Below are 57,671 nucleotides of genomic sequence, written 5' to 3'. Positions count from 1 at the left end.
GGTGAAAATCGCTGCCTTTTATCCAGAGTGGGAAGAAGAGCAATGGAAATGGTTACGCTGGCTGCCGCATACTTGGGATGATGAACAGACCATGCGATTTGTTGCTCAGGAAAAAGGAAGCGCTCACCAACTTCTCGATGTTTTGTACAGTCAGCTAAACCGGCGGAAAATGACGAGGGCTACTGATTTTCGTAAAGAGGCAGAGCTACCCTGCTGGGTGTTTATTCTGTCAGCTCCCCATCTAATTGAGGACGAGCCTATTTTGCCCTTACTTTTAAAAGAGGCTGAAGCAATCGGGGCATGTACGATTTTACTGGCAGATAGGAAAGATTCGTTGCCTATGCAGTGTCAATTGATTGTGGAAATACAGGGAAATCGCGGTGTTTGTAAGGAAACTGTGACAGGGGATGTGACTGGTCTAGGAGAGGGAGAGATTGCATGTACTGTAGATGACCTCCCATTAGATAAAGTGGAGCATGCTGCGCGAATGATGGCAGGTGTAAAGGTCAAGCGCTCTACATCAGCAGAAATTCCTCAGCGACTATCATTATTTGAGCTTTTGGGTATTAAAAAAATAGAAGATTTGGATGCAGCTACCCTCTGGCGGGCGAATCGGTTTCCTCAATCCTTGCCAGTTCCAGTGGGAGTGCGAACAGGTGGAAAAAAAGTTCTGCTGAATATACATGACAAAATAGAACGGCGTGGACATGGACCGCATGGATTAATGGCTGGCACGACAGGTTCAGGCAAAAGCGAGGCTATTCAATCCATTGTTGCCTCATTAGCCGTTCATTATCATCCTCATGAGATGACTTTTTTATTGATTGACTATAAAGGCGGGGGAATGTCTAACACGTTTAGAAATTTACCGCATTTGGTCGGTTCCATCACCAATCTGGATGAACAGCTCGTAGAAAGAGCGATGGTTTCGTTACGAGCTGAGTTAATCCGTCGGCAAAAAATTTTGAATGAAGCGGGAGATCTTCAGCACATTGATGAGTATTATGAAACGGCATGGAGGATGACTCATCCCCTACCTCATTTGGTTATTATTATTGATGAGTTTGCTCAACTAAAAAAAGAGCAACCGGAGTTTATGAATGAACTAATATCAATTGCAACCATTGGTAGGACGTTAGGAGTGCATGTAATCCTAGCTACGCAAAAGCCTGGCGGTGTCGTAGATGATAAGATTTGGAGTAATGCCCGTTTTCGTATTTGTCTTAGAGTTCAAGATGATGCGGATAGCCGGGAAATGCTAAAGATACCGGATGCAGCATGGATTACAACGCCTGGGCGTGGCTACTTACAGGTGGGGAGCAATGAGGAATTTGATTTGGTCCAGTTTGCCTGGAGTGGCGCACCATATCTAAGTGATCAGAAACAAAACCAAAACGAGCCGGAGATTTATGAGGTTTCATTAAGTGGAAAACGTACGCAATGTCAGATAAATGAAAATCTACACATAGATCAAACGAGAAAACAGAAGAAGCAGCTTCAAGTCTTAATGGAATATCTGGCAGGCATAGCAGAGAAAGAAGGGGTCAGCCGATTACCTGGTCCGTGGCTTCCTCCTTTGCCCAAACAGCTTGCTTTAGAGGATATTTCAGAGCGTACATACGGCTGGAACGGTAAGGAATGGGGAGCAAATGCTCCAGGTCTTTCTGCCATTGTAGGCTTAGTAGACGATTTGGCACAGCAGCGACAGGAGCCATTACTACTATCACTAGAGGAAGGGCATTTACCTATCTATGGGATGCCGGGAACAGGAAAGACTACATTTTTGCAGACACTACTATTATCTCTGGCTACTCGTTATTCCCCAGAACACCTTCATTTTTATTTGCTGGATTTTGGGCGAACGTTGCGGGACTTTTCGTGCTTGCCTCATGTTGGCTCCGTCATTTTGGATGATGAAACAGATAAAATCAAGCGTTTATTTCGTTATCTGCTTGAGGAGTTAGGCAGACGCCGAGAGCTACTTGCAAATAGCGGTGTGACAACACTCCGAGCGTACCAAATGTCTACGGGGAAGACCGTACCTAGAATCGTCGTGTGCATAGATGGCTATCTAAACTTCCGAAATCAGTACTCCTATGAAAATGATCAGCTTGAGCAGCTATTAAGAGAAGGGGGAAGCGTAGGTCTTTCTTTCGTAGTGACTGCTAACCGTATTACTGATCTTTTGGAGAGAATACGAGGTAACTTTTCTCTGGGAATTGCCTTTGAGCTATCTGCTCCAAGCGACTATTATTTTGCAGTGGGGCGTCCTACAAGACCCCCCGTCCATTTACCAGAAGGAAGAGGGCTAGTGAGAGGACAAATGCCTCCACTCGAGTTTCAGACTGCTTTACCGATAGCAGGCGAAGACGATCTGCAGCGCTCGGTTCGACTGCGCAATGTAATGGAGCAGATGAGCCTTGCTTGGAATGGGGAACGTCCAAAAGAAATGTTGCCACTGCCGGAAGTTGTTTTCTTGGAGGAGCTATTAGCTATCAACCCTGTTATTCCTAATAAAACCTCTCTCTCTACTATATCGGATATTTCGATATCCTCACCTTCAGATACATTTAAAGCTCCTGTAGGTATATATGTAGATGATTTAACTTTGTTTGAAGTAGATTTAAAAGAAGGCCCGTATTTTGTGGTAGGGAGTCCGATGGAAGGGGGAAAAACCTCCTTTTTACTGACATGGGTACTCTCTCTATGCGATCGAGTGTCTCCACAAGAACTTGAAATTTACTGTATCGATTTCCAATCCAGTTCCCTATCCTTACTGTCTCTAGAACACTTGCCACACGTAAAGGGAATGGCCACCAGAGAGAGCGAGCTTACAGAATTGCTTACTACTCTAAGTGCGAAAATAAAAATGCGTCACACTCATGGTGATCAGCTAAAAAATCAATTGTACACAGAGCAATCGACCTCTTCACAGATGTACAGGGAGGAATTGTTCAATCAGGTTGAATCCATCCAATCAGATAGAGCAGAGGGGCAAAATAATAAGGAGCCAGCTCTTCTGCTGGTAATTGATGATGCAGATTTATTTTTCAAGCAGATCACAGATTATCAAATCAAGGATCAATTGACTCAGTTGGTTCGACAAGGCAGAAGCCGCGAGCTGTATGTCATTATCTCTGGGGTGCCGTCTGATTTTCCGTATAGTAGCAACGATTGGCTATCCGAGATTAAAAATATGCAAACAGGCTTTTTATTTGGCAGTATTGATGCCAATGACTTGGCTTTCTTGAAAATCCCATCGACTGAAGCTAGTCATTACCCTCATGCTGCCTATAGTAAAATGCTGCCATCAGGTCAAGGCTACTTTGCTAAAAGGCGTTATCATCGGGTCAAGGTAGCTGTGCCTTTCGATGAGGAGCGATCCCTACAAGATCTCATCCGCACGATTAATCAAAAATGGGTGAGGGAGGATGCTTCTAGGTCGATAGATTCACAAATTAAAATTTATCGTTAAAAAGGAAGGGCAAAAGTCCTTTTTAACGATAAGTGAACATAGGTGTTTCTTTCTAAATCAGCTTCCTTATAAATTGGGAATTGTTTCTAAAAATACTCTAGGCTACAATAGGACAAAAGAGAATGTGAACGACTTGGGGGGAAAAAGAACATGTCACGCATTTTAATTTCGCCTGATCAAGTGGATGAAGTAGCAAACCAGTTTCAACAAAGCAAGGAACAAAGTCAGCAAGTGATTGATCGTCTCAACCAACAAATTCACCAAATGGAAGGTCAGTGGGACGGGATGACGAAACAAAAATTCTTCCAGGAATTTCAGGAAGCGAACAGACAAATGACTGGATTTGTCCTGCTGCTTGAAAGTATATCACATGAATTACATGCAATTGCTACGAAGTTCCGTCAGGCGGATTCTCAATAAAGCAAGAAAATCAGAAAAGGACTAGGTGGGAAAGAGAGCCTAGTCCTTTTCTTAGTGAGAGAATACATAGCACAAAAATCAATAGTCAAAAATTCTTTGAACGCGCATTTATGGTTTTCTGCGTGCCACAATCTATGTTTACTTTATGAATACTAGGATGTAAGAAAGAGAGGAGGCTCTCATGGTATTTCAGCCGAGAGTAGAGGAAGAGCTTCATCTACACAATGCTACATATGCAATCGGCGAGCATCCAGTCGCTCCTCATGTTCCCTACGGTCAGGAGGGGCGTCAAGGAATTGTCTATCAAATGATTCCTCGAAAAGAAGCAGATTCCAAGTGGAAGGCATTAAAGGTGTTTCGTCAGCAGTATAAAGATCCGAAGCAGGTTTATCTATCTGAACAAATCAAGGATTTTGCTACTTTACCAGGGTTATCTGTATGTGACCGCATTATATTGACGCCCCAGAAACATGGAAAGCTATTAAGTCAGCACCGCGATCTGATGTATGCGGTGGTTATGCCCTGGATAGAAGGACCTACTTGGATGGATATTATTATAGATAAACGGGCATTAAACCGGACGGACAGCTTAACCTTAGCACGTTCATTAGCTAAGGTTTTATCAACTATGGAACAACAAGGGTTAGCTCATTGTGATTTATCCGGTCCCAACTTGATTCTGCCAGGTCTTGTCAGGGATCAGGCAGAAGACGGCTTTTCCCATGTAGAGCTGGTGGACGTAGAGCAATTATATGGGCCTAGATTAGAGCGGCCTGATGTCTTATTTGCTGCGTCTCCCGGCTATTCTCTGCCGCAAACCTCTGCGGCAGGCTTATGGAGTAAATATGCCGATCGATTCTCTGGAGCTATTTTACTAGCCGAGATATTAGGCTGGTATGATGAAACGGTCAGAGAAGCTGCTTGGGGAGAAAGCTATTTTAATCCAGAAGAGATACCTCACAGCACAAATAGATACCCACTTTTGGCAAATTCCATTCGTAATTATTGGGGGGAAGAGATTGCTTCCCTGCTTGATCGCGCTTGGCAAAGCAAGGAGCTAAATGAATGCCCAACCTTTGGAGAATGGTTACTCGCTTTAATGGATGTAAAGGAAGAAGGGCAAACGGGATTCGAAAAGCAGAAGACGGACGATCAAGCAACGATTCAGATCCCCATACCGCAAGCAGACATGCCTTTTTCTGGAATAGAGACGGAACGAATGCTTGCACCGGAAATCTTGAAAACGGAAGAAAACGCACAAGGTGACTTTGCAAATTTGCCTGTCATCTATCAAAACATAGAACAAGCGAAACAGTGGGAGGAACAAGGGGAGCTGGAACGTGCAATAGAGACCTATCGAGCTGTGCAGAAACAACTAGGGCCCCAGCATGCTCTCGCTCAGGATCTATGGATGATAATCGCTGAGCTTGAAACAAAAATAAAAACACTAAAGCCTTTCCCAGAGGAGAAAGCATCCCAATCGGCACCTGCCAAGCAAGAGGAACGTAAAAACAGCATGGCTAAAAAAAAGCTTGGAGCAGGAGTTGCTGTTGCCTTTTTTCTCGTAGCAGCTGGTGGTCTTATGTGGAGTAATGAACAAAATAAGAAGCAAGCGGTCAATGCTATTGAGATAACACAACCTGCCGAAGGGGACAAACAAGCCAAGGAAGCCCGGGAAGCTTTGGAAAAAGAAGCTGTGGAACAACTAAAGATTGCTAAAAACCTACAGGAGGAGCAGCTAGCGAAGGAGAAGGCTGAACGGGATGCCAAAGCAAAAGCAGCTCAAGGAAAGAAAGAACAGACGAATGAGCGGCAAACCTCTAAAATTACAACTAACGTAAAGCCTGAAAAGACCAAGAAAGATATACAAGTAAAAGAAGAAGCGCACCGCAAAACAAAAGCAGCTCAGGAGTCACCTACTAAAGTAACGTTACATACACAAGAAAAAGACAAGATACAGGTGAATCAGAAAAAAAGCACTCCAAAGCCGAAACTTCCCACTCTTATTCCTAGAGAGAGGGCGGGGAAGTGGGGCTTTGTTGAGCTAGATTCAACCGGTACTGCTAATGTCGTGGTCGAGTATCAGTATGATTATGCGATGCCTTTTTCGGAAGGTTTTGCTGTAGTGAAGAAGAATGGTAAATTTGGCTACGTGAATACTGCAGGTCAGGTTGTCATTGCATTAACCTATGATTGGGCATCTAGCTTTCAAAATGGAAAAGCTACGGTGAAAAAGGACGGAGAGAATGTAGTAATTAATCCTCAGGGGATAGAATTGCATACCCAGTAGCCGCCCTGATCCCCGTTTCAATAGCCCTAAAAGAAAATGACTATCCATCCCCTTCTGGACGCGCTTAGAAGGGGATTTGGTGCTGAGATGGAATAAGGAAGGAATAAACAAGCCAGAGGAGGAGTTCTGATCCATGAATTTCGATTCCCTACGGATTTTTGTCAAAGTAGTAGAAAAGCAAAACTTCTCCCGTGCTGCTGAAGAGCTTAATCTGTCGCAACCCGCGGTCAGTCTACATATTCGCCACTTAGAGGAAGAATTTGATACTACCTTTATTATTCGTTCCCCGAAGCATGTGAGTGTGACTAGAGCAGGAGAACTTTTTTATCAAAAAGCTAAACAGATTCTCTATGCTGTAGATGAAACCCGATTGGAGCTGCAAGCCCTCAAGCAGGAAGTAAGCGGCCTCCTTTCTCTTGGTGCAAGCTATACAATTGGGGAGTATTTCTTGCCTAAGCAATTGGTTGTGTTTACCAAGGAGTATCCAAAGGTACAGACGCAGGTAAAAATTAATAATACTCGAGAAATCATTGAGGCGTTAATCGATGAGAAAATCGATGTAGGATTAATTGAAGGGTCAATCAGTAGCACTGATGTGGATGTGCAGGTTTTTATGGAGGATCAATTGGTGCTGCTTGTTCCAAACGATCACTCTTTGGCACGCAAAAAGGTTGCAACTCAGGCTGACTTAGAGAACCAAGTGTGGATTTTTCGTGAATCTGGTTCAGGAACGCGTGAGCAAAGTGATAATATTATCCAAGAGCTAGGGATACAAGTAAAGCGTTTTTATGAATTTAGCAGCAGCCAAGCAGTTAAGGAGGCAGTAATGGCAGGGCTTGGCATGTCAATTGTTTCAGGATTGATTGCAAAACGCGAGGTTTTTTTGAAAGAATGTAAAGCGCTTGCTATCGGTTCAAAGCCGCATAAACGCCTTTTTTCGCTCATTACCAAAAAAGGTAGACCGAAAAGCAGGGCGGCTCAATTTTTCGAAGACATGATATTGCAATCTCCAGAGCTTGAGCAACAGAGTAAGAGATGAGATAATAGAGTGAAAATCATTCTTACTGATAACTGGCACTGGAGGGCATCAACATGAAATTCATTGACAATCAAGGCATTACAGACCCGCGAATCAATCTAGCTATTGAGGAATATGCCTTAAAACACCTGCCGGCAGATGATGATTATCTGTTGTTTTACATAAATGAGCCATCCATTATTATTGGTAAAAACCAAAACACGATCGAGGAAATTAATGCAGATTATGTGGACGAGCATCGAATTCACATTGTGCGCCGTTTATCAGGTGGTGGTGCGGTTTATCATGATTTAGGCAACCTTAACTTTAGCTTTATTACCAATGACGATGGCAAGTCCTTTCATAACTTTAAAAAGTTTACGGAACCAGTTGTGTTAGCTTTGAAGGAAATGGGAGTAGAGGCTGAATTAAGCGGACGAAACGATATTCAAGTCGGTGAACGCAAAATTTCTGGCAACGCTCAATACTCCACGAAGGGACGTATGTTTAGCCACGGTACTCTCTTATTTGACTCTGAAATGGAGAATGTAGTAGCAGCGCTGAAGGTGAATGCTGCTAAAATTGAATCGAAGGGCATCAAGTCAATTCGCAGTAGAGTTGCTAATATCACAGAATTTTTACAGAAGCCAATGACTATCGAAGAGTTTAAACAGCATATTTTACACTCCATCTTTGCTCAGGGTGAAGTAAGTGAATACGTGTTGACCGAAGAGGATTGGAAAAACATTCATGAGCTATCCAAGGAACGCTACCAAAATTGGGAGTGGAATTATGGAAAATCACCGAAGAGCAATTTCCAACAAACCAAACGTTTTCCGGTAGGAACGATTGAGCTTCGTCTTGATGTGGAGAAGGGAAAAATCAAACATGCAAAAATTTATGGCGATTTCTTCGGTGTAGGGGAAGTAGCTGATATTGAGCAAAAGCTTATCGATATTCCGATGGAGAAGAAAGCGATCCGTGAGGTTTTGGAGTCACTTCATTTGCCAACCTATTTTGGAGCTATTACTGTCGAGGAATTATTGACGATGTTTTTTGACCATGACACCGAATAGCAAATCCCGACATTCCTATTGAGAATACATGTTATGAAAAACAAGGTGATGATTTTGCCTTGTTTTTTTGTTTTTGCAAATGAAAAGCAGGTTAAGCATCAATCTGCTAACCTGCTTACATCAAAAGCCTTCAGGTATCCGGGTAGGGCAAGCATAGTTTGCCCTACTAGCTATGTAACGAGCTTTATTTTTGTTCCTTCCACCATGTATCAAATGGCGTAACGGGCAGGTGGCGTTTGTGTGCAGTACGAAGGTAACGCTGATCGATTTTTTCGGCAATCTCGCTTGGAACAGATTTCCCTTCCAAGTAATCGTCCAATTGCTCATAGGACATACCCAGTGCTGTTTCATCAGGTAAAAGTGGTTTATCATCCTCAAGATCTGCTGTAGGTATCTTGGCATAGAGAGCTTCCTCTGCACCAAGAGCTTGTAATAACTGTTTACCCTGACGCTTGCTGAGTCCCGTAAGAGGTGTTAGATCACAACCGCCATCTCCGAATTTAGTGAAAAAGCCGGTAACAGCTTCAGCCGCATGGTCTGTTCCAATCACTAATAATTGGTAGTGGGCGCCTAGATCATATTGAACCTTCATGCGTTCGCGTGCTTTAATGTTTCCTTTAAGAAAGTGAGATAATTGTTCTCCAGTTGCTTCCTCAAAGGCTTGTACGGAAGCATCTACAGCGGGTTTTATATTTACCGTAACCGTGCGATCAGGCTTAATGAAAGCCAGCGCACGCCGGGCATCCTCTTCATCCTGTTGAACCCCGTACGGCAATCGAACAGCGATAAAGCTATAATCCTTACCAGTTTCTTGGCGAATCTCTTCCACGGCTAATTGGGCGAGACGACCTGCCAATGAAGAATCTTGTCCACCACTAATTCCAAGTACATACCCTTTGGTGTGCGTTGCAAGCAGATATTGTTTTAAAAAATCCACTCTTGATCGTATTTCTTGCTGCGGATCGATGGTCGGTTGCACATCCAGTTCCGCTTGAATTTGTTTTTGTCGCATGCTTATCCCTCCATTGCTCCGACTATCTTCTTTTATATTATATGGGTTTCCTTGCAAAGTAAATCTGACAACAAAAAAACCTCCTTCCTCTGTCATCTGAGGTAGGAGGTTATCTATTTCATCTACGCCGAACTAGAAGACGCACACAAGGAGTATCACTTACAGATGAGGAAAGTATTCCTTCCAACGTCTGCTGACCAGTTTGTCAATGTCTGGACGGGTTTCGACCTCTGCTGGATAAAACGGCTTCATACGAGCATCAACGACTAATGGCCCCTCATAACGGATTTTATTGCGTACGATAGTTGATTTGGCATATAGATCGTTTGCTGGATCAAAGCGCGTAAAGACTGTCCAGAGGAAGCTGCTTTCCTTGCGTGAGATCGCAGCGTCATCAACGATACAAATCATAGGCCAGTCGGCTAAATGTTCATTGGCATAAGCGATCAAATCTTCCCCTATTTGCGGGGCATCTTCAAATTTTGGTCCTGAAATTACGAGACAGCCTGGGCAAAAGACCTCTACATGAGGAAAACGCGGGATGTCTGGCCCGTTATAAGTGTGTAGCAGGTCACGAACAGGATCGCCAATGCCGAGCATTACTCCTTTGCTACCATGATTAAATTTGCGTCCTGTATAATCAAGTGTATCGTTGGAGGTATCGTTGACAATCAGTAGGTCACGTTCTGGTTGGAAACGAGCCAACACAATCTCTAAAAACTTACTGAACTGCGATAGGTCACAATGTACATCCGTAACCATCAAAAACTTGGTTAATGTAAGCTGACCTTCCCCTAGAATTCTAAAAGCATGAGCCATTGCTTCTTTATAGTAGCTTTCGCGTACGATTGCTCCAGCTAATGCATGGAAGCCAGTTTCCCCATAGGTCCAAAGAGCCTTCACTCCAGGCATGACCACAGGGAAAAGCGGTGACAGCAGGCTTTGCAGGTATTCACCAATAAAGAAATCCTCCTGGCGCGGCTTGCCAACCACTGTAGCTGGATAGATCGCATCTTCTCTGCGCCACATTTGCTGCACATGGAAGACAGGGAAGTCGTGAGCTAAGGAATAATAGCCAAAATGGTCGCCAAACGGTCCTTCAGGTCGGCGAACATGTGGAGGGACAATACCGCCAAACACGAATTCTGCTTCCGAAATAATTTTATGCGGATGATTGTCTACTTCGGTCATTCCTAGCTTTTCTCCCATTAAGAGAGAGGAGAAAATGAGTTCCGGAACCATCTCTGGTAATGGAGCGATAGCAGAGACAATCAGAGCAGGCGGTCCGCCAACTGTCAGGGTTACCGGCAAAGCACGGTTACGTTTTTCAGCCTCGTAATAGTGGAATCCACCACCTTTATGAATCTGCCAATGAATACCCGTAGTATTTTCATCATATAGCTGAATACGATACATCCCCAGATTGTGTTCTTTACTGACGGGATGCTCTGTGTAGACAAGTGGCAAAGTAACAAACGGCCCCCCGTCTTCATGCCAGCTGGTAATAGCCGGTAATTCGTGTAAATTGACATCAGTTGTATGTACCTGAGCGACAGGAGCATTTTTTAACGATACGTTTTTCGTACCTGTTTTCATGACACTTAATAGAGGATCACGTAATCCCCAAAGGGCAGAGAGCTTCGGGGGCATCAGCTTGTCCATGTTGCTTACTAATTGCTGAATAATTTTTTCTGGTTTTGGTCCGAATGCCATATCGACCCGTTCACGGGTTCCAAATAGATTGGTTACAATAGGGAAGCTTTTCCCTTTAACATTTGTAAAAAAAAGGGCCGGCCCTTGTTCATTAATGACTCGACGATGAATTTCTGCCAATTCCAAATAGGGATCAACAGGAGTATCAATCTGCAATAATTGTCCTTCATCGCGAAGCTGTTGGATAAAAGTTCGTAAATTTGTATGCATGAAAAGAGGTCACCTCATAATCTATCATCGCTTGTGGATATCTATTCTTAACTGTACACGAACTGGATGCATTGATCTAGCCTAAGATTGTACAAAATGAGCGAAATAGGGAGGTTTTTTCAAAGAAGGGTGTACTTTTCCTATATGTAACCTTGCATCATAAGGGCCAGCTTCTCTTTTACCTGCGGCCATTCTGAATCAATAATCGAAAACATTGCAGTATCACGGACATAACCATTGGCCAGACGCATATGCTTGCGAAGTGTGCCCTCATAGGTCGCTCCGATTCGCCGAATAGCTCGTTGTGAGTTCTCGTTGCGAGAATCGGTTTTAATTTGAACGCGAACACATCCGAGATGTTCAAAGCAATGGCTTAGCAACAAATATTTACACTCCGTATTCGCACCTGTTTTCCATAGGCGTGGAGTGAGCCAGGTTGAACCGATTTCTAAGTGGTCATCCTTACTAGAAATATTCATAAAGCGAGTAGTCCCAATAATGCCTTGGGAGGAACGCTCCCTAATAATAAAAGGAAATTCTGTTCCTGCTTCCTTTGCATCGTATGCTTTTTTAAAATAGGCTTTCCAGTCCTCATTTGTAACCATTGCCTTCGGTAAAAAGGTCCAAATTTCGGGAAAACTTCCGACTTGCTGAAGCTCTGCTTCGTGTTCTGGCTGTAGCGGTTCGAGTACTACGAAAGTTCCTTGTAATTGAATGGGAGTAATGACAAGCATGTAGTTTCCACCTATCTATGCGAAAGTTCTAAATCTTTTTACTATCACCAGATTAAAAGGTATTGAGCAGAGAAGCAACTCATTTTTTAGGAGTGCTGTACGTTGGTATGGATGATTTAGGGAAGAGAAATCCACCTTCATGCGTAACTTTCACTCACATCGGGGAAACTAAGCCGAACAATCGGGAGGTGAGTCAAACCATGTCCAGCAAGAACAACAAATCTCAAAACAAGGCGAAAAACAGAGGTAAAACGCTAGATATTAATGACCAAAACAGTAACATTCGCGATAATGGAAATACGCATAAAGCTTAAGAATGTGTGTAAAACAACAAGGTCCCCTTTCTAGGAAAAGAGAAGGGGACTTTAATTGTGCATACATGAAAATGTTATTTTTGTAATAGAAAGATTATTTCGGTTTATGTTCCGTGCACAGTACGGCAAGGCTTGAACTGGGCAAAATGCCACCTAGAGGAAACATTCATGCTATAATAAAAATAAATCTACGGCAGATAGATGGGAAGAGACGGAGGCATACTTGTGGAAGACTCGATGATGCACCTACATGCAAACGAAGTGGTTCTTAGCACACAAGCGTTTTTAATTTTGTGCCGTTTGTATGATAGTTTTTACGATGAATTAAGACAGCATGAACAACTAAATGAGGTGGCTGAAAAGACAGCGGCGGTTTTATTAGATGGCGTTGAGGCTTTAAAAGAACAGACGCAGCCGCCTAAACAAGTGGTGATGGCTTTAGATTTCTCCAGTTTATTTTTAGTGAAAAAGCTGGTAGAACAAGCATATCGGGAAGTAAGTGAAGTACCGGAGCAGGCCAAGGCTCTGGGATGGTTGGAAGAGTGTATTCAGGCAATGAATAAGGGAATGATTACACACTGATACAAGGCAGAATTATCTGGTTTGACAATGAACGAGAATTTTTCTAAAGAAAATCTATCTGTTTACAAATAAGTAGTGACGTGGTACTGTAAAAACGAATTCAAAACTTTATAACTTTGTACCGAGCGGGGGCCGAGCTGTCGGCTGAGATTGTAACACTATGCGTTACTGACCGTTGAACCTGATCTGGTTAATACCGGCGGAGGAAGAGGGCAACCGAGAACAGAGTGAAGATAACTTTGTTCTTTCAGATGCATACGAAACCATCCGCTACGGGTGGTTTTTCTTTTGATAAACAACCTGTAGCCGTTTACAGTATGGATCAAAAAAAGCAGTAAGCTACTAAGATGATCAGCTAACAGCTAGTTCAGCTTAGCCTCCGCTATCTATTTCGGTGCTGTCCGAAAAGAAAGCGGAGGCTTTTTTGATGTCAGGACATGAATGGTTCCAACTAGATCGGTCAGCTATAGAGGTTCGTTTCAAACAGCAAGAAACAAGCATACGCGAACATTTTTGCGAAAGGAGTTGAATTTTTGAAAGCACGTTCCCTTCATCTCATTACCACAGGGAGTCAAACTCTCAGAGAAGTGTTGCCCATTATAGAAAAGGCAGACCTAGCAGGAGTAGATTATCTGCACATTAGGGAAAAACAGCGGACAGCAAGGGAAATAGCAGAATGGATCAGGCACTTGTCGGATGTTTTTCCAAGGGATCGAATCATTGTAAATGACCGAGTGGATGTAGCAATAGCTTATCATTGCGGCGGCGTACAGCTTGGACAGCATAGTATGCATGCCAGCTTGGCAGGTCGCATGCTGGACTCTCACCAGCTACTGGGTTGTTCGGTTCATAACGAGCAGGAATGCTTGTCAGTACAATCATTACAACCCGCCGACCAGTCCGATTCATTGACAGAGCATGATGTCGTACCAAGCCGTCCCCCAACCTTTGTGATAGCGGGGCATGTCTATGTAACAAAATGTAAGCCCGGCATAGAACCGCGTGGTCTTCCCTTTGTAACGCGAATGCGGAAACTGTTAGCTCCTACCGTCTCACTACTTGCGATAGGCGGCATAACTCCTCATCGTGTTAAAGACGTGATAGCGGCTGGAGGGGATGGGATTGCTGTAATGTCGGGGATCATGCAGTCAGCACGACCGCAAGACAGGATGAGAGAGTATCGTGATCAGCTTGATAATTCAGCTGGATATGCTATCCGGTAGCTCCCCCATTCGATACCTATCTTGCTTTAGCTGCGCCAAACGCTGGAAAAAGGCAGGCGTAAAAACAATCATTGCAAGAAATGAGGTGACCGTTTTTGCACGCTAGCACAGTAAAGGTTCTGGTTAATGGAAAAGCAACAAGTGTAGAAAAAAATACGACAGTGGAACAATTGCTTGTCCATTATGGAGTGGAGCAAAGAATAGTGGTTGTTGAGCACAATCAAATTATCCTTGATCGTGCCAGTTATGCCCGTACAGCCATTATGGATGGGGATCGCATAGAAATAGTTCATTTTGTTGGAGGAGGATAATCGATGACGGATGCTACTTTACGAATTGGGGAGTATGAATTTAACTCACGATTTTTAATTGGGACCGGGAAATTTCGAGATTTGGAAATCCAGCGAGCAGCAGTGGCGATCTCTGAAGCACAAATTATCACATTTGCGGTACGCCGCTTAAATTTGGAAAAAGTAAACGAGCCTACCTTTTTAGAATCACTTGACCTCTCAGCGTATACACTGCTCCCCAATACAGCAGGAGCAACCACCGCAGAGGAGGCTGTACGTATTGCACGTTTAGCAAAAGCGAGCGGACTGTGCGACATGATTAAAGTAGAAGTAATTGCAGATCAGAAAACTTTATTGCCCGATCCAATAGAAACCCTGCGAGCATCTGCTCTATTGGTGGAAGAAGGCTTCACTGTTTTAACCTATACCAATGATGATCCCATTCTTGCGCGAAAGCTACAAGACGCAGGCGTTCATGCTGTTATGCCTGGTGCCTCACCAATTGGCTCCGGCCAAGGGATTCTTAATCCTCTTCACCTTAGCATCATGATCGAAGAGGCGACAGTTCCCATCATTGTAGATGCTGGAATTGGTTCACCCTCAGATGCGACGCAGGCAATGGAGCTAGGTGCAGACGGCGTATTACTAAATACAGCAGTTGCGTTAGCAAACGACCCTATACGAATGGCAGAAGCAATGAAGCTAGCGATTCAGGCTGGACGAAAAGGCTTTTTAGCAGGACGCATTCCCCGAAAGCGCTATGCTTCTGCTAGTAGTCCGATAGAAGGAATGCTGACATGAAGCTGGCTCGTCTCGCTCATTTATCCCAAAAGTGGAGTATCTATTTGGTAATAGGCAGTCAAGATTGCGGGAACTCCGTTGAAAACATGTTTCGTATCTTAACAGAGGCACTTCAAGCAGGAGTCGGATGCGTTCAGTGGCGAGAAAAAGGAGCTGGTTCCATCAGCGATGCGATTCAAAGAGAAAAAATTGCGATCCGTATGAAAGAGCTATGTCATACATACGATTCCATTTTTCTGATTAACGATGATGTGAGCTTGGCCTGCAAGGTTCAGGCTGACGGGGTGCACGTAGGGCATGAGGATATGCCGTTTGCTCAGGTGAAACAATTGGTTCCTCCTGAGATGATCATTGGAATATCAGCCGGCAATATAGCGGAGGCTCGGATCGCTCTTGCATATGGAGCTGATTATTTAGGGGTAGGGCCTATGTATGCATCGAACAGTAAAGCGGATGCTGGGGAGCCAATCGGTCCACATGGACTGTCGGCTATTCGCAAATTTGTAGGAGGGTATCCCATTGTCGCTATAGGCGGAATTAAGCCAGAACATGTTAGCTGCTTGCGAAAAAATGGGGCGGATGCTATCGCAGTTATTTCAGCTATTACACAAGCACCTGATACAAAAAAAGCCGTTCAGGATTTTATTTATCATGTTCATAAAAATCACAGTTATACATGAGTTCGCATAAAAGGAGGCTGTACGCCGATGAATACGCGAGAAATAGAAATAGCTTCTTTTACAGAGCTTTTATACGCAGAAGCGAAGCCGATTTGGGAAAAGACGCATCTTCATCCTTTCATTACTGGCATTTCTAATGGTAATTTACCGATTTCTGCATTTATCCATTACATGAAGCAGGATTATCTCTTTTTACAGGAATATGCAAAACTGTTTGCGATTGCGAGCGTTAAGACATCGCGTTCAGACTGGAGCGGTCGATTTGCCCAAATCATGACTTCAACATTACAAGAGGAGATGTCCTTGCATCGGGGATACGCTCAACGACTAGGTATTTCCCAGAGTGAATTAGAAACGGCGGAACCGTCATTCGTCATGCTTGCCTATACAAGTTATATGCTACAGATCGCTCATCAAGGAAGCTTGGGAGAAGCGCTGAGTGCTTTGCTTCCATGCATGTGGAGTTATCAGGAAATCGGGAAAAGATTGGCACAAAAATCGGGAGTAACCGATCATCCGCAGTATGGTGAGTGGGTGCTGATGTATAGTTCTGATGAATTTGGCAATTCAACGGACTGGCTGAAAGGTGTTCTTAATGAGATTGCCCGTGACAGTAACAAACAGGAGCTTGCTCGGATGAAACAGCATTTTATTGCCGCTTGCAAAATGGAATATTTATTTTGGGATATGGCTTATCTGGAACAGACATGGCCGTAATGCAAAGGAAACGGGGGCAAAAGATCACACAGAAGGTCGCGAAAAAGAATCGGCATATCGGATGGGGTTTCGCTTCCGTATGTACTTTCCTCCTGCTATGGGAAGCAGGGTGCCGCTTGCTTGAGCTGCCTGCATTCATTTTGCCACCCCCCTCTCTTATTGCCGTTGCGCTCTGGGAGCTACGCAATCAGCTATTGACGACACATCTGTGGATTACATTGCAGGAAGCGTTGCTAGGACTAGTGATCTCCATTTTCGTAGGTACAGGAATTGCCATATGCATGCATCTTAATGAGAAAATGAAAAAGATCATGTACCCTCATGTCATTATCTCACAAACCATTCCGATTTTAGCGCTCTCACCCGTTTTCATGATGTGGTTTGGCTATGAGTTACCGGGAAAAATAGCAATTGCTGTACTGTTCACTTTTTTTCCAATTGTAGTAAGTACGTATGATGGATTCCTCGTTACAGATGCACAACGACGTAACTATTTTCGTATGATTGGAGCAAGCCGGTGGCAAATTTTTTGCAAGTTGGAAGTACCTAGTGCATTGCCTTCCTTCTTTAGCGGAGTAAAGGTAGCAGCCACCTTTAGCGTCTCGGGGGCCACTGTAGGCGAATGGTTAGGAGCCAGTGCGGGTCTGGGGTTTTTTGGCAGACGGGCTTCCGGTAATTTTCAGGCGCCTGCTCTATTTGCTTCTGTCCTTTTATTATGTTTGCTGGGGTTAGGCTTGTTTTTGGTTATGACTCTGGTGGAACAGCGCTGTCTTTCCTACAATCGTAAGGAAAAAGACCTCCGACAATAATTGATTGTGGATGAACATCTAGATATAGAGGAGAAAAGAAATGAACAAATCAATTGTATATAGCAGGAAAGCTGTGAAAAATTGGCTGGTAATCCTGATTGCTGGTCTTAGCATGCTAGCTACAGGGTGTGCTTCTAGTGATGCCTCTGTAAAAGAAAATCTAGCAACTGCCACCTCCGAAGCTAAACCGCCAGAGAAGCTTACCATCGCTCTAGATTGGTATCCAAATGCTGTTCACAGTTTTTTATATGCCGCAGAATCACAAGGCTATTTTCGCGATGCGAATCTACAGGTGGAGCTGAAAATGCCGTCGGACGCCAGTGATCCATTAAAGCTGGCAGCCACGGATAAGGTAGATATGGCCATTAGCTATCAAACGCAGGCCATTGTGGCTAAGGCAGAAGGTTTGCCAATTAAATCGTTAGCTGCGATCGTTCGCGAACCGTTAAACGTACTAATGGTAAGAGCAGATAGTACTGTTTTGACACCTAAGGATTTGAGCGATAAAAATGTAGGGTATCCTGCTCTTCCCCTTGACGTAGAAATTGTGAAGCATATGGTCCAAACTGACGGGGGAGATCCGTCAAACATTCGTTTTACCGATATTGGTTTTCAATTAATCCCAGCCCTCTCCACTAAGCAAACGGACGCCGCCATTGGGGGATTTATCAATCATGAACAGTTGATTTTAGAAAAAAATAATGTTCCCGTTCGTTTGTTCAGATTGACTGATTATGGTGTACCCAACCATTATGAACTGGTGTTGGTCACAAGTGATAAGACGACAGTGAAAAAGCGGGAGGCGCTAGAGCGATTCCAGCAAGCGATACAAAAAGGGCAGGCTTATGTTGCTTCTCATCCGAAAGAAGCACTGGAAGCACTTTTACAACATGAAGCCGCAGAATTTCCTCTAGATAGAGAGATTGAACACAAAAGTCTTGAGGTCCTACTTCCTCTGATGGATGCTAAAGGTCAACCTTTTGGTAGCCAGGATACAGACCAATGGCAGAAGGTCATTGATTGGATGGCGGCTAAGAAGCTAATTTCTGAGACTTTCTCAGCTCAGGAGATTCTTCCAGCAGCAAAATAATGTATAATAAGAATAAATGAATGAGAAAGCGCCTGTTCATGGCGCTTTTTCTAGTCTGTTCACTATGGAATTTCCAAGGAACAAGAGCAATTATGGGGGGTACATCATTTTGAAAAAAAACATATATCACATCGGCTATGAGCGAGTATCCAGACGCGAATTACTGGAGCGTTTAGACATAGAAGATGGATTCATGTTGCAACATGATCGCCTCCATCCTGTTCATGCAGATAAAGAAGAAGTGGCGCCAGAGTGTGAGCAACATCAGATCTTGGTTCGTTATCAGCACCGACCAAGCGAATGGATAACTTTTAGTGGTACGTATCAAATCCGGACAAGAGAACCAATACCTTGGATTGATGCACCTTTAGAATATCATTTATTTGGTGAACAATTAATCCCAGGTAATTATCGACGGGAAAAGGCACCTCAAGCCCGCATACCAGCCCGGACAAAGCTGCAAATCACGGCTATTCGCGATGGAATCGTATACGTTATGGTACCCAATCATCCGTCTAGACGGTATGAGATGAAGCTGGAGGATGCTCGATTTGCCCGTAATTTTCCCACAGAGCTGGAAATGCGATTGCAGTACTACTCGTTTCCGCCACATCCAGACATTTTGGTTGATTGGCTGTTGCAGGAGGGAAGGAAACGTGGCATGATAACTCGCTTAAATGGTGAGCATACAGAGCGGACTGCTTTTGAGGTTTGGGATGATCTGCGTAAGGAATACTCTTTAAGCGTGAGCGCAGCGATTTTAGCTATTAAGCAGGCATTGGTCGTCATGGACAGGGCCGGAGTGGAGGCGGATTTTCCTAACCCGGTTAAAAGTGCCGATATTTCTAGCTACAGTGAAGAAGAGCGAGACGCCTTTTTTTCTTATCAGACCGTACGTGCGGCGCTTGCTGCTGTCTCAGCCTTGCTAACCATCGACCCGATGGATCAATTTCAGGATCATTTATTGATGGATGTAATGTTAGAGCAACAACAAAATCGACGTTCCTCTAAGGAATAACGGAAGCATTCATGCAAAGAGAACATATGGATTGCGACAAAACAAATAGACCCCAATCTTATTTTTTTGATTGGGGTTCTTTATTTTACCTGTAATCATAGGTGCATCGCTGCGTTACAGTATCATAGGAATCGGGCGTTTGATAGGCAAACTTTTTTACTCCATTTTCCATCAAAAGATGTTATAGTAAACTTTATAATGATAGCGCTTTCTATTGCCGGCATATCGTTATTTTGTTAAGGGAGGTATTAAGTTATGAGTCACATTGAATCTGATTTTTCAGTGGTCAACATTCCTGTTCATTTAAAGCAATTCGTTGTCGACCAAGACTATGACAAGTATACACCGATAGATCAAGCTGTTTGGCGGTACGTTATGCGTCAGAATTATAATTTCCTTGGGAAAAGAGCCCATACCGCTTATTTAGAGGGCTTACAAGCATCTGGTATCAGTATCGAAAAAATACCGAATATTCGTGAAATGAATCGGTGCCTGTCGGAAATTGGATGGGGAGCAGTAAGTATCGATGGTTTTATACCAGCCGTAGCTTTTTTTGACTTTCAGGCTCATCAAATCCTCCCAATCGCTTGTGACATTCGTACTTACGATCATGTGGCTTATACACCTGCACCTGATATCATTCATGAAGCAGCCGGGCATGCCCCGATTATTAAAGACGAGAAGTATCGTGAATATCTGAAAATCTTTGGAGAAATTGGTTCGAAAGCCATTTCATCACGAGCAGATTATGAATTATATGAAGCGATTCGCTATTTATCTATTGTAAAAGAGGATATCAATGCGACGGAAGAACAAGTGCTTGCAGCAGAAGAAGACCTAGCCCGAAAAACAGCGGCGGTTACGGAGGTTTCAGAAGCTACTCTATTGTCCCGTCTCTATTGGTGGACAGTTGAGTATGGCTTAATTGGAGATGTTGATTATCCACAAATCTATGGAGCAGGGTTATTGTCCTCTGTTGGGGAAAGCATGAGCTGCTTAACAGAGGAAGTTAAAAAAATTCCGTTTTCACTCGATGCTTGCATAGAAACTGATTTTGATATCACCAAGCCTCAGCCCCAATTGTTTGTTTGTCGAGATTTTGATCAGTTAATTGAAGCGGTACTTGAAATGAAGGAGAGAATGGCACTGCATCTTGGCGGCACTGAAAGCTTGCATAAGGCAATCAATAGCGGTCAAATCACTACTAGTGTGTACAGCTCTGGTCTACAAGTAAGCGGCACGCTGCAACATATGATCTTGGATGATCAGGGGGAAGCCATTTATTTAGCGACAGAAGGACCTACTGCCCTTGCGTTTGGAGACATTGAGCTGGTGGGTCATGATAAATCCTATCATAGCCATGGATTTTCTTCCCCAATTGGCAAAATAAAAGGAAACGAGAAGCCATTAGAGAATTGGACCGATGCTGAACTTGAAGCTTATGACTTAGTTGTAGGTAAAAAAACGGTGGTATGCTTTGCTTCAGGAGTTGAAGTGGTAGGGCGTGTTTCCTATATTGATCGTATGCAGGATAAAGTGGCGCTAATTGGATTCGATGAATGTACCGTACGCTATCAAGAGCGTGTGCTTTTCCAAGCAGAATGGGGGACCTATGATATGGCAGTAGGAGCTGAAATCGTCTCTGTCTATGCAGGAGCTGCTGATCGAGAAAAATTTCAATCGGGTACACATCAACCGTCAGAGACCCAAACCCGTCGCCCCATTTACACAGAGGAGCACAAAAGACAGCAGCAGTTGTATCAAATTGTTCGTAACCTGCGGACAGAAGAAGGGGCTGAAGAGGAGCTGCCAGAGAGCTTGCAAGCTATTATGCAAGAACTAGATGCCTCTTATCCGAACGATTGGCTGCTGCGATTGGAGATTTTAGAAATTATGAAGAACCATCATTTCCCGGAAGCGGACTGTAAGCGACTTCACTCCCAAATAAAAGCAATTGGTGAAGCTGATCATGAATTAGCTGTTTTGATTACTAATGGCCTGTCTCTATTGGAAAATAAGTAAGTAAACAAGACCGCCGGGGGTTTGCTCTACCAGGCGGTCTCTGTTATAAATGCCAAGTTACTTCGGTGGTTGCTTGTCCCTTGTAAGAAGAGCAATAATATATGGCTTCATATCAACAATTCGTTCTGGTGGAGGCAACGCCCTTTTTCCAGCTATGATCAGGGGAATCAATGTATCGGTACGGTGCAAGGAACCGTGATTTCCTCCTCCAAGATGATTAGGAGAACCGTCTGCGGTGAATTCTGCTCCATTCTTTGCTGAAATCACAAGAAAGGAACCTTTGTGCGAAGCAAATGCACTAAATAAGCGCTGAAGTCCATCTGGAAAAGAAGAGGAATTCAGCCTGTTATCTTGTGGATTCCGCCGTAAATCTAACACACTGAAATCTCCTCTTATATCCCATCTCTGCCCGAAACGATCAATCTCACTTTTTCCCGGTCGATAAGCCATCTGTCGATTGCTGTTACCTTGCCTAACATGAATCCAGTCTGCTTCTTTCCATGCTAGCAAATCAATTCTATCATCATGTTTAAGGCTATTAACAAGAGCTGGAATGGATGCACGTGAAGAAAGGGAATAGACGTAACTCATTCGTCCATTTATAGCAAACGCTATGTCGTCACTGGGCAATACTGTTTTTCCTAACCGATAAGGCTGATATTGTCCTAGCATTTTTTCTAGACGAATAAGCGATTGTTGTCTGTCTTTGCCACTTGAGGTTACTCCACTGTCTCCAATAATCATAAAGGTATGATTCTCTATGGCTTTATTCCAATCTCCAAAAGCATCAAGGATGCTCTGAAGCTTTTTGTCAAACTTTTGGAGTGCAGAAAGATAGGTTGGACCATGCTTGTGAAGCTTTCCGTCCATATCGGGAAAATAGGCTATTGTCAAATCAGGGAGTGATCCTTGCTTTATTACATTTATTAAATGATTCGTTGTATAGGAATCGTTTACTCCAAACGATTGGAAAGGTCCCTCAGCTATTCGCTGGTTTGTTAATTTACGCAGTGAGCCGAAGCCAAGCATCTCTGGACCCATGACCTGCATCTGGGCTGGAAGGTTCAGGGTATTCGATACGAGCTTAGGTAATACAAGCGTGTGTTTAAAATCTCCGCGATAGACCATCGTATTTATGGAAGCTGTTGAGAATCCTTTTTTATGTAAATCCTCGTGAAGCGTTCGTGTTTTAGAGGAGAGATGTGACTGATTGAGATTATATATGCTGTCGTACGCCCAATCAGCTAGTCCGGGTTTCCAAGCTACCCGAAAGCCATCTCCATAGTTAACAATACGTTTTTCTGCCGGATGAAACCACAGTAGACCTGGGATTTTGTGTTGATCGGCATAAGCTCCGGTAAGAAGCGAACTCTCAATGGTAACAGACATGGTGGGGAAAGAACTAATCAAATCACGTCGGTACATTCCATTTTTGATAAGGAAAGACAGTGCTGGAGCCTTATTCATTGTGACCAATTTATCAATTGAGTCTGAGAGAATAGAATCTACCATCAGGACAATCACTTTTTGTCCGGTTTTTGTAGCGGGCTTTTTGGGTTGTTGCAAAATACGAATCTGCTCAGGCTGAGGATAAGAGCAGGAAGCTAAACTTATACAGATCAAAAATAGTAGACAAAAGAAAGGAAGTTTTCGAAGCACTTACAGAATCCTCCTTTAATAGTAAGTGTTCTTTTACTTTGTCCCAAACAAGTAGTCCTTACTCTTCGTATGCCTTTTCATAAAGACTTTTTACGTCATTGATATTTTGTCAGCTATGTAAATAAAATAGAATAAGAATGACTCGCGTACTGCTGTGAGCTTTGTCACACTTCGTTCACCTGATATGCAGAACGGAGCATGAATGAATATCTGTGGACTAGAATACATAACAGAAAGAGACTTTTGGGAAATGGGGGCTAAGTATGGATACACAAATTACAGTATGGCTAGCATTCGCAGCAGGATTTCTCTCGTTTATATCGCCTTGTTGTTTGCCGTTATACCCATCCTTTTTATCTTATATTACTGGGGTTTCGGTTTCAGAGATGAAACAAGGAAAAGCTGTATTTCAGCGACAGGCATTATTACACACCTTATTTTTTATTCTAGGATTCTCTCTTGTCTTTATCGCGCTAGGATTGTCAACCTCATGGATTGGTAGCTTATTTGCCTCAAAAAAGGATTTGATTAGGCAACTAGGTGCTATTTTATTAATTTTTATGGGGTTAGTTATTACAGGGGTATTAAAGTTTGATTTTATGATGAAAACATGGAAGAAGGACATAAACAATCGTCCGCTTGGGTATACTGGTTCTATCTTGGTGGGAATTACCTATGCGGCTGGCTGGACTCCCTGTGTAGGGCCGATAATGTCAGGGATCATTACGCTTGGAATGGTGAATCCAGAGAGTGCCCTTACTTATACGCTTGCCTATACAATAGGATTTGCCCTGCCATTCTTCGTGATGACCTTCTTCATTAGTAAGATAAGCTGGATCATGAGATACTCGGACAAATTAATGAAAATTGGCGGGGGAATCATGGTTCTTTTCGGGGTTTTGCTGTACTTTGATAAGCTGACAGATATCTCTATCTACTTAATTAAAATTTTTGGACAGCCTAGTTTATAAAGGAGCTGGATAAAGCATGCGGCAGGTGTTTATCATTCTCAGTTTGCTCGTTTTGGGAGGAGGAGCGATTTACCAAAGCGAGGTCAAGAGTAAATCGCAGTCTGCTCCTCAACAAATATTGGGACAGTCTATAAAATCTGAGCCAAAGCAACAGCATCAGGCGAAAGAGACAACCAAAGCTCAAGCACAACAGGAGGTCTCTAGTCAGATAGAGCCAAAAGCCAACCCAACGATTGCGCAGGGGGCTAAAGCTCCTGCCTTTGAACTTCCTAGTATGGATGGAACTACATACAAGTTTTCGGGACAAAGACAGAAGCCGCTGGTTCTAAACTTCTGGGCAAGCTGGTGTGGTCCATGTAAGATGGAAGCTGCTGATTTGCAAAAGTTATATGAAAAAAATAAAGGCAACGTAGATTTATATGCAATTAATCTGACAAAAACGGATGATTTAGATTCCGTCAAAGCGTTTGTAGATACCTATAAGCTGAGGATGCCTATTCTCTACGATCAAGATGAAACAGTAGCAAAGCAGTACCAAATCCTCGCTATCCCAACAACATTTATTATTGATCCTAATGGGATCGTTACATATAAGGTAATGGGATCGATTCAACCGGGCGTGTTTCAGGCAGAGCTGGATAAAGTAGTCAAAGCAAAAAAATAATGAAGATGAAAGACTGCTATTGAAGGATTTCCTATCAAGAAATGAAGACCAATATATGATTACAAAGTATCAAGCTGCCCTTTTAAAAAATGGTTTCGATCGTTAATAAAACGACAAATATAGTCAGGCTCAGCGTCAAAGACGTTGAGCTTTTCTTTTTTGTGCGGATCAATCTGAAGGTAGGGACGTAGCAAGCGATGGAGAGACTCGATTCGAGGGCCCATATATTCGGGAGTAAACCAGGAATGTAGGATTTCTGCCATTCTATCTTTATAGAGCTGTCTGTATGTATAAGTATCTAATAGGCGAGCGCTTAAGGTATTGTATCCGTCTATATCCACAAAGTCATAGGCCATTTCTTTTCCATTACAATCCCGTCCCCAGGTGGCGTCATAATCCCATGGAATAATCTCAAATAAACCTGTCCTCGAATTTCGATATAAAGCGTAATTATGAATAAAACCGTCAAAATTTTGCGTGCATACAGCCCCTGCCAGCCAACTTAAATATTGGTTGATATTAAGGTATCGAGCAATGGTTTCTTCAAAATCAGCTCTTGGTGTTGTATTTATGATATAAATCAATTCACGCAGGAGCTGCATATCCTCCTCTTGGCCATATTTGAGTCGATACCCTGCGTCTAGGCTTGGTTTTACCTCCTCTGTTTTGGGGCTTAACAAGGAAAAATTAGCGTTTCCACTGACAGCGTAGAAAATCGGGCCTAGTGGTAGCTGACGTCTTTGTAAAAATAATTCATCGACAGATTCTAATTGAAGATAAAGACCTTCACTAACTCCATTTCTGCATAACACCACATACGAAGTGGCAGGTGATAAGACGCCGAGGAGCTCAAAAAAGGAAAATGACAGGGCATTCCGCATGAACGAGGGGTCCAGCATTTCAGCATTAAGATGAACCTCTCGTTGCCCCTGAAAACGGTTGTTGTCAGAAAAATAGAGAGTATAAGACTTTTTTGCCAATTCTCGTGTATGGGCACCTCGATAGGAAAGCTGAATGGGGTACGTCTTCTGCTGGATCGAGAGGAAAGCATCTATGCGAACATCCGATCTGACATGCTGATCCAAGTAAGCAATACCCTCGTCTGAGACAGTTACATAATAAACCTGTGGCAAGGCGTGCGACTGAATTTCCATAGAACCCTTCCTTTCTGCTTCATCTTATGAGAAATACGGGCTATTGGCGCTATTTTTTATAGAGAATAGATAAAGAAATAGTTCACCTTTTTATTTGCAGGAAATATACATACAAAAGTGAGCAAAATTAGCGACATGAGGTGACAGCATGATCACAATTAGTTTATGCATGATCGTGAAAAATGAGGAAGACAGTTTGGCGAGATGCTTGGATTCTGTAAAGGACCTGGTAGACGAAATCAATATTATTGATACAGGCTCGACGGACGGGACTGTAGAGCTTGCAAAAAAGTACACGGATCGAGTTTTTTTCTTTGAATGGATTGACGATTTCTCGGCCGCTCGTAATTTTGCCTTTACGAAAGCAACACAAGAGTATATTTTGCATCTGGATGCGGATGATTTCCTCTTGGAGATCGACCGTGAACGGTTACGAACCTTGAAGGAAACATTAGATCCGGCTGTTGACTCAGTCACCATGAAATATCACATTGCCTTTGATGAGTTCGATAATCCTATTATGTCTTTCCGTCGAAACCGTCTGGTGAAGCGAAGCAATAATTTCCAATGGATTGGTGCTGTGCACGAGTATTTAGCTGTTTGGGGAAAAATTATCGACAGTGATATTGCTGTGACTCATAAAAAGATTCATCAGCAGGAAGGTTATTCGACTCGTAATTTGCGGATTTATGAAAAAAAGCTGGAGCGCGGAGAAGAATTTACCATAAGAGACTTGTATTATTATGCAAATGAACTGCGAGATCATTCTTTTCATGAAAAAGCGATTGAATATTATATCAAAATGCTCGATTCTAAACAAGGCTGGATTGAGGATGAAATCAATGCGTGCTACAAGATCGCAGATTGTTATGTTGCCTTAGGAAATAAAGAGAAGGAATTAGAATATATAATCAAAGCTTTTTCTTATGATACTCCACGGGCTGAGGCTTGCTGCCGACTTGGTCATATCTTTTTTGGCAAAAACGAATATCTAAAAGCAATTTTTTGGTATGACCTGGCTACTAAAGTCAAAAGACCGGATACCTGGGGATTCTTTACAGAAGCATGCTGGACGTGGCTTCCGCATATACAATTATGTGTTTGCTACTATCGGATTGGACAAAATGAAAAAGCCTATGAGCATAACGAACAAGTAGGGAAGTATCGACCAAATGATCCAAAATATTTATTCAATAAAAAGCTACTAGAGGAATTGTTGAACAAGGAGGAGTCAGACAGCTAACTTCTTTCACAGGAAAAGTGACCTTCTTTCCATCTACTTCATACAATGTGAGAGTTGAGTGTATTTGTAAGTTTTTGGATGGAAAGAAGGGATGTGGAGTGAAGGTAGGAGTAATTGGGACCGGTGTAATGGGTAAGCATCATGTACGTGTCTACTCCTCGCTCAATGACCATTGCCAATTGATAGGCGTTTACGATGCAGATCAAAAGCGGGCGCAAGAGGTCGCACAGGAATATGATATACTTTCGTTTCTTACCCTAGACGAACTGTTGGCGCGAGTAGATGCAGTCAGTATAGCTGTTCCGATACCCGCTCATTTTGAGGTCGGCATGGCTTGCATCCGTCATGGGGTGCATATGCTGATGGAAAAACCTCTCACTTCGACTGTAGCAGAAGCCAGGGAGTTGATTGATCGAGCCAAAGAAGCTCAGTTACATTTGCATGTGGGGCATATCGAGCTGTTTAATCCGGCTATTGGGGTGTTACGCTCCATTTTGGAGGGTGAAGAGGTTGTCGCCATCGATATGCACCGCATGAGTCCAATGGAACCACGTATTCAAGGAATTGATGTGGTATTGGATGCTATGCTTCATGACATATATATTTTGCAGCATTTACAGCCGGGTGTATTAGCTAAGATGCACGCGGTGGGTCAATCTTATCAAGGAGCAATCAAACATGCTGTAGCACTGTTTCAATTCGAATCAGGCGTTATCGCACAAATCACAGCTAGTCATTTAACGGAAGAAAAAGTGCGGACCTTACGAGTAGTAACCAGACAGGCGTTTGTTCAAGCTGATCTACTCGATAAAAAAGTAGTCATTTCCCGTTCAACGAATTTCTTAGAGAAACAAAGTGATGGCTATAGCCAGCAGAACATTTTGGAAAAAGTGATTGTACCTGGGATTGAGCCGCTACGAGCAGAGCTAATAGATTTCTTACAAAGCATTAGGAAGAAAACGCCCACTTTGGTCTCAGCGGAGTCAGGTCTGCAGGCGTTGCAACTGGCAACGGAAATTTCCCAACAAATTCAACAAAATCTATCCGAAGATAAATAGTTGTAAAAAAACCTGTAGCAAATGTGCACAGGTTTTTTTCTGCTGTGTAGCATCACCTATAACACTTACAGAAGGGATCGCAAAGAGGAGATACTCGCATCCTAGCGAATTGAAACAGAAGAGAATCAATGCATAAGGAGGAGCAATCATGTCGATTAACTTGCACTCGAAAACCGGAACAGGAATAACCATGCAGCAATTCATGGAGACAATGGAGAAAAATAAAGAGGAATTCTATGACTGGTATGAGCGATTTTCGTGGGAAACAGAAAAGGAACGTTCCCGAATAGCAGCCACGGTGCAGCAAGCGGGATTGCGAGCCTTCTTATTGTGTGCAGAATGGTGCGGAGACGTTGTACGGAATGTGCCTGTATTGTTTCGTGTAGCAGAAGCAGTTTCTTTACCTGTGGAAGTATTGGTTATGGAGGATCATCTGGATGTGATGGATCAATTTCTAACTATGGGAGGACGAGCTATTCCGGTGTTGATTATTTGCAACAAGGACTCAGATGTGCTTGCTACATGGGGACCACGTCCAGCGCATGTTCAGAAGATTATGATTCAGTTTAAACACGAAAACCCTGACCGGGAGGCACACGATTATCAAGACAAAATCATGGCGGCTCGTCAAGAAATGCTGGCCCAATACGGAGAGGGGACTGGCTACCAGCAAGTCATTGTGCAAGAATTATCCGATTTATTCCGTCAGATACAATGAGTAGCGGCGAGCGTGGTATAATGGGATAGATTGATAAAGACAGCCAGAGGTGAAAAGATGAGACCTTTACAGATATCAGCAGAAACAGCCGTAAAGTTGGCTGAACAGCTTGGAGTACCCCTGGAAAGATTAATGCACATGCCCCAGCATATATTGATGCAAAAGCTAATGGAAATTTCAAAGCAGGAAGCCTCAGAGCAACAGACAGAATCAGATAGCAAGGAAAAATAAGCAGTCAAAAATGGCCGCTTGGACGAGAAGCGATGACACTTAAAAGATGCCTAACAAGGCATCTTTTTTCTATTTCAGAAAAAGTGAAGATGGCATATAATGGATATTCACTGAATAGGATAATATGGTGAAAAATATAGGCTCAGGCTGGGAAAGGGGGAGATCTCTCATGCTGCAAGAATTGGAGACCCTTGCGGATCGCATAAATCAAGACCCTTCTGCCATTGAGGGATGGTTGGCTGTTTATCAATTTGATGTCAGTGGAGAACGGGGAGGTACCTATCAGGTTCGATTTTGTGACAATCAGGTTCAAGTATCTGAAGGAAACTCTAATCAAGCACAATGTACGCTCCAGCTATCTGACACCAATTTTGCAAAGCTCCTGCGAAAACAATTAAATCCTACTACTGCTGTCATGCTGGGTAAAATAAAGATCAAGGGAGATATATCACTAGCTTTACGATTACAGCGCTTATTTGCATAATGAGAGAATGCTATGAAGTACACAGCTTTTATAGGTATAAAAAACGGATAGCTACAGTTAATTTTTAGATATTAATTGTGGCTATCAAATTTTTTATAAAAAGTCTTGCTTTTTATTTTGAGTGTATGCTATATTAAAAAAGCCGAAACGGTACTGAGAAAAACAACGAGCTTGAAAGTGAGTTGTTGACCGTTTAGCTCACATGCGGGTGTGGCGGAATTGGCAGACGCACCAGATTTAGGTTCTGGCGGGCGACCGTGGGGGTTCAAGTCCCTCCACCCGCACCATTTACATACATAACGAAAAGACAAGCTTTCAATTATGAAGATGCCGGTGTAGCTCAATTGGTAGAGCACCTGACTTGTAATCAGGGGGTTGTGGGTTCAAGTCCTATCGCCGGCACCATTTTTATGGGGAGATAGTGAAGTGGCTAAACACGGCAGACTGTAAATCTGCTCCCTCAGGGTTCGGCGGTTCGAATCCGTCTCTCCCCACCATTTTGGGGTATAGCCAAGCGGTAAGGCAACGGACTTTGACTCCGTCATTCCCAGGTTCAAATCCTGGTACCCCAGCCAACTTTATATTTGCCGGTATGGCGGAATTGGCAGACGCGCGCGACTCAAAATCGTGAGGGAAACCGTGGGGGTTCAAGTCCCTCTACCGGCACTACATTAAAAAAGCGGAATTTACGTTAGATGCGTAGATTCCGCTTTTTTCGTTGTCTATCATTATTATTTATCCTGCACGACAAGAGAATATATAAAAGGTAATAAACAAGAAATGAAATGTAAAATTATGAAAATAAAAAGTAATCATTTTTCTCACAAAAAGTCTCTTTTTTCTAAGATGATTTTTAAATAAATAGAATTTTGTCAAAACCTTGACAATGGCGAAAACTGGATAGCTCTAAAGGGCTAAAAGTGATGAATCTCACACCCTTTACAAATGTCGGAATGGTTTAATCAAATCGTAAACAATGCAAATTCCTTTTTGAGCAAAAATTGGATGAAAAGGAAGGAAAAGAGAGGAGGTCATCGGATGAACAGCTCCCAAACTCAACCGAATCAAAAGGTAGAGAACGAGAAGCATCAGGAAGGCGAACTAAATTTAAAAGGAACGCTAGCTTCGGTCTTTCTAGTAGGTCTGTTTATCGCAGTGACTTGGTTTGCTGTATTTGGCGTTTTTCTAAGCAGGGCGTAGCTGGTATAGAGAGGGAATGAACGGGAGGGTATTTTATGCATTTACACCGCTTTGAAAAAATTTGGCTGATGGTTGGGGGCGCGACGCTTGTACTGTTTTTGATTGTCTTGTCTGTCAATGCCTATGCAATGGGGATGATGCCGCCAAGCCATATGAAAATGATAGACCCGAAAAAGGTAGATGAAACGGCCCCATTTGATAATCCAGGACTTCATAAAACTGGTGATAATGAATACGATCTTGTCATGACATCATTTATTTTTACTTTCCAACCTAATCAAATTGAAGTTCCAGTCGGTGCCAAGGTGAAATTTGTTGTAACGAGTAAAGACGTGGTACACGGCTTCGAGATACCAAAAACAAATGTAAACATCATGGTGTTACCTGGTCACATCAGCGAAGTCACTCACACATTTGACAAGCCAGGAACGTACTTAATTCTCTGTAATGAATATTGTGGCGCTGGTCACCAGTTAATGGCAGCTACAATTGTTGTGAAGTGATTCGGAAAGGTAGTGACGATAAAGTATGGTAGCGCAATTAAAGGAATATCCTAAAACACAACCGGTGATAAAAGTAGATGCTGCGGCTGCAAAACTTTCGCTGGCGCATATATATGTTGCGTACATTGGTTTTGCTATCGCCATTTTGTGCGGCTTGCTTCAGGGTCTGGTACGGGGTGGGGTGATAACCCTGCCATCTTGGTTAGGCTATTATCAAGTTTTAACAGCACACGGGGTATTATTGGGTCTAGTTTTTACAACATTCTTTATTATAGGATTTTTCATCTCAGGCTGTGCTCGCACATCAGAGGGAAAGCTGACCCCTTTAGCTTTGAAGCTGGGTTGGATTGGTTGGCTTCTCATGACGGTAGGTACAGCGATGGCAACAGTAGCCATTCTGTCAAATGAAGCCTCAGTTCTGTATACATTCTATGCACCAATGAAAGCGTCTCCACTGTTCTATATTGGGGCAGCTTTACTAGTCGTAGGTAGCTGGATGGGCGGATATTCGATTTTTGCGAATTACATTCATTGGAGAAAAGCAAATAAAGGAAGAACATCTCCCCTATTTCAATTCATGGCTGTTTCAACCATGATTTTGTGGCAGATTGCAACATTAGGGGTAGCAGCAGAGGTCTTGTTGCAGCTCATTCCATGGTCTCTTGGCTGGGTACCAGAAGTAAATGTCCTGCTAAGCCGTACGCTCTTTTGGTATTTCGGTCACCCACTTGTCTATTTCTGGTTAATGCCTGCTTATGTCTGCTGGTATGTTAATATTCCAAAAATAATCGGTGGAAAAGTATTTAGTGATTCGCTCGCACGTTTATCTTTTATTCTGCTTATTCTATTCTCCATTCCTGTAGGCTTTCATCACCAGTTAATGGAGCCAGGTATTTCAGATAAATGGAAAATGCTACATGTAATCTTGACTTTAACTGTAGTATTCCCATCGCTTATGACGGCATTCTCGCTATTTGCCGTATTTGAAACATCGGGACGTAAAAAGGGTGCAAAGGGCTTGTTTGGCTGGTTTGGGAAATTGCCTTGGAAGGACGCCCGTTTCTTTGCCCCAATGCTGGGCATGCTTGCTTTCGTTCCAGCGGGTGCAGGTGGAATTATTAATGCGAGTAACCAGATGAACGCAGTGGTGCATAATACAATCTGGGTTACAGGTCACTTCCATTTAACGGTCGGAACCAGCATTGCGCTCACATTCTTTGGTATTACGTATTGGTTATTGCCAAATTTAACAGGGCGGAAAATGACCCCTGCCTTGCATCGTGTAGGAATTTTGCAAGCAGTCATGTGGTCTGTTGGGATGCTGCTCATGTCAGGTGCGATGCATTATCTTGGATTGCAGGGTGTACCGCGCCGTACGGATTACACTACTTACTTTGACAATGCGGAGGCTCTAAGCTGGATACCTCCGCAACAGCTAATGGGCTTTGGCGGTGCTATCCTATTCTTTGCGGGGATACTGATGGTAGGAATTTTATTCTATCTCATCTTTAAGGCACCAAAAGGCGAGGAGGATTATCCAATCGCTGAATCCCAAGAAGCAGTGGAACGTACTCCAAAAATTTTAGAACGCTGGTCTTTATGGCTCGGTATCGCCGCATTTCTGATCATCGTGGCTTATGCATATCCGATCTACCAATTGATTGATCATGCACCGCCTGGATCAAAACCGTTTATCACGTGGTAAAAATAAACCATCTGCGGTATGCTTCCTTTCTAAAAAGGAGTATGCGCGCAGATGGTTTTTTATTATGAGAAAATGAAAAAGGCTGTGTACAAAATCAGTTTGGCCGGGAGGATGGAGAGTTTTGGGCTGTAAAAAACAAGGATACACAAGCTATCATTTGCTGCGGAAGGTGTTAATAAATACAAGGGGTTAATTTTTACTTGTAAATGTAGTAAAATATACGTTTGAAGAAGAAAATGCATATTAAAGGATGAGATTGAATGATAAGTACAAATGGTGTTACCCTGCGATATGGGAAACGCGCTTTGTTTGAAGATGTAAATATCAAGTTCACACCTGGTAACTGCTATGGATTAATTGGGGCAAATGGAGCTGGCAAGTCTACATTTCTGAAGATTTTATCCGGCGAAATTGAACCAAACAAAGGAGAAGTTATTTTAACTCCTGGAGAACGTCTTGCCGTTTTGAAACAAAATCATTATGAGTTCGATGAATGCGAAGTCCTGAAAACGGTAATGATGGGTCATAGAAGATTGTTTGATATCATGGAAGAGAAAAACGCTCTGTACATGAAAGAAGATTTCTCTGAAGTAGACGGGATTCGTGCGTCTGAATTGGAAGGAGAATTCGAAGACTTGAATGGTTGGCAAGCAGAATCTGATGCTGCTGCTTTATTAATTGGTCTGGGAATTCCTGCTGAATTCCATGATAAGAAAATGCTGGAGCTAGACGGAAACCTGAAAGTACGTGTCTTGCTGGCACAAGCTTTGTTTGGAAATCCAGACATCCTGCTACTCGATGAGCCTACCAACCACTTGGACATCGAATCTATTCGTTGGCTAGAAAACTTCTTAGCTAACTATGAAAATACTGTTATTGTTGTATCCCATGACCGTCACTTCTTAAACCAAGTATGTACTCATATTGCTGATATTGACTTTGGTAAGATTCAAATGTATGTGGGGAACTATGATTTCTGGTATGAATCCAGCCAGCTAGCTCTTAAGTTGATGAGAGAGCAAAATAAGAAAAAAGAAGAGAAAATTAAAGAATTGGAAAGCTTTATTGCACGTTTTAGCGCCAATGCTTCCAAATCTAAACAAGCAACCTCCCGTAAGAAGATGTTGGATAAAATTTCGTTGGATGATATCAAGCCTTCCAGCCGCCGTTATCCATTTATTAACTTCAAGCCGGAGCGAGAAGCAGGTAAAAATATCTTGGAAATTGAAGGCTTATCCAAGACCCTTGAAGGTGAAAAGCTTTTCGAAAATCTTCACCTCATTATCAATAAGGGTGATAAGATAGCGTTAGTGGGCCCAAATGGTCACGTAAAAACAGCCTTGTTCCAAATTTTAATGGGTGAAATGGAAGCGGACAGCGGAACATTCTCTTGGGGTGTTACAACCTCTCAGGCTTATTTCCCGAAAGATAACTCTGAGTACTTTGATGGATGCGATTTATCCTTGGTTGATTGGTTGCGTCAATACTCGAAAAATCAAGACGAGACATTCTTGCGCGGCTTCTTAGGCAGAATGTTGTTCTCTGGCGAAGAAGCACTGAAAAAAGCCAATGTTTTGTCCGGTGGAGAAAAAGTACGTTGCATGCTGTCCAAAATGATGATGGTGGGCGCGAATGTACTCCTATTAGATGAGCCTACTAACCACTTGGATTTGGAATCTATTACAGCATTAAATAATGGTTTAATTGAATATGATGGTACGATGCTGTTTGTTTCTCATGACCATCAGTTTGTTCAAACCATTGCCAACCGGATCATTGAGATTACTCCAAATGGTATCATTGATAAAATGATGACATACGATGAATATCTGGAAAGCGAAGAGATCAAGCAGCTTCGCGAAAAATTGTACAGCGAGTAATGAAAAAGAAAAGAGGGTTAACCAATCAAGGTTAACCCTTTTACTAAAAGCTGGAGGGCATCAATGACGACGTTGCACGGTATCTGGTTACCAGATGCTTTTTTTCTTTTCTGTTTGCGCGGCGGCGAGATTGTACCCGTCAGTAATTGGATGGAACAATTGTCGACCGAACAACAGATGAAATTGATGAAGTCTGGAAAAGTGGGCATCCGTACCTTTCAAGTTCCATATTGGTTTGATCAAGGGAAGTATTACCCGTCCAATAAGCCAAAATTGATGGTACAACAGATTAATGGACTGAGTATAACTATGCAGGAAGCTTTACCACTCCTGTGGCAAACAGACGAAGTAATGCTGCAGCATAGCGGTTTTTTGCTAGGTGATAGCTTGCATTACTACCAAAAGGTAGCTCAATTTGCCTTGCAAATGCTATGGCATGCAAATATTCGGCCCGGTGTTAAGGTACGCAAAGGAAAACGGTACGGCTATGCAGAGGCAGACGCTATTTGGGATATAGATTTGACCAAGGAAGAAGTGCGCACATTTTCGCACACCTTGGCGCTTGCCATGCCAGCCATCTGCCGAGCGTATGACCCACAGAAGACAGGTGGAAGCGACATTATGACAGATCCGCACATCATTCAGGCGGATTTTTTGCAAAATGCAATACAAACTACGATACATGACTGGCTGGATATGGAAAGCGAAGAGCTACGACTACAGCTCAGCAAGGGGAAGGGAGATTTCTCCTTGCAATGGCTACGGGGATTACTAACTCGGATAACGGAGCCTATTGAGGGCACAACGAAAGAGTTGCAAAGCTTTAAACAGCAACTAGATTTGTGGACAAAAGGAGAAGGACGGAACAAGCGGGATTGTGTGGGACAGTATGCGATGCGCCTCTACTTGCGTCTGGAACCACCTCAACAGATCGAATTAGAAGCAGAAGAGTCCATTTTTACATTGCATGTGTATCTGCAACCAGTCACAGAACCCTCTCGTCTTATTTCAGCTAAGGATATCTGGTTAGGGTCTGGTGACGCTACAGCCTTTTTTGGAAAGGATTTAGGTAGGGCTCAAGAATTTTTGCTGGAGCAATTGGGATGCGCGTCAATGCAAATGCCAGCGTTAGAAGATGCGCTACGCCAAGCATTGGTGGAGCAAATACAGCTTCCTGTGCATGAGGCCTTTCATTTTTTACAAGAGATAGCTCCACGTTTGCAGGCAGAAGGAGTTGGTGTCCAATTACCTTCTTGGTGGTTAAAGCGTGGACGCAAACGGCTAGGCTTAAAGCTTAGAGTGATGCAGGATCAATCACTCTATGCAGCGGATTCTTCGGCTGTGATTCATCGTTTAGGCTTACATGAAATCGTTCGTTTTGATGCGAAAACAGCTTTAGGTGACCAGGAAATCAGCTTGGCTGAGCTGGAAAAAATTGCGGATTCTAAGCTCCCTTTTATCCAATTACGCGGGGAGTGGACTGAGGTTAATCAGGAATCGGTTAAGCGAATGCTGCAATATTTAAAACGGGCAGAGCAAGACGAGATTACGCTGCATGATATGCTTTACTTAATGGCTGAGCTGGAAGCAAGTGATGAATGGCAGGATCTTCCTGTAGTTGATTTCGAACTTCCTACCGCTCTTGATGATTTATTACATGGACGACTAGAACAAAATTTAGATCATATTGACACCCCAAAGAGACTGCAAGGAGTATTGCGTCCCTACCAAAAACGTGGGTATGCTTGGCTTCGGCTCATGTCCGCATTAGGCTTTGGCGTCTGTTTGGCAGATGATATGGGGCTAGGAAAAACCATTCAGATGATTACAGTATTGATGGCGGAGAAGCTATCTGCACCGGCTCTAATCGTGTGCCCGACCTCATTGATGAATAATTGGAGTAAAGAGATAGAGAGATTTGCCCCAACACTGCGGGTATATACCCACCATGGACCAGAACGCTTGCACCAAAAAGAATTGCAAGCAAAAGCAGCTGAACATGATGTAGTGATTACATCTTATTCCTTAGTCAACCGTGATTTAGCTGATTTAATGGAAATCAAATGGTCCTATTTGGTGTTAGATGAAGCTCAGAATATCAAAAACAGTAAAAGTAAACAGGCGAGAAGCGCCATGAAAATACATGCTCAGCATCGAATAGCGATGACAGGTACACCAATTGAAAATCGGCTAAGTGAGCTTTGGTCGATCTTCCAGTTTTTAAATCCGGGTTATTTAGGCACTTTAACGCAATTTCGTACACAATTTACATTGCCTATAGAAAGGTATCGCGAGCAGGATCGCATGGAATCACTGCGAAAATTGGTAAAGCCCTTTATTCTGCGGCGTTTGAAAACAGATCCTAGCATTATTGTAGATTTACCAGAAAAAATTGAAAGCAAAACGTATTGCACACTGTCAGAGGAACAGGCTAGCTTGTATCAAGCAGCCGTTAATCATATGATGCAAAAAATCAATTCGGTAGAGGGAATGCAACGTCGTGGATATGTACTTGCTACGTTAACTCATCTTAAACAAATCTGTGACCATCCAGCGCTCTATTTGCACCAGTCTGCCGATCACTTAGAGCGTCGTTCTGGTAAGGTACGGCGGGTAACTGAACTTGTTCACGATATAATGGAGCAGCAGGAGGCTGTGTTGCTGTTTACGCAATATATAGACATGGGGAGCATGCTTGCAAGGCATTTTCGTGAAGTTTTACAAGAGGAAGTTCTCTTCTTACATGGAGGAATCAGTAAACAAGAGCGTGATGATATGATAGATCGCTTTCAGTCCGGCATGGGACCGCGAATCTTTATTTTGTCATTAAAAGCTGGCGGTGTCGGTCTTAACCTAACCAGAGCAAATCATGTGATTCATTTTGATCGGTGGTGGAACCCTGCTGTTGAAAACCAGGCAACCGATCGGGCATATCGCATTGGGCAAAAGAAAAATGTACATGTCCACCGATTAATTTGTCAGGGAACGCTAGAGGAGCGCATTGATCAGTTAATGGAATCCAAGCGGGAATTGGCAGAGCAGGTAATCCATTCTGGTGAACAGTGGATTACTGAGTTATCCGCAAATGAACTACACTCCTTATTTGAGCTTCGTGAGGATCTGATCTGCCAAGAGGAGGATGATTTGTTGTGAAGCCGCAAAAATCGAACGTACAGATTGAGTGGGTCGCCCGCTTGAAGGAATTGATTCGCAAAGCAGGCGGGGCACAGCGAAATCAGCGTGGACGTACGAAAGCAAAAGAAGGCGGAGTATTAGAGTGGAGTGCCTTTGATGCTGGTATAAAAGCAAAGGTGACAGGGGCAAATCAGGTGCACTACACGGTCTCGCTTAGCCCCAAAAAACCGATCCATGCAGGGCGTGACAAAGCACTGCACATAATCAGACAGTCTCCTCTTTTTACAGCTCAGCTATTAGGGGGGACATTTTCCGAAGAACTGGCTGCCCATTTGGCCGATCTAAAAATAGAGGTTCTTCCAGACTCACTAGAGGAATGGAATGCTCACTGCAGTTGTCCAGATGTGGCTGGTTATTGCAAACATGTATATGCGTTGTATTATCAACTGCTCGCTGAAGCGGAAGAGGACCCATTTGTATTTTTAGCATTTCTTGGGCTGCATCGTGCTGAAATTATAGGTGGATTTCGGGAGCAGTGGTTGCCCCACAGTAAAGCCTTTACGGGAGAGGGCATGGTACAACAGGATAATTCGAGACCAACAGAGCCAATCAATCCGTCTGAACTACTAAAGACAGGTATAGACGAGGAAGTGGGAGCGGTGTTTTTACGCAGAGCGGTAGACCACGGCACCTTTTTTCAGACAGCCCCTCATTTTTCTGCGATGACTATTTCTTTTACGCAAGAAAATATTCTGCCTGAGCAACTACTTCTAATCTGGGGACCGCCTGCATTTGCCGTCCGCAAAGAAGCGATGATGATTGGAGCCCTGCAAGAAGTGTATCGGGTTGTGAGTAAGAAGGCTGGAGAGGAGATAGCTGCGTTGCCATGAAAGTATTCGCGATAAAAGTACCCGATACGTTTACAGAGGCGGTGTATGGGGAGTTGCTTTCTCTGCTCCCGGTGAACCGTCAGGAAAAAGTAAATCGTTACCTTAAAACGGAGGATAAATGGCGTTCCTTGCTTGGGGAGGTGCTGGTACGGAAGCAATTGGCTCAACGAATGGAGATTTTGCCAAAAGAGATTCGCTATGAGACCAATGCGTATGGAAAGCCCTTTGTTACAGGAGAAGGTGCGTGTGAATTTAATGTGTCGCATTCAGCAAGCTGGGTAGTTGCTGCTTTTAGTGCCAGTCCAATTGGCATTGATGTTCAACAAATTAAACCCATTAATCTACAAATTGCTGACCGATTTTTTGCTGAACAAGAGCGCCAGAAGTTGTTCCAGCTTCCTGAAGCGAACCAAATAGAAGTTTTTTTTCGTTATTGGGCGTATAAAGAAAGCTATATCAAAGCCGTGGGGAAGGGACTTTCACTGCCGCTTGATTCTTTTACGATCCAACAGGAGTCTTTAGACAGAGCGGCGGTATACGCTGATAACATGCCGACTGGCTATCATTGTAGGGCCTATCACTTGGATGAGATGTATAAAGTAGCCGTTTGTACAAAGCAGGATCAATTTTGTGAGGAAGTTACAATTGTAGAAATAGAAGAGTTGACCAGCAAGCTCTTACAAGCATAAATGTAAAAGACAAGAGGAAAGGGTTATCCCATGATTTATGGGATAACCCTTTTTTGTCGAATAAAGTCTCAAACTCTCTATTTTTGTTTACAAAGTTTCGAAAATTACGATAATATTTATAGATATCGAGCATAAGGTAAAACTATCAACCCTATTTGTAGGATGTGAAGGAGGTTTTCCCATGATTTATGCAAATCCGAATCAACCAGGAGCCAAGGTAGCGTTTAAAAGTAGATATGATAATTATATAGGTGGTAAATGGGTAGCACCTATTCATGGAGAATATTTTGAAAATGTTACTCCCATTACAGGCAAAGTCTTTTGTGAAATAGCCAGATCGAGTGCTGAAGACATTGAGCTGGCACTTGATGCAGCTCATGCAGCGAAGGAAGCGTGGGGCCGGACTTCTCCAGCAGAACGCGCAACGATTTTAAATAAGATAGCTGATCGAATTGAGGCTAATCTAGAGATGCTTGCGGTAACTGAAACATGGGAAAATGGAAAACCTGTGAGAGAAACGCTGGCAGCAGATATTCCACTAGCAGTTGATCATTTCCGTTATTTTGCAGGTTGTTTACGCTCGCAGGAAAGCTCAATCAGTCAAATTGACCATGACACTGTTGCCTATCATTTTCATGAGCCGCTTGGTGTAGTTGGGCAAATTATACCATGGAACTTTCCGTTGTTAATGGCTACATGGAAGCTAGCACCGGCACTCGCAGCCGGTAATTGCGTGGTCCTCAAGCCAGCCGAGCAAACACCGGCCTCAATTCTAGTGCTCATGGAATTAATCGGTGATTTATTGCCTCCAGGGGTAGTTAATGTGGTCAATGGATTTGGATTGGAAGCAGGTAAACCGCTCGCCTCTAGTAATCGTATTGCGAAGATTGCGTTTACAGGCGAAACCACTACAGGAAGACTTATCATGCAATATGCTTCACAAAATATCATTCCTGTGACATTGGAGTTAGGTGGTAAATCGCCAAATATATTCTTTGAAGACGTATGCGCGAAGGATGATGCGTTTTTAAACAAGGCGATTGAAGGATTTGTTTTGTTTGCGCTCAATCAAGGAGAGGTTTGCACATGCCCATCCCGTGCGCTTATTCAGGAATCTATCTACGATCAATTTATGGAAAAAGCACTTGCACGGGTAGCTTCTATCAAACAAGGAAATCCATTGGACACAGAAACGATGATTGGTGCTCAGGCCTCCTTTGAGCAAATAGAAAAAATTCTGTCCTATTTAGAAATAGGAAAAGCTGAAGGGGCAGAGTGCTTAATCGGTGGAGAACGAAATCTGCTGGGAGGAGAATTGGAAGGTGGATATTATGTCAAGCCGACTGTGTTTAAAGGACACAATCGAATGAGAATTTTCCAAGAAGAGATTTTTGGCCCAGTAGTGAGCGTGACGACATTCTCTGATCCTGAGGAAGCGCTGTCGATTGCAAACGACACGTTATATGGACTAGGGGCAGGTGTATGGACACGGGATATCAACCAAGCATACCGCTTTGGACGTTCTATTGAAGCGGGACGTGTGTGGACGAATTGCTATCATGCGTATCCAGCACACGCGGCCTTTGGCGGGTATAAAGTATCTGGAATTGGACGCGAAAACCATAAAATGATGCTGGCACATTATCAGCAAACTAAAAACATCCTGGTAAGCTACAGTGACCAAGCACTCGGGTTCTTTTAAACAAGCATTGTAAAATAATAGCCAAACAACATGAGATGAGGGGATATCATGGGAATGCAGCCAAAGGTGTTGGCAACAGATGCTGCGCTTGCTTTAATCGAAAAGCTTACAGCCAAATATGGTCCCCTCTTGTTTCATCAATCCGGGGGCTGTTGTGATGGTAGTTCTCCGATGTGTTATCCTGCAGGGGAACTATTAATCGGCGATCATGATGTATTGCTTGGAGAGATTGGAAATATGCCTTTTTATATGAGTGAAGCCCAGTATGAATATTGGAAGCACACTCAACTGATTATTGATGTGGTTCCTGGACGCGGAGGAATGTTTTCGTTGGAGGGACCAGAAGGTGTTAGATTTTTAACGCGCTCTAGATTGTTTACAGAAGAATAGGATTGGTTATGCAAAGAGAGATGCTAAATAGCCAGGAATTAGGATATAGATAGCAAAAGGCTTGATCGTATGGAACACGATCGAGTCTTTTTTTCGTGGAATGAGATATCAAATGATTCTTTTTGTACAAATAAATCCATCAGTTTGTCCATTGTCATTCAGGAAGCTAGTGAACTATAATCATAAAAGTGAAAATGAGAATCACTTTCATTAAATTGTAGGATCAGGAGGGATTTCTTCACATGATCACTTGGAAGAAGCCATTTGGTCATGCATTTGTACATATGAGAAGCTATTACATATTACATTGATGAAAAGGTGACACGAATGAGTCAAAAGGCCAATGAAAGCACGGTTACAGACCTCCATCACATCAAGGTGAGCTCTCGTTCTTGGGCAGTTACATTGATCATAATCGGTGGTTTGAGCTTGCTAGTGTTAGCAATTATTTTATCCGTTTCCTTTGGGGCAGCTGATATTCATTTTTTCGTTGTCTGGGAAGCTATTTTTTCCTTTAACCCAGAAGTTACCCAGCATCAGATCATCCAGGAGCTTCGCTTACCACGTGTACTTGGAGGAGCTATGGTTGGGGCTTGTTTCGCTGTTGCAGGAGCAATTATGCAAGGTATGACCCGTAATCCATTAGCAGATTCTGGTTTGTTAGGGATTAATGCTGGAGCTGGTTTTGCTCTGGCACTTTGTTTTGCCTTCTTTCCAGGTCTGCCATTTATGTATTTGATCATATGGTCGTTTCTTGGTGCAGGCTTAGGAGCCGGAATGGTATACGGGATCGGCTCGCTGGCTAAAGGGGGACTAACACCAGTTCGCCTTGTGTTAGCAGGTGCAGCATTAAGTGCCTTATTATCAGCACTTAGCGAAGGGATTGCTCTATATTTTCGCATCGGTCAGGACTTAGCATTTTGGTATGCTGGGGGCGTGGCAGGGACGAAGTGGATACAGCTTCAGATTATGTTTCCTTGGATTGCTGTTTCTATTATAGGTGCGATTGCCTTATCACGTTCCATTACCATGCTTAGTCTAGGTGAGGATGTTGCAAGAGGACTTGGTCAGAAAACCCTCTTGGTAAAGCTGATGGGGACTCTTCTTGTGTTGATTCTGGCAGGCGCTGCGGTGTCGATCGTCGGCGCAGTAGGTTTTGTAGGGCTTATTATCCCTCATGTAACCCGTTATATAGTAGGTGTCGATTATCGCTATATCATTCCATGCTCCGCTATACTTGGAAGTTTACTAGTGGTTTTTGCTGATTTAGCTGCTAGAATGATTAACCCTCCCTTTGAGACACCGCTTGGTGCCTTGATAGCCCTGATAGGCGTTCCGTTCTTTCTCTATCTGGCACGTAAGGAAAGGAGGGAGCTGTAAGCTATGCAAAATGTAACAGTGACGAAAACAGAACGGCTCAAATCAAAATGTGGGTTCAAGGTGATCACTGTCTTTAGCATTTTGATTGTCATTGCTTTTATTTTCAGTATGAATACGGGATTTATCCGATTGTCTCCACTGGAGCTATTCCAGACGCTGTTTGGAGCAGGTACAGATAAGCAGAACCTGATCCTGTTTGAATTTCGCCTTCCACGTATCGTGATTTCGCTCTTGATTGGTGCAGGCTTAGCCGTATCCGGCTGTGTGATGCAGGGAATCTCTCGTAATGCATTGGCTGATCCTGGTATTCTCGGTATAAATGCGGGTGCTGGTTTAATGGTAATGCTATTTATTTCTTTTTACCCAACAACAGCAGCTGCGCCGATCTTTTTATTACCTGTTCTAGCTTTGATTGGTGCAGGCTTGACTGCGGCACTTATCTACTCACTTGCCTACAAGCGATATGAGGGACTTTCAACCACGAGACTTGTACTCAGTGGGATTGCGGTTGCTGCAGGGATAAGTGCTGCCATGATCGTTTTGACATTAAAAATCAGCCCTGAGAAATATCAGTTTGTAGCAACATGGTTAGCCGGAAGTATATGGGGAACCGACTGGAAGTTTGTGTTGTCTTTACTCCCGTGGATTTTACTATTACTACCATACGTTTACTATAAGGCACGAGTCATGAACGTACTGACCCTTGGGGAGCAAGCTGCTGTCGGACTTGGCGTGTCTGTATCAAGGGAACAGCTAGTGTTGATAGCTTCGGCAGTCGGACTTGCAGGTTCTTGTGTCGCAGTAAGTGGGGGAATTGGCTTTGTTGGGCTGATTGGTCCGCATCTGGCACGGAGATTGGTTGGTCCGCGACATCAGATACTGATTCCCACGGCAGCTCTAGCTGGAGCATTGCTTGTCATCACGGCAGATACGATTGGAAGATGGATGCTACAGCCATCAGAAATACCGGCTGGAATTGTGGTGGCAGTTATTGGAGCTCCTTATTTTCTCTATCTGTTGGCGCGATCGAAAGCATAGCATGACTATCTAAATCCTTTGGTGATGAAGACAAAGAAGGGGGCTTTATTGAAAAATATGATAAAACGTTTCTTTGCCTATTATGTTCCTTATAAAAAATTGTTTTTGCTGGATTTTGGCTGCGCCGTCTTTGCAGGTCTATTAGAGCTTTGTTTCCCACTTGCTGTTAATTATTTTGTTGACGATCTGTTGCCAGGCGGGAAATGGGATATTATTTTATGGGCATCGCTTGGTTTGTTGGGCATTTATGCCCTGAATACTTTTTTACTCTATATTGTCAATTATTGGGGACATATGCTGGGGATCAACATTGAGACCGATATGCGCAAGAAACTATTCGATCATATACAGAAGCTGTCATTTCGTTTTTTTGATAACAACAAAACTGGCCATCTGATGTCGAGATTAACTAACGACATGAATCAAATTGGCGAGATGGCCCACCATGGACCAGAAGATTTGTTCATAGCGCTGATGACCTTGACAGGTTCCTTTACTTTAATGCTATTTATCCACTGGAAACTCGCTGTGTTTACCTTTGTGGTCATTCCGATCATTATTTGGTTTGTTGTTTACTTTAACAAAAAGATGACCGAAGCGATTCACCAATTATTTACTGACATTGGAGATTTTAATGCGCGAGTAGAGGATAATGTTGGTGGCATTCGTGTTGTGAAAGCTTTTTCAAATGAGGAGCATGAGAAAAAGAAGTTTGCTGTAAATAATAGTAGATTTCGTTTAACGAAGCTAGTCTCCTATAAGCTTATTGCCAAAAATGGATCGATTAGTTATATGATGATGCGGTTTATCACGGTTTTTGTGATGGTATGCGGTACATGGTACGTTATTAATAATGAACTTACATACGGTGAATTTATCGGCTTTTTGCTCTTAACCAATGTCTTTTTCCGACCAATTGAGAAAATTAACTCGATTATTGAGAGCTACCCGCAAGGATTTGCCGGATTCAAACGGTACATTGAATTGCTAGATACAAAACCCGACATTATGGATGCACCGCATGCAGTTGAAATGGGAGCATTCAGAGAGGCAATCCGCTTTGAAAATGTCTCGTTTGGGTATGAGAATGAAACGAAGGTTCTAAATAATGTTCAGTTAACTATTAACAAAGGGGAGACAGTGGCCTTTGTGGGGCCATCTGGAGCGGGGAAAACAACCTTGTGTAGCTTACTCCCACGCTTTTATGAAGTACAAGCTGGAAGAATAATGATTGACAACGTAGACATTCGCGATCTCAAGCAAGAATCCTTACGCAGACAAATTGGGATTGTACAGCAGGATGTATTCCTATTTTCGGGGACCATTCGTGAGAATATCCTATACGGAAAGCTTCATGCCACAGAGGATGAGATATGGGAGGCAGTTAAAAGAGCAAGGCTTGATGATTTTATTCTGGCTCAACCGGATGGATTGGATACGGTCATTGGGGAGAGGGGTGTTAAGCTTTCAGGAGGACAAAAGCAAAGGCTCTCCATAGCTCGTATTTTTATAAAAAATCCGCCAATTCTAATTCTAGACGAAGCCACCTCTGCATTGGACACGGAGACGGAGGTAGCTATTCAGCAGGCGTTGAGCGAGCTGTCAGAAGGAAGAACTACGCTAGTGATTGCTCATCGTTTAGCGACGATTAAAAATGCAGACCGAATCGTGGTAGTAGCAGATCAGGGAATTATCGAGCAGGGAAGTCATCAACAGCTACTATCTGTGGGAGGCATATACAGTAGACTGCATGAAGCACAGTTTGGTACGTGATGGATTCTATGATTTGCTTCTACATCTGCTTGCTACCCCATTTATGTGCAGGACGAAAATGATTAGAAGGTTGGAGATAGGGATATGACTGAACAGGTAGAGCTATATGATGTAACGATTATTGGAGGTGGCCCGGCTGGGATGTATACCGCTTTTTACAGTGGTATGCGTGATCTAAAAACAAAATTGATCGAGGCAAAGCCGGAGCTAGGGGGACGGATGCTCATTTATCCAGAGAAAATGATCTGGGATGTTGGTGGTGTGACCCCGATTCTGTGTGAAAAATTAATCGGACAATTGGAACAGCAGGCGAGAACATTCGACCCAACAATCGTACTAGGCCAACAAATTACGGGGCTTTCTCGACAAGAGGACGGAACATTTATTCTTACGGCTGCAACTGGTGAGAAGCACCATACCCGAACCATTATTCTAGCAATTGGATACGGTATATTGACCATGCAAAAGCTAGAGATTGAAGGAGCCGATCGTTACGAGGTCACAAACCTGCATTATACCGTTCAAGAGCTAGAGGTGTTCCGAGGCAAGCGAGTGCTTATTTCGGGTGGCGGTAATTCTGCTGTAGACTGGGCGAACGAATTAGAACCAATTGCTGAGAAAGTAACGATTGTCCACAGACGTGATCAATTTGGAGGACATGAGAAAAACGTTTCAATTATGAGAGAATCTTCTGTCGATATCCGGACACCTTATGCAGTAACACAGCTTCATAGTAATGGAGAGAGCATAGAGCAGGTAACGATTACCCATATGGAAACAGATGAGACCGAGCGTATCAAGGTGGATGCTGTGATCGTTAATCATGGGCTAAAATGTGATTATGGACCGCTAGTCGAATGGGGACTAGAAATGAAGGATGAGCTGGCGGTTGTAAATGGAAAGCTGGAAACCAATATACCTGGTATTTTTGCGGCTGGTGATTTTGTCAATTATGATAGTAAGGTTCGGCTAATTGCTGGGGCATTTACGGACGGGGCACTTGCTTTGAACAGCGCGAAGCTGTATATAGACCCAGAGGCACCCAAAGTGGCATACGTTTCCTCGCACAATATTCGCTTTAAAGAAAAGAACAGGCAGCTGGGACTGGATGATGATGATTATCGCAATGTATGATAAATGGACTTTCAGCAATGCACGGAGGATAGTCATATAGGAAACCATTTGAATCATCTGTTTAACTAAAGAAAGCAGACAGACACCAATAGGAAGTGTCTGTCTGCTTTTTGATGTATCGACAAAAAAGTACTGCTTAGCAGTAAGGTCTTTTCGTATTTTTAATGACTAAAAAAGCTGGAGCTAACTAGACTATGAGCTGGGGGAGAGATTCAAGCAACCACTCTCTTGTCATGGCATCTGCATAATTCCATTTCTCTGCTTCTGCCAGATACACATATCCATTGCGAGCTGATGGGAGGATTTTCCATAATGAGGTCTCCATTAATGTATCGGTTGCTTGCTTAGACTCCAAATTAGTGGATAAAAGCATGAAAATCCGATCACCAGCATATTGTGGCAAGTCTTTCTCCGAGATTTCAATAAAACCTGAATCTGAATATAGGATTTCTTGTAATTGGGTACTGGTTGAAAGCCTAGCGGATGATAAAGTGCTGATGAAAGACCCGCAGTCCCCATGACATACAAATGTTTGCCATGTTCATAGAGAAAGACGGATGCGGTTTCTCCGGGGGTTATTTTTGAACGTAGGTGCTGCCACATGCTGGTAGCTTTAGTATCATACGAGTCTAACCATTTTTTTGCCTCTTTTTTCTTATCTAGTATTTTGCCGAGGGTTTGAATACGTTCAGCAAGTGGTGCAAATGAATTAAAGGTAACCGTAGGGGCTATCTGCGAGATTTTTTTATATTCATTTTCGTCAGCATTAGCGAAAATAATCAAATCTGGCTTGAGAGCCATCGTTTTTTCAGGATTAATAGGCAAGCCGATATCCTGTATTTCAATCCCCCGCTCTTTATAAATGGGGTGAGTCACGAAAACATTGCCTCCACCGACAGCCTTCACGCCTAAAGCTAGCAAATCCCCATATGTTTCGCCATGATAAATGATGCGTTGTGGTACAACAGGAATAATCACAGAATGCCCTTTATAGTCTGTATATTTTCGAGTAGAGAGAGTTGTGTCTTTCGTATCCTGCTTCGTAATATCAGAAGAGGGCGGTGTATTTGTTTGATTTGTTTGCTTCGAATGAAGCTCTGGACTGCTTTTTTGCACTTCCGAAGGGACGCCACACCCCGCTGTAACAGCTCCAATCATTGCAATCATACAAAAATTTATGATATTTTTTCGGGCTTTGATCATGATATACGTTCCTCCAGCATGCTTACATGTTATTTCGAAAGTAATGATTATCATTATCATTTACCAAAAGATAATAAAGGATGATGAATAGTAATTCAATGGACAAACTTAAGATGCCTATTTTATTTTGTGCAAAAGTAAGAAGGGAGGAGTGTATTTACAGCATCTTCAAGCAGTTTCGAGGATCAAAATATGTAGAAAAAATATTATTGTGATGATAAAATCTTATTATCTTTTTTAACGCTAACAATGATGGAAAACGGAGAAATACAGCATGCAGAATACAGCAGTTCTACAGATGTATGTTCCACTTGTCTCCTTTATCGCCTCCATTCTTGGCAAGCATTCAGAGGTGGTTTTGCACGACTTGTCACAGCAGGAAACCTCTATTATCGCGATTGAGAATGGGCATATTAGTGGAAGAAAAGTAGGAGACGCACCGACGAATCTGGTGCTACAGGTACTGCAGGATAAGACCTATTTAAAAAAGGAATTTATTGCAAACTATAAGGCATACGGTAAAAATGGGAAGGTTTTTCGCTCATGGAGTTACTTTATTAAGAATCAAGCAAATGAGCTGATCGGTGTGCTGTGTGTCAATTCAGACGTAGAACATTTTGAAAAAGCAAAAGAGTGGATTGACAGCTTTTTACACATCGGGGAACCGCCGCAAGAGGCAGGGCATACAGAACGCAGAGACGTAGAACACCTGCCGGAGCACCTGCATGGTCAGGCTGAGGATGTACTTGCTAGCATGATCCACCATACGATGATGGATATACCAACACCACCGGAGCGGATGACGGTGCAGGAGAAAATGGAGATTGTGAAAAAATTATTCCATCAAGGTGCTTTTCAATTAAAAGGCGGGGTACATGCGATTTCCAAACAATTAAAATCCTCAGAACCGACTATTTACCGGTACTTGCAAAAAATCAAGGAAGAAGATAAGGACTTATTTTAACGAAAAGGAAGACGGCTATGAAAGATATGAGCAAAAAGATTGTACAGCTGTTAGAAAAAGAATTGGTTGTTGCTCTTGGGTGTACGGAGCCTGTAGCTATTGCTTGGGCAGCCTCTGTCGCCAAAAGTTATCTGGAAGCCGCCATTACCTCTATTGATGTAACAATTAGTGCTAATGTGATGAAAAATGCTATGGCAGTTGGAATACCTGGCATGCAGCAAACCGGGATCGATTTTGTGTCTGCATTGGGTGCTCTGGCAGGCGATCCTGAACGAAAGCTAGAAGTGTTGAAGAATGTAGGGCCCGAATCTGAACAACAGGCACTTGAATTCGTTGAAGCTGGCAATGTCACGATTCAGTTAGCCGACACGCCCAAAAAGCTATATATTGAAGTAACTGTCCACTCGTCCTATGATTATGCCAAAGTAATCATAGAAGATATGCATACAGAAATCAGACGGATTGAAGTAAATGGGGCTACTTTATTTGAAAAGGAATGCGACTACTATCATGAGCTGGGCAGGCAAGAAAAAGACATATGTGAAACCCTGACGCTGGATAGTATCCATCAATTTGTTATGGAAGTGCCTCTTGATGAGCTGACTCTCGTTAAGCAAAGCATTGAGCTAAACCGAGCAATCTGCACTGAGGGATTAAAAAACAACTACGGCTTGCAGGTCGGGAAAATCCTCAAGGATAATGTTGCCAAGGGATTATTGTCCGATGACTTAATTACTCATGCCATGTCAGTAACAGCCGCAGGTTCAGATGCAAGGATGGCCGGGATTATGCTGCCTGTTATGTCCAATTCAGGCAGTGGGAATCAGGGAATTTCCGTAACGATGCCAGTGGTTGCGGTTGCAGATAAATTGGGATCATCCGATGAACAGATGATTCGAGCCGTTACCTTTAGCCATTTATTAGCTATTTGGATTAAATCAAAATTTGGCAGATTATCTGCATTATGCGGAGTAACGGTTGCGGGAGCTAGCGCGGCTGCGGCGATTACGTATCTACTTGGTGGTAATCTAAATCAAATTTCTTTTGCCATTCAAAATACGATTGGGAATGTAACAGGCATGCTTTGTGATGGGGCAAAAGCAGGCTGTGCAATGAAAGTGTCTACTTGTACTGGTGCAGCCGTACAATCTGCCTTGTTAGCGTCACAGGGAATCGGAGTACCTGGAACAAATGGAATTATTGATGATGGCTTAGAAAAAACAATCGACAACTTCTGCCGACTAGGCAATGAAGGTTCAGGCAAAATGGATGAGCTGATGCTGGAGATGATGGTTAAGAAGCAAAAGAAATAATAGGTCCTATCATGTAATCTATTAAGATGGTCAATGTGACAAGATATAGATTGCATGATAGGTTTTTTATTGTATAGAGATTTCGTTTCAAATGAAAGTTAGAGAATGACCGAGTCGATTTTTACGATGTGACATAGTTCTTCAAGCCTCTGGATTTGATAGGTTGGCACAAATTCAGTTTGATTTGGCTTCATGTCGGGATTGAACCAGCATGTGTCCAGGCCGGCTAGCTGTCCGCCTTTAATATCTGCGTGTAAAGAATCCCCGATAAGTAAGCTTTTTTCTGCAGAAAAATTAGGAATTTTGGCAAAGACATAATCAAAATATTCTTTCATGGGCTTCTGAAATCCAGTGTCCTCCGAAACATAAATACCCTTAAAGAGTGGATATAATCCGCTATCACGTAAGCGTCTATATTGAGTCTTGGAAACACCATTTGTAACAATATACAAGTCGTAATGCTTGTGAAGCTTTGTGATCAATTCCAAGGCTCCATTAATAAGCTGGTGCCCCTCTTCTAAGTAGCTGCGATAGTTCTTCTCCAATAAGACTCCATCCACCTCTTGATCATATTCCTTGAATAGAATGGAAAAACGTGTGTTTATGACCCCATCTCGATCTAGTTTCCCCTCCTCAAAGGCTCTCCATAGACCCTGATTTATGTGCTGATAATGTGCTTCCATCTCAGGCGTTAAAAGAAGGTTTTGATCCTTAAAAAGTAATTGTAGGGCTGAGCGTTCTGCTGCACCAAAGTCTAAGAGTGTATCATCTACATCAAATAACAAGGTTTGATAATTTTTCAAAAAAATTCCCCTCGTTTTCTTATTTATTATTTTTTAGTATAGCACTTTTTATTTCAGTATTTTAAAAAATTCATCTTACCAGAGAGATGAACAAAGAAATACATGGATGCACTCAGCCTTAGGTGGCAATGCTAGCTGATAGAATCCCTCTGAGCCTGGATAAAGAATCTATAACACACAAAAGGAGAGCTGTGGATGAAAATTATCATTATTGGTGGAGTTGCAGCCGGTATGAGTGCAGCAGCGAAAGCAAAACGAATCGATGCAGATGCAGAGATTGTCGTCTATGAAATGACCGAGGAGGTATCATTTGGCGCATGTGGTCTACCCTATTATGTAGGAGATTTTTTTGAGAACCCTAATCAAATGATTGCCCGTACGAAGGAGAAATTTGCCGAATCGGGAATTATAGTACACACGAAGCATCAGGTGACGGAATTAGATCCACAGTCAAAAACCATCCGAGTAAAGTCTTTCATAACGGGTCAGGAGTTTGATGATCAATATGACAAGATTATGATTGCTACAGGAGCGTCTGCGGTTATGCCACCGTTTGATAACAAAGATCTTGTGAACATTTTCACGCTGAAAAGTATGCAGGACGGTGTAGCGCTAAAAGAAAAAGTCGTGAGGCCCGAATACAAGCAAGTAGTGGTTATCGGCGGGGGCTATATTGGAATGGAGGTCGTGGAAGCTATGCTGCATGTAGGGAAAGAGGTGAGATTGTTTCAAGCAGATAGCCGAGTTCTTCCTGAAACATTTGATGAAGAAATCACCGATATCATGACTGATGAAATTCTACGGAAAGGTGTACTTTTACATACAAAGGAGCGTGTGCAGGGTTTTGCCGGAGAAGTAGAGGTAGAGGGTGTTATAACGGATCAAGGTCAATATCCGGCTGATCTTGTAGTGATAGCTACTGGTGTGCGTCCGAACACGGAGTTTCTTACAGATACAGGGATTAGTATGCTGGAAAATGGCGCGCTTGTCATTAATGGGCATGGAGAGATCTCTCTTCCGGATGTTTATGCCGCTGGGGATTGTGCAACGGTCTATCATTTGGTCAAAAAACAAGAAGTCTACATTCCGTTAGCTACCACAGCTAATAAGCTAGGGCGGATTGTAGGAGAGAATCTAGTGGGTCTTACCAGTCATTTTTCAGGAACATTAGGTTCTGCCTGCATAAAGGTACTAGATTTGGAAGCGGGGCGTACAGGACTCTCAGAAAAGGAGGCAAAGGAGCTAGGGCTCTCCTATAACACCATCCTGATTCGAGACAAAAATCAGTCCAATTATTATCCTGGTCAGGTAGACATTCATGTTAAACTGATTTATGATGCAGAGACAAAGGTCATTCTTGGTGGACAAATCATTGGGAAACAAGGAGCTGTCCTGCGAGTTGATGTGCTTGCAGCGGCTATTTACAACAAGATGACAACCCAAGAGTTAGGAATGCTTGATCTATGCTACTCTCCACCGTTTTCACGAACATGGGATGTACTTAATATAGCGGGGAACGTAGCAGAATAAGCAAAGAGAAGAAAATCTAGGGGAGGATCAATTATGAACAGACAAGTTATTCACACCGAAAAAGCACCTCAAGCTATCGGACCATACTCACAAGCGATTAAAGTAAATGGCATGGTGTATACTTCGGGTCAATTAGGGTTTAAGCCAGGTACGGCAGACCTGTTTGAAACAGTGGAAGAGCAGACCCATCAAGCGATGAAAAATTTGCAGGCTATCTTAGAAGAAGCGGGGACAAGCTTAGCGAAGGTGGTAAAAACAACTGTATTCGTTCAGGATTTGAACGACTTTGCTAAAGTGAATGAGGCTTATCATACATATTTCCAACAAGAAGCTCCTGCACGCAGCTGCGTACAAGTTGCTGCCTTGCCTAAAGGTGCATTAGTTGAGATTGAAGCGATTGCAGTCGTTGAGTAGGAACAATGTGGTAGATTCATTTATTAGGAAAAGCACCTTTGCAAATCTTGAGCAAGGGTGCTTTTTAACATTAAATCTTGCTTACAGATTTAACTTTCGATATGATAGGTTTACACAAAAGGAACGTTTGTTCGTTATTTTATAATAAGGAGGTAAAGCAGATGAATAGATGCGGTTGGGTAAATCAAGACCCTTTGTATATTGATTATCATGACAAAGAATGGGGCGTCCCAGTCTATGATGATCGGTTACTCTTTGAATATTTAAATTTGGAAGGGGCTCAGGCAGGACTTAGCTGGTACACCATTTTAAAAAAGAGAGAGAATTATCGTCTAGCCTTTGATCAATTCGAGCCGTCTAAAATTATTGCCTACGATGACAAGAAAACAGCAGAGCTAATGAATAATGAAGGGATTGTAAGAAATAAGCTTAAAATACAAGCTGTTATTACCAATGCCAAGGCTTATTTTGATGTTGTAAATGATTTTGGATCGTTTAGCACATACATATGGTCATTTGTAGGCGGAAATCCTATCCAAAATCATCCTTCTAGTCTACAAGACGTTCCGGTAACCACAGAAATTAGTGACAGGCTAAGTAAGGATCTGAAGAAGCGTGGGTTTAAGTTTGTAGGTTCTACAATCTGTTATGCCTTTATGCAGGCTGTTGGAATGGTAAATGATCACGTTGTAGACTGTCATTGCTATCGTAAGCAAGCGGCGGAGAAAAATGAAAGCGGTGATTCCTGTTAGGATGGATAATCATATATCCATCTAGTAACAGATGCAAATGTTTTGTGAAAATTCGATTAAATCGTTTTCTGATAAGAGATTCTCTTTTACAATGAAAGAAGAGAGGGGGACTTGCATATGGTAAATAGAGAAGCGGTCATGGGAGCAGGGTGTAATGGGGTACGGCATTGCTCTGCTGAATGACAGTGCGGAAAAACAACCAACATATTTGATCCTGATGAAAATATCTTCAAAAGGCAGTTAATCTACTAGAGACAACATGAATCTGTATAAATACTTTTTCAAGATCAAGAGGAAGAACACCGGCGAAATGGGGGGTGCAGGATGGCTGCTTCAATCCAAAAAGGGATGTTTATGTATGCATGGACGGTTTATGAAATCGGAACAGAGCGTATCTTATCTGATATGCAAAGAATCGGATGCGATACGGTGGTACTAAATAGCAGCTACCATCAGGGACGGTTTTTTCAATCCCAAACAGAGCAGTTTCTACAAGTGCCACACGGAGGGGTATTTTTTAGGCCCGACCCGACACGCTATGGTCGAATTCAGCCAGTCGTACATCGCTCGTTAGCGAAGGAGGAGTTGTTTTCACGGATGAGGGAAGCCTGTCAGAAGCAAAATATGCACTTTCATACCTGGTGGGTAGGGGTGCATAATTCTGCAATAGGTACCCAATTTCCTGAATTATGTGTTCAAAATGTATGGAAGGATCGATTTACATACAGCTTATGTCCAGCTCAGCCAGACGTAAAGGAATATATCGAGGCTTTATTTGAGGATACGTTAATTCAGGTTCAACCAGAACGGATTACGGTAGAAGCAGCTTCTTTTATGATGATGAAGCATGGCGGCCATCATGAGATAAATTTGTTGCACGTAGGTGAAGCGGCTCAATGGTTACTTTCGCTTTGCTTCTGTCCAGCATGTAAACGAATTGCGAGGGAAAGAGGCATTGATGGAGATGCTGTACAAGAATTGTCCAAACGCTTGCTACAACCGATGCTATCCAAAGATTACGGACCGCTCCCAGAAGAAGGTAGCCAAATTGCTTATCTGATGCTCTCTTATCCTGAATTGTACGCCTATCAACAATCTCGGGAACAAATCACTACGGACCTGATTGCTAGCTTGCATGAAATCGCAGGACGTTATCAGGTAAAAATAGATTACATTCCATCCTCGACACCGTTCTCTGTAAACCAGTCATTTTTAGAGGGAGTGTCGTTACGTAATTTTGGGTCCTATGTCGATCGATTTGTTCCTTTAATGTATGGTGACCAGACTGACTCCCTTCGATACGGAGTTCAAAATCTACAACTACATGATCCCAAACAGGAGATTGGTGTTGCGCTTTCTTTGCATCATCAACGAACGAAAACAAAGGGAGCTTTGATAGAGAGGGTAAAAGCTGCGGCAGAAGAGGGAGCCAATTGTTTATATTATTATAACTATAGTCTAGCAAATGAAAGGCGCTTGTCCTGGGTACAGGCAGCCAACGAATCTGTTTAGTTAACTTAGATAAGATTAGCTGGATCTATGCCATTACAGAGGTTTCAGACCTCCTATGATGAAAACCAATGGCAATCCGGTTATGAGAGTAATGGCTATGAGAGTGATTACAGAACAAAGTAGGACGTCTGAAATTCGAATGTCTGGCGCTTTAAGACTAAAAAAACAGATGGGCAAGTGGAATGTTATTTTCCTGTTGCTATGCATAATTTCTCCTTTTTGGAAAAAAATATATGATACCAGCAATTTATTTAGGAGGAGAAAATCCATGGCGAAACCAGACGATCGTTCCGACAATGTTGCAAAGCTAAAACAAATGATTGAAAACACAAAGCAAAATATTAGTGAGACAAAGGATTACCTGCAAGCACATGGAGACGAAATTTCCAATAAAGAGCGTTCGGATCTACAAAATAAAAACGCTCGTCGTGAAAACAGTATCGACTCTTTCAACTCCGAGATTGAAGACGAGCTGCAATAAGAAGATATATCCCTTTTGTGTAATAAGAGTGACCGTTAGTACCAAGCGTACTGCGGTCTTTTTATATAGAATTCCGTGTTAGATGTATATCATTTCCCTTTCCTTTTTATTTTTAGTATAATAATCTTATTTTCAATCGTTCTTATTGTGAATATCAGTTATGATGGAAGTAGGAAGTTTGTTGGTGCAGAGAGGAGATTTAACATGAAAAAACCTGAAGATACACGTGTCGTTGTCGGGATGTCCGGTGGGGTTGACTCTTCCGTGACCGCTTTGCTTCTCAAAGAACAAGGCTACGACGTAATCGGCATCTTCATGAAGAACTGGGACGATACGGATGAATTTGGTCATTGCACAGCAGAAGAGGATTATCATGATGTGCGCCGTGTATGTGACCAAATCGGTATACCTTACTATACAGTTAATTTTGAGAAGGAATATATGGAGAAGGTATTCTCTTATTTTTTAGATGAATATAAAAGTGGACGAACACCTAATCCAGATGTAATGTGTAACCGAGAAATTAAGTTCGGTGAATTCTTGAACAAGGTCATGGACTTGGGTGCTGACTATGTAGCAACAGGTCACTATGCGCGTGTGGAACTACGTGATGGTGAATACAAATTGCTAAGAGGCGTTGACGAGAATAAAGATCAGACCTACTTTTTGAATCAATTGGGCCAGAAGCAATTAGCTAAAACCTTGTTTCCGATTGGTCATTTGCCAAAAAAACAAGTGCGTGAAATTGCTGATCGAGCAGGTCTTGCTACAGCTAAGAAAAAAGACAGCACAGGCATCTGCTTTATTGGAGAACGTAATTTCCGTGAGTTCCTCCAAAACTATCTGCCTGCAAGACCGGGTAAGATTGAGACTACGGATGGCAAGGTTATCGGTAACCACGATGGCTTAATGTACTACACATTAGGACAACGGCAAGGACTTGGCATTGGTGGAGGAGCAGGAGAAGGACTACCATGGTTTGTTGTTGACAAGGATTTAGACAGAAATGTTCTCATTGTCGGACAAGGCTCTAACCATCCTTGGCTATACTCATCGCATCTGATTGCTGAGCAAGTGAAGTGGGTAAGTGATGAACCAAAAGAGGAAGTATTCACCTGCATGGCTAAATTCCGCTATCGTCAACCGGATCAGCAGGTTACGGTTTGTCGGATAGAAAAAGATACCTACAAGGTCGAGTTTGCAGAGCCACAAAAAGCAGTAACTCCTGGACAAGCAGTTGTCTTTTATCAAGGAGAAGAATGTTTGGGCGGCGGTACTATTGATAAGGTATATATAGATGCGAAGGAAGCGGCAAAAGCAAACGCACAAGCTTAGTCGCAAGGAGGAACCGGATGGACAGTACAAAGAAATCGAAACTGCTGATCATCGGATTTTTGGTTGTAAGCGTACTAGCAGTTATCGCGGCATTCCTCGGATTTAGACAAGTAAAAGACGCGAACATAGATACAATCAAGCAGACGATAGCCCAGCGAGGCGGGCAGCTTACTTCTGCCACTGTCATACCACTGGAAAAAAGCCCGTTTGACAAAAGTAATAAGGGTAACACAATCTATCAGGTCGAATATCAAAAAGCGAATAAAAGC

General features: G+C 42.8%; 51 protein-coding genes, 5 tRNA genes and 1 riboswitch (2 of these 57 cut by a window edge). Of the genes, 49 read left to right on the top strand and 7 right to left on the bottom strand.

The window, feature by feature from the left end; genetic code table 11:
- The 5 genes from essC to QZ995_RS06650 form a co-directional block, all read left to right on the top strand.
- Positions 1-3,475, top strand: the 3' portion of a protein-coding gene (gene essC / locus QZ995_RS06670; RefSeq protein WP_301804663.1) for a type VII secretion protein EssC. It extends 740 nt beyond the left edge of the window; the window shows 3,475 of its 4,215 coding nt (coding positions 741-4,215); its start codon lies beyond the left edge, outside the window; it ends in the stop codon at positions 3,473-3,475.
- Between the two features lie 150 nt (positions 3,476-3,625).
- A complete protein-coding gene (locus QZ995_RS06665; RefSeq protein WP_003336004.1) occupies positions 3,626-3,895 on the top strand; it encodes a WXG100 family type VII secretion target in 270 nt (89 codons plus the stop codon).
- Positions 3,896-4,076: 181 nt separating this feature from the next.
- Positions 4,077-6,185: a WG repeat-containing protein gene (locus QZ995_RS06660; RefSeq protein ID WP_301804652.1), complete on the top strand. Its 2,109-nt coding sequence runs from the start codon at positions 4,077-4,079 to the stop codon at positions 6,183-6,185.
- A 133-nt stretch (positions 6,186-6,318) separates the two neighbouring features.
- Positions 6,319-7,224 carry a selenium metabolism-associated LysR family transcriptional regulator gene (locus tag QZ995_RS06655; protein WP_301804650.1) on the top strand — a complete coding sequence of 302 codons (906 nt, stop codon included), beginning with the start codon at positions 6,319-6,321 and terminating at the stop codon, positions 7,222-7,224.
- 53 nt (positions 7,225-7,277) lie between these two features.
- A complete protein-coding gene (locus tag QZ995_RS06650) occupies positions 7,278-8,279 on the top strand; it encodes a lipoate--protein ligase (protein ID WP_301804648.1) in 1,002 nt (333 codons plus the stop codon).
- A 184-nt stretch (positions 8,280-8,463) separates the two neighbouring features.
- Here QZ995_RS06650 and nadE read toward each other — a convergent pair whose 3' ends face one another.
- The 3 genes from nadE to QZ995_RS06635 form a co-directional block, all read right to left on the bottom strand.
- Entirely contained in the window at positions 8,464-9,291 is an 828-nt protein-coding gene (gene nadE, locus QZ995_RS06645; protein ID WP_301804646.1) for an ammonia-dependent NAD(+) synthetase, read from the bottom strand.
- A 159-nt stretch (positions 9,292-9,450) separates the two neighbouring features.
- Positions 9,451-11,214: a UbiD family decarboxylase gene (locus tag QZ995_RS06640; RefSeq protein WP_301804644.1), complete on the bottom strand. Its 1,764-nt coding sequence runs from the start codon at positions 11,212-11,214 to the stop codon at positions 9,451-9,453.
- 140 nt (positions 11,215-11,354) lie between these two features.
- Positions 11,355-11,948, bottom strand: coding sequence for a GNAT family N-acetyltransferase (locus tag QZ995_RS06635; protein WP_301804641.1), 594 nt, complete (start codon positions 11,946-11,948; stop codon positions 11,355-11,357).
- Between the two features lie 539 nt (positions 11,949-12,487).
- Between QZ995_RS06635 and QZ995_RS06630 the strand changes: the two genes are divergently transcribed.
- From QZ995_RS06630 to QZ995_RS06585, 10 genes are all read left to right on the top strand, one after another.
- Positions 12,488-12,844, top strand: a complete 357-nt coding sequence (locus tag QZ995_RS06630) for a hypothetical protein (protein ID WP_301804638.1) — start codon at positions 12,488-12,490, stop codon at positions 12,842-12,844.
- Between the two features lie 115 nt (positions 12,845-12,959).
- A riboswitch (TPP riboswitch) is annotated at positions 12,960-13,069 on the top strand.
- A gap of 308 nt (positions 13,070-13,377) precedes the next feature.
- Complete coding sequence (locus tag QZ995_RS06625) at positions 13,378-14,067, top strand: thiamine phosphate synthase (protein ID WP_301804636.1); 690 nt, start codon at positions 13,378-13,380, stop codon at positions 14,065-14,067.
- Positions 14,068-14,162: 95 nt separating this feature from the next.
- Positions 14,163-14,378 carry a sulfur carrier protein ThiS gene (gene thiS, locus QZ995_RS06620; protein WP_301804633.1) on the top strand — a complete coding sequence of 72 codons (216 nt, stop codon included), beginning with the start codon at positions 14,163-14,165 and terminating at the stop codon, positions 14,376-14,378.
- Between the two features lie 3 nt (positions 14,379-14,381).
- A complete protein-coding gene (locus tag QZ995_RS06615) occupies positions 14,382-15,158 on the top strand; it encodes a thiazole synthase (protein WP_301804630.1) in 777 nt (258 codons plus the stop codon).
- On the top strand, positions 15,155-15,838 hold the full coding sequence (gene thiE, locus QZ995_RS06610) for a thiamine phosphate synthase (protein WP_301804627.1): 684 nt from the start codon (positions 15,155-15,157) through the stop codon (positions 15,836-15,838). The genes QZ995_RS06615 and thiE overlap by 4 nt, the downstream gene beginning before the upstream one ends.
- 27 nt (positions 15,839-15,865) lie before the next feature.
- Positions 15,866-16,555 (top strand): thiaminase II, encoded by a 690-nt coding sequence (gene tenA / locus QZ995_RS06605; protein WP_301804625.1) that lies wholly within the window; start codon positions 15,866-15,868, stop codon positions 16,553-16,555.
- The gene (locus tag QZ995_RS06600; protein ID WP_366919682.1) at positions 16,519-17,364 is read left to right on the top strand and encodes an ABC transporter permease; all 846 of its coding nucleotides are present in this window, start codon (positions 16,519-16,521) and stop codon (positions 17,362-17,364) included. Before tenA ends, QZ995_RS06600 begins: the two co-directional genes overlap by 37 nt.
- A 40-nt stretch (positions 17,365-17,404) precedes the next feature.
- Entirely contained in the window at positions 17,405-18,454 is a 1,050-nt protein-coding gene (locus tag QZ995_RS06595; protein WP_301804622.1) for an ABC transporter substrate-binding protein, read from the top strand.
- Between the two features lie 109 nt (positions 18,455-18,563).
- Positions 18,564-19,472: a hypothetical protein gene (locus tag QZ995_RS06590; RefSeq protein ID WP_301804619.1), complete on the top strand. Its 909-nt coding sequence runs from the start codon at positions 18,564-18,566 to the stop codon at positions 19,470-19,472.
- A gap of 255 nt (positions 19,473-19,727) precedes the next feature.
- Entirely contained in the window at positions 19,728-21,494 is a 1,767-nt protein-coding gene (locus QZ995_RS06585; protein ID WP_301804616.1) for an aromatic amino acid hydroxylase, read from the top strand.
- 57 nt (positions 21,495-21,551) lie between these two features.
- On the opposite strand, the gene QZ995_RS06580 is transcribed toward QZ995_RS06585, so the two are convergent.
- Positions 21,552-23,153, bottom strand: coding sequence for an alkaline phosphatase family protein (locus QZ995_RS06580; protein WP_301804614.1), 1,602 nt, complete (start codon positions 23,151-23,153; stop codon positions 21,552-21,554).
- Positions 23,154-23,416: 263 nt separating this feature from the next.
- Here QZ995_RS06580 and QZ995_RS06575 point away from each other — a divergent pair, with 263 nt between their 5' ends.
- Positions 23,417-24,124, top strand: a complete 708-nt coding sequence (locus QZ995_RS06575) for a cytochrome c biogenesis CcdA family protein (protein ID WP_301804613.1) — start codon at positions 23,417-23,419, stop codon at positions 24,122-24,124.
- A gap of 16 nt (positions 24,125-24,140) precedes the next feature.
- The gene (locus tag QZ995_RS06570) at positions 24,141-24,788 is read left to right on the top strand and encodes a peroxiredoxin family protein (protein ID WP_301804611.1); all 648 of its coding nucleotides are present in this window, start codon (positions 24,141-24,143) and stop codon (positions 24,786-24,788) included.
- A 59-nt stretch (positions 24,789-24,847) separates the two neighbouring features.
- Here the strand turns inward: QZ995_RS06570 and QZ995_RS06565 are convergent, their stop codons facing one another.
- Entirely contained in the window at positions 24,848-25,942 is a 1,095-nt protein-coding gene (locus tag QZ995_RS06565) for a CotH kinase family protein (RefSeq protein WP_301804608.1), read from the bottom strand.
- 148 nt (positions 25,943-26,090) lie between these two features.
- On the opposite strand from QZ995_RS06565, the gene QZ995_RS06560 reads away from it, so the two are divergent.
- The 23 genes from QZ995_RS06560 to QZ995_RS06450 all read left to right on the top strand — a co-directional run bounded on the left by QZ995_RS06560 (position 26,091) and on the right by QZ995_RS06450 (position 47,095).
- Complete coding sequence (locus QZ995_RS06560; RefSeq protein ID WP_301804605.1) at positions 26,091-27,185, top strand: tetratricopeptide repeat-containing glycosyltransferase family 2 protein; 1,095 nt, start codon at positions 26,091-26,093, stop codon at positions 27,183-27,185.
- A gap of 98 nt (positions 27,186-27,283) precedes the next feature.
- Complete coding sequence (locus QZ995_RS06555; protein WP_366919681.1) at positions 27,284-28,243, top strand: Gfo/Idh/MocA family oxidoreductase; 960 nt, start codon at positions 27,284-27,286, stop codon at positions 28,241-28,243.
- Between the two features lie 148 nt (positions 28,244-28,391).
- Positions 28,392-28,961: a thioredoxin family protein gene (locus QZ995_RS06550; RefSeq protein ID WP_301804604.1), complete on the top strand. Its 570-nt coding sequence runs from the start codon at positions 28,392-28,394 to the stop codon at positions 28,959-28,961.
- Between the two features lie 57 nt (positions 28,962-29,018).
- Positions 29,019-29,192 (top strand): YycC family protein, encoded by a 174-nt coding sequence (locus QZ995_RS06545; protein WP_301804602.1) that lies wholly within the window; start codon positions 29,019-29,021, stop codon positions 29,190-29,192.
- 169 nt (positions 29,193-29,361) lie between these two features.
- Positions 29,362-29,676, top strand: a complete 315-nt coding sequence (locus QZ995_RS06540) for an SCP2 sterol-binding domain-containing protein (RefSeq protein WP_301804600.1) — start codon at positions 29,362-29,364, stop codon at positions 29,674-29,676.
- Positions 29,677-29,880: 204 nt separating this feature from the next.
- Positions 29,881-29,963 (top strand) — tRNA-Leu (locus QZ995_RS06535).
- A 42-nt stretch (positions 29,964-30,005) separates the two neighbouring features.
- Positions 30,006-30,081: transfer RNA gene (locus QZ995_RS06530), tRNA-Thr, on the top strand.
- Positions 30,082-30,088: 7 nt separating this feature from the next.
- Positions 30,089-30,173, top strand: a tRNA-Tyr gene (locus tag QZ995_RS06525).
- Between the two features lie 3 nt (positions 30,174-30,176).
- A tRNA-Gln gene (locus QZ995_RS06520) sits at positions 30,177-30,251 on the top strand.
- An 11-nt stretch (positions 30,252-30,262) separates the two neighbouring features.
- Positions 30,263-30,342, top strand: a tRNA-Leu gene (locus QZ995_RS06515).
- 372 nt (positions 30,343-30,714) lie between these two features.
- Positions 30,715-30,876 carry a cytochrome c oxidase subunit 2A gene (locus QZ995_RS06510; RefSeq protein ID WP_301804598.1) on the top strand — a complete coding sequence of 54 codons (162 nt, stop codon included), beginning with the start codon at positions 30,715-30,717 and terminating at the stop codon, positions 30,874-30,876.
- Between the two features lie 35 nt (positions 30,877-30,911).
- Positions 30,912-31,379, top strand: coding sequence for a cytochrome c oxidase subunit II (locus QZ995_RS06505; RefSeq protein ID WP_301804596.1), 468 nt, complete (start codon positions 30,912-30,914; stop codon positions 31,377-31,379).
- Between the two features lie 25 nt (positions 31,380-31,404).
- Complete coding sequence (locus QZ995_RS06500) at positions 31,405-33,084, top strand: b(o/a)3-type cytochrome-c oxidase subunit 1 (protein WP_301804593.1); 1,680 nt, start codon at positions 31,405-31,407, stop codon at positions 33,082-33,084.
- 260 nt (positions 33,085-33,344) lie between these two features.
- Complete coding sequence (locus QZ995_RS06495; protein ID WP_301804591.1) at positions 33,345-34,964, top strand: ABC-F family ATP-binding cassette domain-containing protein; 1,620 nt, start codon at positions 33,345-33,347, stop codon at positions 34,962-34,964.
- Between the two features lie 63 nt (positions 34,965-35,027).
- A complete protein-coding gene (locus QZ995_RS06490; RefSeq protein ID WP_301804589.1) occupies positions 35,028-38,117 on the top strand; it encodes a DEAD/DEAH box helicase in 3,090 nt (1,029 codons plus the stop codon).
- Complete coding sequence (locus tag QZ995_RS06485; protein WP_301804586.1) at positions 38,114-38,989, top strand: SWIM zinc finger family protein; 876 nt, start codon at positions 38,114-38,116, stop codon at positions 38,987-38,989. Before QZ995_RS06490 ends, QZ995_RS06485 begins: the two co-directional genes overlap by 4 nt.
- A complete protein-coding gene (locus QZ995_RS06480) occupies positions 38,986-39,678 on the top strand; it encodes a 4'-phosphopantetheinyl transferase family protein (RefSeq protein WP_301804583.1) in 693 nt (230 codons plus the stop codon). Before QZ995_RS06485 ends, QZ995_RS06480 begins: the two co-directional genes overlap by 4 nt.
- A 181-nt stretch (positions 39,679-39,859) precedes the next feature.
- Positions 39,860-41,380: an aldehyde dehydrogenase gene (gene adh, locus QZ995_RS06475; protein ID WP_301804580.1), complete on the top strand. Its 1,521-nt coding sequence runs from the start codon at positions 39,860-39,862 to the stop codon at positions 41,378-41,380.
- A 48-nt stretch (positions 41,381-41,428) separates the two neighbouring features.
- Positions 41,429-41,770, top strand: coding sequence for a DUF779 domain-containing protein (locus QZ995_RS06470; RefSeq protein WP_301804576.1), 342 nt, complete (start codon positions 41,429-41,431; stop codon positions 41,768-41,770).
- 327 nt (positions 41,771-42,097) lie between these two features.
- A complete protein-coding gene (locus QZ995_RS06465) occupies positions 42,098-43,150 on the top strand; it encodes a FecCD family ABC transporter permease (protein WP_301804573.1) in 1,053 nt (350 codons plus the stop codon).
- 3 nt (positions 43,151-43,153) lie between these two features.
- Positions 43,154-44,188 (top strand): FecCD family ABC transporter permease, encoded by a 1,035-nt coding sequence (locus tag QZ995_RS06460; RefSeq protein ID WP_301804570.1) that lies wholly within the window; start codon positions 43,154-43,156, stop codon positions 44,186-44,188.
- A 57-nt stretch (positions 44,189-44,245) separates the two neighbouring features.
- A complete protein-coding gene (locus QZ995_RS06455) occupies positions 44,246-45,961 on the top strand; it encodes an ABC transporter ATP-binding protein (protein ID WP_301804862.1) in 1,716 nt (571 codons plus the stop codon).
- Positions 45,962-46,045: 84 nt separating this feature from the next.
- Entirely contained in the window at positions 46,046-47,095 is a 1,050-nt protein-coding gene (locus QZ995_RS06450) for an NAD(P)/FAD-dependent oxidoreductase (RefSeq protein WP_301804567.1), read from the top strand.
- Between the two features lie 324 nt (positions 47,096-47,419).
- Here QZ995_RS06450 and QZ995_RS06445 read toward each other — a convergent pair whose 3' ends face one another.
- The gene (locus QZ995_RS06445) at positions 47,420-48,298 is read right to left on the bottom strand and encodes an ABC transporter substrate-binding protein (RefSeq protein WP_301804565.1); all 879 of its coding nucleotides are present in this window, start codon (positions 48,296-48,298) and stop codon (positions 47,420-47,422) included.
- Between the two features lie 274 nt (positions 48,299-48,572).
- On the opposite strand from QZ995_RS06445, the gene QZ995_RS06440 reads away from it, so the two are divergent.
- Positions 48,573-49,262, top strand: coding sequence for a helix-turn-helix transcriptional regulator (locus QZ995_RS06440; RefSeq protein WP_301804564.1), 690 nt, complete (start codon positions 48,573-48,575; stop codon positions 49,260-49,262).
- 17 nt (positions 49,263-49,279) lie between these two features.
- Entirely contained in the window at positions 49,280-50,575 is a 1,296-nt protein-coding gene (locus QZ995_RS06435) for a serine dehydratase subunit alpha family protein (protein ID WP_301804561.1), read from the top strand.
- Between the two features lie 98 nt (positions 50,576-50,673).
- On the opposite strand, the gene QZ995_RS06430 is transcribed toward QZ995_RS06435, so the two are convergent.
- Entirely contained in the window at positions 50,674-51,378 is a 705-nt protein-coding gene (locus QZ995_RS06430; protein ID WP_301804560.1) for a YjjG family noncanonical pyrimidine nucleotidase, read from the bottom strand.
- A gap of 195 nt (positions 51,379-51,573) precedes the next feature.
- On the opposite strand from QZ995_RS06430, the gene QZ995_RS06425 reads away from it, so the two are divergent.
- From QZ995_RS06425 to QZ995_RS06395, 7 genes are all read left to right on the top strand, one after another.
- Complete coding sequence (locus tag QZ995_RS06425; protein WP_301804557.1) at positions 51,574-52,908, top strand: CoA-disulfide reductase; 1,335 nt, start codon at positions 51,574-51,576, stop codon at positions 52,906-52,908.
- Between the two features lie 33 nt (positions 52,909-52,941).
- Positions 52,942-53,322, top strand: a complete 381-nt coding sequence (locus QZ995_RS06420) for a RidA family protein (RefSeq protein WP_301804553.1) — start codon at positions 52,942-52,944, stop codon at positions 53,320-53,322.
- 161 nt (positions 53,323-53,483) lie between these two features.
- Complete coding sequence (locus QZ995_RS06415) at positions 53,484-54,074, top strand: DNA-3-methyladenine glycosylase I (RefSeq protein ID WP_301804552.1); 591 nt, start codon at positions 53,484-53,486, stop codon at positions 54,072-54,074.
- A gap of 324 nt (positions 54,075-54,398) precedes the next feature.
- A complete protein-coding gene (locus QZ995_RS06410; RefSeq protein ID WP_301804548.1) occupies positions 54,399-55,586 on the top strand; it encodes a hypothetical protein in 1,188 nt (395 codons plus the stop codon).
- Positions 55,587-55,854: 268 nt separating this feature from the next.
- Positions 55,855-56,067 carry a small acid-soluble spore protein Tlp gene (gene tlp / locus QZ995_RS06405; RefSeq protein WP_301804545.1) on the top strand — a complete coding sequence of 71 codons (213 nt, stop codon included), beginning with the start codon at positions 55,855-55,857 and terminating at the stop codon, positions 56,065-56,067.
- A gap of 204 nt (positions 56,068-56,271) precedes the next feature.
- A complete protein-coding gene (gene mnmA, locus QZ995_RS06400; protein ID WP_301804543.1) occupies positions 56,272-57,402 on the top strand; it encodes a tRNA 2-thiouridine(34) synthase MnmA in 1,131 nt (376 codons plus the stop codon).
- Positions 57,403-57,419: 17 nt separating this feature from the next.
- Positions 57,420-57,671 carry the 5' portion of a hypothetical protein gene (locus QZ995_RS06395; RefSeq protein WP_301804540.1) on the top strand. 84 nt of this gene lie beyond the right edge of the window, so 252 of the gene's 336 nt are visible here — the first part of the coding sequence; it begins with the start codon at positions 57,420-57,422; its stop codon lies beyond the right edge, outside the window.

This window comes from Brevibacillus laterosporus (genome assembly GCF_030489605.1).
Classification (GTDB): Bacteria; Bacillota; Bacilli; order Brevibacillales; family Brevibacillaceae; genus Brevibacillus_B; species Brevibacillus_B laterosporus_E.
Note: the sequence above shows the minus strand (reverse complement) of the source record. Positions and strands in the feature narration are given on the sequence as shown.

Bases quoted from the DNA above. Each gene is read 5' to 3' on its own strand.
- QZ995_RS06665 (WP_003336004.1), top strand. From the start codon at position 3,626: ATGTCACGCATTTTAATTTCGCCTGATCAAGTGGATGAAGTAGCAAAC.
- QZ995_RS06660 (WP_301804652.1), top strand. From the start codon at position 4,077: ATGGTATTTCAGCCGAGAGTAGAGGAAGAGCTTCATCTACACAATGCT.
- QZ995_RS06655 (WP_301804650.1), top strand. From the start codon at position 6,319: ATGAATTTCGATTCCCTACGGATTTTTGTCAAAGTAGTAGAAAAGCAA.
- QZ995_RS06650 (WP_301804648.1), top strand. From the start codon at position 7,278: ATGAAATTCATTGACAATCAAGGCATTACAGACCCGCGAATCAATCTA.
- nadE (WP_301804646.1), bottom strand. From the start codon at position 9,291: ATGCGACAAAAACAAATTCAAGCGGAACTGGATGTGCAACCGACCATC.
- QZ995_RS06640 (WP_301804644.1), bottom strand. From the start codon at position 11,214: ATGCATACAAATTTACGAACTTTTATCCAACAGCTTCGCGATGAAGGA.
- QZ995_RS06635 (WP_301804641.1), bottom strand. From the start codon at position 11,948: ATGCTTGTCATTACTCCCATTCAATTACAAGGAACTTTCGTAGTACTC.
- QZ995_RS06615 (WP_301804630.1), top strand. From the start codon at position 14,382: ATGACGGATGCTACTTTACGAATTGGGGAGTATGAATTTAACTCACGA.
- thiE (WP_301804627.1), top strand. From the start codon at position 15,155: ATGAAGCTGGCTCGTCTCGCTCATTTATCCCAAAAGTGGAGTATCTAT.
- tenA (WP_301804625.1), top strand. From the start codon at position 15,866: ATGAATACGCGAGAAATAGAAATAGCTTCTTTTACAGAGCTTTTATAC.
- QZ995_RS06595 (WP_301804622.1), top strand. From the start codon at position 17,405: ATGAACAAATCAATTGTATATAGCAGGAAAGCTGTGAAAAATTGGCTG.
- QZ995_RS06585 (WP_301804616.1), top strand. From the start codon at position 19,728: ATGAGTCACATTGAATCTGATTTTTCAGTGGTCAACATTCCTGTTCAT.
- QZ995_RS06575 (WP_301804613.1), top strand. From the start codon at position 23,417: ATGGATACACAAATTACAGTATGGCTAGCATTCGCAGCAGGATTTCTC.
- QZ995_RS06570 (WP_301804611.1), top strand. From the start codon at position 24,141: ATGCGGCAGGTGTTTATCATTCTCAGTTTGCTCGTTTTGGGAGGAGGA.
- QZ995_RS06565 (WP_301804608.1), bottom strand. From the start codon at position 25,942: ATGGAAATTCAGTCGCACGCCTTGCCACAGGTTTATTATGTAACTGTC.
- QZ995_RS06560 (WP_301804605.1), top strand. From the start codon at position 26,091: ATGATCACAATTAGTTTATGCATGATCGTGAAAAATGAGGAAGACAGT.
- QZ995_RS06550 (WP_301804604.1), top strand. From the start codon at position 28,392: ATGTCGATTAACTTGCACTCGAAAACCGGAACAGGAATAACCATGCAG.
- QZ995_RS06545 (WP_301804602.1), top strand. From the start codon at position 29,019: ATGAGACCTTTACAGATATCAGCAGAAACAGCCGTAAAGTTGGCTGAA.
- QZ995_RS06540 (WP_301804600.1), top strand. From the start codon at position 29,362: ATGCTGCAAGAATTGGAGACCCTTGCGGATCGCATAAATCAAGACCCT.
- QZ995_RS06510 (WP_301804598.1), top strand. From the start codon at position 30,715: ATGAACAGCTCCCAAACTCAACCGAATCAAAAGGTAGAGAACGAGAAG.
- QZ995_RS06505 (WP_301804596.1), top strand. From the start codon at position 30,912: ATGCATTTACACCGCTTTGAAAAAATTTGGCTGATGGTTGGGGGCGCG.
- QZ995_RS06500 (WP_301804593.1), top strand. From the start codon at position 31,405: ATGGTAGCGCAATTAAAGGAATATCCTAAAACACAACCGGTGATAAAA.
- QZ995_RS06495 (WP_301804591.1), top strand. From the start codon at position 33,345: ATGATAAGTACAAATGGTGTTACCCTGCGATATGGGAAACGCGCTTTG.
- QZ995_RS06490 (WP_301804589.1), top strand. From the start codon at position 35,028: ATGACGACGTTGCACGGTATCTGGTTACCAGATGCTTTTTTTCTTTTC.
- QZ995_RS06480 (WP_301804583.1), top strand. From the start codon at position 38,986: ATGAAAGTATTCGCGATAAAAGTACCCGATACGTTTACAGAGGCGGTG.
- adh (WP_301804580.1), top strand. From the start codon at position 39,860: ATGATTTATGCAAATCCGAATCAACCAGGAGCCAAGGTAGCGTTTAAA.
- QZ995_RS06470 (WP_301804576.1), top strand. From the start codon at position 41,429: ATGGGAATGCAGCCAAAGGTGTTGGCAACAGATGCTGCGCTTGCTTTA.
- QZ995_RS06465 (WP_301804573.1), top strand. From the start codon at position 42,098: ATGAGTCAAAAGGCCAATGAAAGCACGGTTACAGACCTCCATCACATC.
- QZ995_RS06460 (WP_301804570.1), top strand. From the start codon at position 43,154: ATGCAAAATGTAACAGTGACGAAAACAGAACGGCTCAAATCAAAATGT.
- QZ995_RS06455 (WP_301804862.1), top strand. From the start codon at position 44,246: ATGATAAAACGTTTCTTTGCCTATTATGTTCCTTATAAAAAATTGTTT.
- QZ995_RS06450 (WP_301804567.1), top strand. From the start codon at position 46,046: ATGACTGAACAGGTAGAGCTATATGATGTAACGATTATTGGAGGTGGC.
- QZ995_RS06445 (WP_301804565.1), bottom strand. From the start codon at position 48,298: ATGATCAAAGCCCGAAAAAATATCATAAATTTTTGTATGATTGCAATG.
- QZ995_RS06440 (WP_301804564.1), top strand. From the start codon at position 48,573: ATGCAGAATACAGCAGTTCTACAGATGTATGTTCCACTTGTCTCCTTT.
- QZ995_RS06435 (WP_301804561.1), top strand. From the start codon at position 49,280: ATGAAAGATATGAGCAAAAAGATTGTACAGCTGTTAGAAAAAGAATTG.
- QZ995_RS06425 (WP_301804557.1), top strand. From the start codon at position 51,574: ATGAAAATTATCATTATTGGTGGAGTTGCAGCCGGTATGAGTGCAGCA.
- QZ995_RS06420 (WP_301804553.1), top strand. From the start codon at position 52,942: ATGAACAGACAAGTTATTCACACCGAAAAAGCACCTCAAGCTATCGGA.
- QZ995_RS06415 (WP_301804552.1), top strand. From the start codon at position 53,484: ATGAATAGATGCGGTTGGGTAAATCAAGACCCTTTGTATATTGATTAT.
- QZ995_RS06410 (WP_301804548.1), top strand. From the start codon at position 54,399: ATGGCTGCTTCAATCCAAAAAGGGATGTTTATGTATGCATGGACGGTT.
- tlp (WP_301804545.1), top strand. From the start codon at position 55,855: ATGGCGAAACCAGACGATCGTTCCGACAATGTTGCAAAGCTAAAACAA.
- mnmA (WP_301804543.1), top strand. From the start codon at position 56,272: ATGAAAAAACCTGAAGATACACGTGTCGTTGTCGGGATGTCCGGTGGG.